Annotated in this window: 33 protein-coding genes; 8 read left to right on the top strand and 25 right to left on the bottom strand. The window is 37.5% G+C overall.

Features of this window, described 5'->3' with window-relative positions; genetic code table 11:
• Positions 1-159 precede the first annotated feature (159 nt).
• The 5 genes from galA to GVN22_RS21930 form a co-directional block, all read right to left on the bottom strand.
• Entirely contained in the window at positions 160-3,570 is a 3,411-nt protein-coding gene (gene galA / locus GVN22_RS21950; RefSeq protein WP_166553154.1) for a beta-galactosidase GalA, read from the bottom strand.
• 92 nt (positions 3,571-3,662) lie between these two features.
• The gene (locus tag GVN22_RS21945; RefSeq protein WP_166553153.1) at positions 3,663-4,706 is read right to left on the bottom strand and encodes a glycosyl hydrolase 53 family protein; all 1,044 of its coding nucleotides are present in this window, start codon (positions 4,704-4,706) and stop codon (positions 3,663-3,665) included.
• A gap of 191 nt (positions 4,707-4,897) precedes the next feature.
• Positions 4,898-5,956, bottom strand: a complete 1,059-nt coding sequence (locus tag GVN22_RS21940) for a SusE domain-containing protein (protein ID WP_166553152.1) — start codon at positions 5,954-5,956, stop codon at positions 4,898-4,900.
• A 251-nt stretch (positions 5,957-6,207) separates the two neighbouring features.
• Positions 6,208-7,815, bottom strand: coding sequence for a RagB/SusD family nutrient uptake outer membrane protein (locus tag GVN22_RS21935; protein ID WP_166553151.1), 1,608 nt, complete (start codon positions 7,813-7,815; stop codon positions 6,208-6,210).
• A 10-nt stretch (positions 7,816-7,825) separates the two neighbouring features.
• Complete coding sequence (locus tag GVN22_RS21930) at positions 7,826-10,813, bottom strand: TonB-dependent receptor (protein WP_166553150.1); 2,988 nt, start codon at positions 10,811-10,813, stop codon at positions 7,826-7,828.
• Positions 10,814-11,015: 202 nt separating this feature from the next.
• On the opposite strand from GVN22_RS21930, the gene GVN22_RS21925 reads away from it, so the two are divergent.
• The 3 genes from GVN22_RS21925 to GVN22_RS21915 all read left to right on the top strand — a co-directional run bounded on the left by GVN22_RS21925 (position 11,016) and on the right by GVN22_RS21915 (position 19,931).
• The gene (locus GVN22_RS21925; RefSeq protein WP_166553149.1) at positions 11,016-15,125 is read left to right on the top strand and encodes a hybrid sensor histidine kinase/response regulator transcription factor; all 4,110 of its coding nucleotides are present in this window, start codon (positions 11,016-11,018) and stop codon (positions 15,123-15,125) included.
• Between the two features lie 410 nt (positions 15,126-15,535).
• Complete coding sequence (locus tag GVN22_RS21920) at positions 15,536-18,484, top strand: pitrilysin family protein (protein ID WP_166553148.1); 2,949 nt, start codon at positions 15,536-15,538, stop codon at positions 18,482-18,484.
• Between the two features lie 319 nt (positions 18,485-18,803).
• Positions 18,804-19,931 (top strand): NAD(P)/FAD-dependent oxidoreductase, encoded by a 1,128-nt coding sequence (locus GVN22_RS21915; RefSeq protein ID WP_205691000.1) that lies wholly within the window; start codon positions 18,804-18,806, stop codon positions 19,929-19,931.
• A gap of 322 nt (positions 19,932-20,253) precedes the next feature.
• On the opposite strand, the gene GVN22_RS21910 is transcribed toward GVN22_RS21915, so the two are convergent.
• Entirely contained in the window at positions 20,254-20,712 is a 459-nt protein-coding gene (locus GVN22_RS21910) for an Lrp/AsnC family transcriptional regulator (protein WP_166553147.1), read from the bottom strand.
• Positions 20,713-21,054: 342 nt separating this feature from the next.
• Between GVN22_RS21910 and ald the strand changes: the two genes are divergently transcribed.
• Positions 21,055-22,170 (top strand): alanine dehydrogenase, encoded by a 1,116-nt coding sequence (gene ald, locus GVN22_RS21905; protein ID WP_166553146.1) that lies wholly within the window; start codon positions 21,055-21,057, stop codon positions 22,168-22,170.
• A gap of 70 nt (positions 22,171-22,240) precedes the next feature.
• Here ald and GVN22_RS21900 read toward each other — a convergent pair whose 3' ends face one another.
• From GVN22_RS21900 to GVN22_RS21875, 6 genes are all read right to left on the bottom strand, one after another.
• The gene (locus GVN22_RS21900) at positions 22,241-24,649 is read right to left on the bottom strand and encodes a glycogen debranching protein (protein ID WP_166553145.1); all 2,409 of its coding nucleotides are present in this window, start codon (positions 24,647-24,649) and stop codon (positions 22,241-22,243) included.
• Positions 24,650-24,826: 177 nt separating this feature from the next.
• Entirely contained in the window at positions 24,827-26,488 is a 1,662-nt protein-coding gene (locus GVN22_RS21895) for a glucoamylase family protein (RefSeq protein WP_166553144.1), read from the bottom strand.
• A gap of 379 nt (positions 26,489-26,867) precedes the next feature.
• On the bottom strand, positions 26,868-27,701 hold the full coding sequence (locus GVN22_RS21890; protein ID WP_166553143.1) for a LamG domain-containing protein: 834 nt from the start codon (positions 27,699-27,701) through the stop codon (positions 26,868-26,870).
• A 39-nt stretch (positions 27,702-27,740) separates the two neighbouring features.
• Positions 27,741-29,228, bottom strand: a complete 1,488-nt coding sequence (locus tag GVN22_RS21885; protein ID WP_166553142.1) for a RagB/SusD family nutrient uptake outer membrane protein — start codon at positions 29,226-29,228, stop codon at positions 27,741-27,743.
• Positions 29,229-29,277: 49 nt separating this feature from the next.
• Positions 29,278-32,415: a TonB-dependent receptor gene (locus GVN22_RS21880; protein ID WP_205690999.1), complete on the bottom strand. Its 3,138-nt coding sequence runs from the start codon at positions 32,413-32,415 to the stop codon at positions 29,278-29,280.
• 258 nt (positions 32,416-32,673) lie between these two features.
• Positions 32,674-34,266 (bottom strand): glucoamylase family protein, encoded by a 1,593-nt coding sequence (locus GVN22_RS21875; protein WP_205690998.1) that lies wholly within the window; start codon positions 34,264-34,266, stop codon positions 32,674-32,676.
• Positions 34,267-34,502: 236 nt separating this feature from the next.
• Between GVN22_RS21875 and GVN22_RS21870 the strand changes: the two genes are divergently transcribed.
• A complete protein-coding gene (locus tag GVN22_RS21870) occupies positions 34,503-37,376 on the top strand; it encodes a two-component regulator propeller domain-containing protein (RefSeq protein ID WP_166553141.1) in 2,874 nt (957 codons plus the stop codon).
• Positions 37,377-37,488: 112 nt separating this feature from the next.
• Here the strand turns inward: GVN22_RS21870 and coaD are convergent, their stop codons facing one another.
• From coaD to GVN22_RS21855, 3 genes are all read right to left on the bottom strand, one after another.
• Positions 37,489-37,944, bottom strand: coding sequence for a pantetheine-phosphate adenylyltransferase (gene coaD, locus GVN22_RS21865; RefSeq protein WP_166553140.1), 456 nt, complete (start codon positions 37,942-37,944; stop codon positions 37,489-37,491).
• A gap of 158 nt (positions 37,945-38,102) precedes the next feature.
• On the bottom strand, positions 38,103-39,011 hold the full coding sequence (locus GVN22_RS21860; RefSeq protein WP_166553139.1) for a DUF3822 family protein: 909 nt from the start codon (positions 39,009-39,011) through the stop codon (positions 38,103-38,105).
• A gap of 221 nt (positions 39,012-39,232) precedes the next feature.
• Positions 39,233-39,733, bottom strand: a complete 501-nt coding sequence (locus tag GVN22_RS21855) for an NUDIX hydrolase (protein ID WP_166553138.1) — start codon at positions 39,731-39,733, stop codon at positions 39,233-39,235.
• A gap of 211 nt (positions 39,734-39,944) precedes the next feature.
• Here GVN22_RS21855 and GVN22_RS21850 point away from each other — a divergent pair, with 211 nt between their 5' ends.
• A complete protein-coding gene (locus GVN22_RS21850; protein ID WP_166553137.1) occupies positions 39,945-41,273 on the top strand; it encodes a hypothetical protein in 1,329 nt (442 codons plus the stop codon).
• Positions 41,274-41,656: 383 nt separating this feature from the next.
• Here the strand turns inward: GVN22_RS21850 and GVN22_RS21845 are convergent, their stop codons facing one another.
• From GVN22_RS21845 to GVN22_RS21800, 10 genes are all read right to left on the bottom strand, one after another.
• Positions 41,657-43,222, bottom strand: coding sequence for a hypothetical protein (locus tag GVN22_RS21845; RefSeq protein ID WP_166553136.1), 1,566 nt, complete (start codon positions 43,220-43,222; stop codon positions 41,657-41,659).
• Between the two features lie 165 nt (positions 43,223-43,387).
• Complete coding sequence (locus tag GVN22_RS21840) at positions 43,388-44,296, bottom strand: AraC family transcriptional regulator (protein WP_166553156.1); 909 nt, start codon at positions 44,294-44,296, stop codon at positions 43,388-43,390.
• A 14-nt stretch (positions 44,297-44,310) separates the two neighbouring features.
• Positions 44,311-44,661, bottom strand: coding sequence for a hypothetical protein (locus GVN22_RS21835; RefSeq protein ID WP_166553135.1), 351 nt, complete (start codon positions 44,659-44,661; stop codon positions 44,311-44,313).
• Positions 44,662-44,695: 34 nt separating this feature from the next.
• Positions 44,696-45,784, bottom strand: a complete 1,089-nt coding sequence (locus GVN22_RS21830) for an MBL fold metallo-hydrolase (RefSeq protein WP_205690997.1) — start codon at positions 45,782-45,784, stop codon at positions 44,696-44,698.
• A gap of 51 nt (positions 45,785-45,835) precedes the next feature.
• Positions 45,836-46,207 carry a hypothetical protein gene (locus tag GVN22_RS21825; protein ID WP_166553134.1) on the bottom strand — a complete coding sequence of 124 codons (372 nt, stop codon included), beginning with the start codon at positions 46,205-46,207 and terminating at the stop codon, positions 45,836-45,838.
• A 65-nt stretch (positions 46,208-46,272) separates the two neighbouring features.
• On the bottom strand, positions 46,273-48,456 hold the full coding sequence (locus GVN22_RS21820; RefSeq protein WP_166553133.1) for a molybdopterin cofactor-binding domain-containing protein: 2,184 nt from the start codon (positions 48,454-48,456) through the stop codon (positions 46,273-46,275).
• 1 nt (position 48,457) lies between these two features.
• Positions 48,458-48,916: a (2Fe-2S)-binding protein gene (locus tag GVN22_RS21815; protein ID WP_166553132.1), complete on the bottom strand. Its 459-nt coding sequence runs from the start codon at positions 48,914-48,916 to the stop codon at positions 48,458-48,460.
• A 190-nt stretch (positions 48,917-49,106) separates the two neighbouring features.
• Positions 49,107-51,509: a TonB-dependent receptor gene (locus GVN22_RS21810; protein WP_166553131.1), complete on the bottom strand. Its 2,403-nt coding sequence runs from the start codon at positions 51,507-51,509 to the stop codon at positions 49,107-49,109.
• Between the two features lie 355 nt (positions 51,510-51,864).
• The gene (locus GVN22_RS21805; RefSeq protein ID WP_166553130.1) at positions 51,865-52,011 is read right to left on the bottom strand and encodes a hypothetical protein; all 147 of its coding nucleotides are present in this window, start codon (positions 52,009-52,011) and stop codon (positions 51,865-51,867) included.
• A gap of 388 nt (positions 52,012-52,399) precedes the next feature.
• Complete coding sequence (locus GVN22_RS21800; RefSeq protein WP_166553129.1) at positions 52,400-52,759, bottom strand: helix-turn-helix domain-containing protein; 360 nt, start codon at positions 52,757-52,759, stop codon at positions 52,400-52,402.
• A gap of 216 nt (positions 52,760-52,975) precedes the next feature.
• Here GVN22_RS21800 and GVN22_RS21795 point away from each other — a divergent pair, with 216 nt between their 5' ends.
• Both GVN22_RS21795 and GVN22_RS21790 read left to right on the top strand, forming a co-directional pair.
• Positions 52,976-53,170, top strand: a complete 195-nt coding sequence (locus tag GVN22_RS21795) for a hypothetical protein (protein ID WP_166553128.1) — start codon at positions 52,976-52,978, stop codon at positions 53,168-53,170.
• A gap of 131 nt (positions 53,171-53,301) precedes the next feature.
• Positions 53,302-53,463, top strand: a complete 162-nt coding sequence (locus GVN22_RS21790; RefSeq protein WP_166553127.1) for a hypothetical protein — start codon at positions 53,302-53,304, stop codon at positions 53,461-53,463.
• The last annotated feature ends 227 nt before the right edge of the window (positions 53,464-53,690 follow it).

The following is a 53,690-nucleotide window of genomic DNA, read 5'->3' as shown; positions in this document are numbered from 1 at the left end:
TTTATAAACTCGCTGCGCTCAAACAGTATAAATTCATTGCTTACGCAAGCAATTTTAAGAAAGTTTAAACAGCTTCATTGAAAAATATGTGCTTATGGCCTAAAGCTTAATGCCTATTGCAGGTAAAATTTATTTTATTTTGCCCACTAACTTCAATCATTACTTCAACAAAAACTGTTTACTTATTTCATCATAGGTTGCCAAATGATGATTGGCTTTTCCGTCTTTTTCAAAGATAGCCTCCCAAGTATTGAGTGGCTCCCAAATACATGTTCCTTTACCTTTTGGTAGATTAAAGGCTACTTGATTGACTTCGTTTTTCATTTGCGAATATTCTACCACAATAACATCTTTGTTGTAGCGCTCAATCAGGTTACTGAGATTGTCTCGCAAATCTTCAATAGTTCCATGCCATTTTGGATAATAAGATTCCCCAATCACATCAAAATGAACACCTCGCGCTAACATATTGTCTATAAACTGAACTGACTCATGATGTTGTCCGCCCAAAGCTACATGCAACATCATAATCGTTTGCGGAGCCACCGCCTTCACTGCTGAAGTGCCTGCGTTGATGAGTTGCGCCAATTGGTCAGTGTTAGCAAAACTACCTTCTGGCCAAACTAGCCCATGATTGATTTCATTGCCTACTTGTACCATATCGGGTAAAGTTCCCTGTGCCTCTAGCGCCTCCATTACTTCGTACGTGTAGTCGTACAATGATTTTTTAAGGTCTGAAAAATTCTTTCCTTCCCAAGCCGAAGGCTTAAATTGTTTGCCAGGGTCAGCCCAATAATCTGAATAATGGAAATCCAATAAGACTTTCATGCCTAGCGCTTTGGCACGTTTTACCATTTCTTTGGTATGTGCCAAATCACAAAATCCTTTTGTCGGAGAATAGCCTTTTGACTGTGCAGGATTATGGAAAATTCTCAAACGGACATAATTAAAACCATGGTCTTTCAAGATTTGGATGGCATCTTTTTCAACACCTTTATCTGAAAACTTGATATTTTTTGCCTCTAATTCTGGTAAAAAAGAAATATCTGCTCCCAGCATTTTATCGATTGGCGCTGACTTTTTGGCTTCTGGCTTAAGTTGGTATATTGGATCGATACTTACTTGGGCTATTTTTTGAGGTGAAACGGTCAAAATATCGGTTCCACCAGAATATAAGCCTGTTGCCGATGCCTCAAACTGAATCATACTTGGATTTTCGCCCATTTGTACAATTACCTGACATTTTCCATTAAACAAATTACGTTGCCACATACCATCGGCACATTGGTCTGGTTCATGGCTACTTGGGTCTCCATTACCAACACCGATGATTTTTGCATCGCCTTTGAGCTTAAACTTTATCAAATTATCAGCGTTAGGCACTTCACGACCTTCTTTGTCTATCACTGAAATATTGATGATACTTACATCTTTTCCATCTGCAATTGCGGTAGTTTTGTATGGCGTCACTACAACTTCGTAAGGTAAACCTGTAGTCTCAACTTTTGCGGTAATTTTTCTACCTTTTTTCCAACCTATGGCTTCCAATTTTCCAGCAGTGTAATTCACAGTCCAATTCAAATGTCCATTTCGTGGCATGGCTTTTTTACCCAAAGATTTTTCATTCAAGAATAGCTCTACCTCATCGGCATTGCTATTGACCCAAACATCGATCGGTTGACCTTCTTTTCCTTGCCAATTCCAATGTGGCGCTATATGCAAAACATCTTTGTCGGTCCACCAACTTTGATAGTAATAATAGATATTCTTGGGAAAGCCACATACATCCATTACCCCAAAATGCGAGCTAATGTTTGGCCAACGATAAGGAGTTGGCTCTCCGCGATAATCAAAACCTGTCCAGATAAAACCACCTAGCCAAAAGTCATTGTTTGCTGCCAACTTCCACCATTCTTCGGCTTTACTTGCCCACCAAGGTGCTGTAATATCTTGGTCGGGTACGTATCCTCTGATGGTATCTTTTTCATAAATACCTCTCGTAGTAACAGTACTGCCCATTTCTGTTCCTAAAATAGGCTGAGTTGGGTGGTCTTTATGATAGTCTTCAACAGCAAACTGACGATAGTTGAAGCCACGCACAGGTATCACTTCGTTTACGCCTGAAAAATGATTTGCCAAGTCGGCTGCATAGGTAGAAGTTCGAGTTGGGTCTAGTTGTTTTTGTTTGGCTAATAAAGTCAAAGCAATTCTTTTCCCAAAGGTATTTTTCTGAATCCATCCCTCCTCGTTGCCTATGCTCCACAAAAATACCGAAGCATGATTTCTGTCTCGCTTTATCAGTCTTTCAAACTGATTCATATATTCTGTACCACTATTCAATAATCGTTGCTCATCCAATAGTAACATTCCTAAACTATCACAAGCCTCAATCAATTCAGGTGTTGGCGCATGGTGACTCGCACGGTAGGCATTAGAACCCATATTTTTCAATAAACTGATACGGTAATATTGCAAATAATCTGGCATAGCACTACCTACTCCTGCATGATCTTGGTGATTATTAGTCCCCAAGATTTTCACGTGCTTTCCATTGACAAATACACCATTGGCCTTTATATCAATGGTACGAATTCCAAATCTAAATTGCTGTTGATCAACAACTTTACCTTGCGACTTCAATTCAACTTTTACCTTGTATAAATATGGGTCTTCTAAGGACCAAAGACGAGGATTAACAATGCTGATGGCTTGGCTTACCATTTTCTCTTCCTGAGCCTTTAAGGTAAAAGCTTGCTCAGAAGATTTGGCAACTACTTTACCGTTTCTATCTAACAAATAACTTGTAATAGTCAGGTTGTCAGACTTATAATCTTCATTTTTGAAAGTCGTTTCTACTTTTACATTGGCTTTATTGCCTGTTATCTCTGAATAAGCAAAAATACCATCTTCCTGAATATGAGCATTTTGATAGCGATTTAGCCATACATGGCGATAAATACCTGCTCCTTCATAAAACCAGCCTTCGTATTGGGATGCGTCTACACGCACTACAACAACATTGTCTTTATGAAAATTCAAAAAATCGGTAATATCATACGAAGCGCCTAAATAACCACTCTTGTTATTTCCTAGATAAAAGCCATTAATCCAAACATTGGCATCACGATAAATACCATCAAATTGAATAGAATAGCGACTTCCCGAATCGGCAGGGGCTAAACTAAAATGTTTACGATACCAGCCGATTGATGTCTCAGGAAATTGTCCTCCTACAGGTTTGAAGCCATGTGATTCAACATGAGTATCCTCGGATTTAACAAAAGGTAATGTCACCACCCAGTCGTGAGGTAAATTGAGTTTTGTCCATGTAGAATCTACAAATTTGGGGTCAATCGCCGTATTGACAGCCGAGCCTGATTTGTAAAAAAGGTTTGTCAGACCATAATTAAAATCCTTTTCAGGATTTGAGAAATGCCCCAAATGAAAACGCCAATCTTTATCAAAATTAGTTTTTGTTCTTGGGTTTTGGGATAAAGTAGGTTTCTGAGTCAAAGCGACAATCACTAAGGCAAAGGTCAGTTTGAATAGATACGTTTTTAGTTTTTGCATAAAATAGTTTTATAAAAAATGAGAAATGCGGATGTCTAATTCATGCGCATTTTCAAATTTCCAAATTTTCAAATCTTCAAATTTGTAACCCCTTAGTCAGCAAACGAATTGAGTGCCACCGTAGGTTTTCCAGAATTATCAAAAGCCCCTAAAGTATATCCTACCCAATTGTTATACGCTTGTGGTTCCCAGTACAAAACACCCAAGCCTTTCGAACCAGATACAGATTTTGTTTTTGTAATAATATCTTTGATAAAAGATTGACACTCGGTAGCCTGATCCCAAGGCATACCAATTTCTACAATCATTACTTCTTTGCCGTAACGTGAAACCATATCATTCATGTTATTCAAACAGTTTTGATTAGCCACTTGCCAAGTCGAATTGGCCCAAGTTGGATACAATGACATACCAATAACATCATATTTCGCACCATTAGACTTTAAGCCATCAAACATCCAACGAAATAGGCTATTATCATAACCATTCGCCAAGTGAACAATTACTTTTGCTTGTGGGAAAACCGCCTTTACAGCATCATATCCAGCATTAATCATTTGCGCAAAACCGCTCATATTTGTTGAGGCACGACCCGTTGGCCATAGCATTCCGTCGTTGGTTTCGTTGCCTACTTGCACCCATTCTGGGGTAACATTATTCTTTTTGAGTTCATTTAGCACATCTGTGGTATGATTGGCAATCGCTGTTTTTAGTCCAGCTAAATCCAAATTTGCCCAAGCGGCAGGTTTTGCTTGCTTGCCTGGGTCAGCCCAGTTATCGCTATAATGAAAATCAATCATAATACGCATTCCCAAATTTTTGGCACGAATCGCCTTTGCCACCACATCAGCCTTATCGTTATAGGCTGGAGATGGATTTACCCAAACTCTCAAACGAATGGTATTCATTCCCAAAGACTTCATCAAAGCCATTCCTTCCATTTGAGTACCTGAAGCGTTGTAGAATTTGATTCCTTTGGCTTCCATTTCTGTAATCCAACTAATATCTGCGCCCTTGGCAAAAGTAGATGTCACTGGCGTAACAGGCGTTGGTTCGACAGGTATTGGTGTATTATTGCTACAAGAAATGAGCAATACCGAAGCCATCAAAAAATGAAAATATCGTTTTAAGTTCATGAGAGGATATTAATTTTTAATTATGTAAAATTCAGGATAGGTAAGTATAAATGCTGAATTGTAAGTGGTGAATTGTGAATGTAATTTTAAGATTATCAGAATTTTACATCCACAGTCCAGCACTTGCAATTAAAACAAAACATTGGTTAAATCAGTAGGTAGAAATCTCAATTTTATGCCTTAACAATTTTCTATTCAATCGTATAAGTATAATTCCCAGCTTTCAAATCAAGGGTAATGGTTCTTGTGCCTGTTAGGTTTGTTGGAATTTTAATATCAGTTCCATCATACTCTAGACTTAGGTCGGCACCAGTATCGCCCAAATTGATGGTCCAACCGCTATTGGCTCTAAATTTCAAACTACCAACATTGAGTTTAGTGGTTGCTTTCCACACATTTTTGGTGGCATCAAACTGCATCGGAATATCGTTTGACCAATTTGAACCCTCGGGCGCGTCTCCAATGATAGACCATGTCGTTTTGGTGGCACTCCATGTATTCGTGTTGGTATTTGCTTTGATTAAAAAATAACCGTCAGTCGGCACAAACAAGTTTCCTCCGCTCGTATTAATCGTACCTGCTACGTCTGTACCAGTGGTCGTACTACTCGCCCAACCGTAGGCAATACCATTCCAATCTGGTTGACTTGTTAGTTTAAATTGGCGAGTACCACCCGATATCCAAACGTAACCTTCATAAATGCCATTCGAATTTCTTGATGAAATTTTTGGCGCAGTCGCTGGATTCCAACCTTGATAATCGCCCGCTACCCAAAGCGATGGGTAATTGATTACGACAATGTATGGCGTAACCGAAACGATTAATGTGTTTGAATACAAATCTGCTACCGATTCAGAAATACTCGATTTTACACGAATTTCCAGTTGTCCCACGGCACTTGGTTTGAGACCTTGTAAGATTGCCAACTGGTTAAAATCTGCCGTAGTGTATTTGAATGAAGTTGCATTTCCCAAACTAATCTCTTTAGGCGCTGCAAAGTTGGTTCCTGCTTTGGCAATTTGCAAGGTATATTTTGAGGCAGCTCTAAAACCATAATCCGAACGAGCCCATGTCAAAGATACAGTACTATCATTAGCTGTATTTGCCGATAATACATAGTTAGTTTGAGTAGAGGTCAGTTTAGGTGCTTGTGTCTGAGCACTCATATAGGTTTTTACTTCGTCGTTTTCGCAAGCCACAAAACTTTGTAAAAACAAGCCCAAAAAGAGATATTGTATGATTTTTTTCATTGAATTTCTATTTAGAAATACCAAAATTGATTTTTTCTGTTCAAATAATTACTAGTTCAAGACTTAGTCTTGGACTTATTTTCTAATTCTGTTTATAAACTGAAGCAAATGCTAGTCCGAGACCAAGTCTCGAACTAGGCAAAAGTCTATTTCGGAAGTGTAACCTACTTTTTAATATATATCTTTTAAATCATAGAAGTATTTTCCAAAACTTCCGAAATCAAAAATCCTAAATCCGCAATAGTTTAATCCTAGTATCCTTTATTCTGAACTAAATTTGGATTTGAAGAAAGGTCATTAGCAGGAATCGGGAAGATATTGTATTTATCCTCCACCGAGCGACCGTTGACAGTACCACCCTTCCAAGCCCAGAGATATGCTCCTGTTGTAAATTTCTTAAATCGAACTAAATCGGTTCTACGATGTGCCTCATAGTATAATTCACGACCTCTTTCGTCCAAAACAAAATCCAACGTCAATTGATTGGATACAATATTGCCCGTTGTTTTGCCATTGTAGGCACGAGTACGTAATTGGTTTATCAACGACAAAGCCGTACTCAAATCGCCACCCGTTCCACCACGTAACACAGCTTCGGCATACGTTAAATAGATTTCTCCCATACGAAAAAGAGGGAAATCGATATCCACAAAGTTTCCAGCTAAGTCTTGATGAGGGGCTTTTGCTCCTGAACGAGTTTTATTTCTGTATTTTGAAGAAGAATAACCGTCTGTTCCTGTGTACAAATCTGTCATGTCTTTGTTTTGACCAGTCGTATAAAACTGAGCACGAACATCCGTACTGCCAGAAGGGTCAACAAATAAGCTCACAAAATTTTGAGAGTGACGCAAGCCTCCCCAGTTACCATTTGTTCCTGACAAATCTCCTGGTAAAGCCGCTTGTCCGTGGGTCAAATAGGTAGTTCCACCCCAGTTTTGGGTATTGGTACCATCGTAAGCAATCATGAAAATATTTTCTTTGGTATTCAAATGATTGTCAGCAATGGTCAATTCACGATAATTGGTGTGTAAACCATAATTCGCATCTCTCAACTTATTACAATAGGTAATGGCGTCAGTGTATTTTGGCGTTCCTGTGTACACTTCTGCATTGAGATACAAGCGAGATAATAATGCCCAAGCAGCAGATTTTTCAGCACGTGGATACTCATTTTGTCCGGGTGCAATCAAATCGTTTTCGATAGCCTTCAACTCAGATTCGATATAGTTGAATAAATCTTTACGCTGAATTTGCTTCGGAATAGTTGTCCCAATCGCATCGTTTTCTGTGGCAAAAGGCGGATTCCCATACATATCCATCAAAACCCAATATTGATAAGCTCTGATAAAACGAGCCTCAGCACGATATTTTCTGATGTTATCGGCATCGGTTCCAGTAATACCTCTTTTGCTCAAATTGGCATCCGACGACTCGCGAATAAAATCGTTACAAAGCGTTATTTGAAAAAACGAGCGATAATACAAACCATTGACAATAGGATTAATTGCCGACCAAGACATTTCTTTTAGCCCTTTTACTCCCGCATCATTTTGCCAAGTCCAAGCAGCTTCATCGGTGGTGATTTCTTGTAAGTTCCAATACAAACGCAAGAAATCGGAGTTCCCTTCATCTGCAATAATTTGAGAAGGAATATCTGGGCTACCCGTCCCACCTGTGTTACCTGTCAGAGCAAAGGCTGCATATACTTTTGCAAGCCCTTGCTTGTATCCTTGAGGTGTTTTGTAAACGGTTTCAGAAGTAATATCATTCGTTGGTAGTAAATCCAAATCGCTTGTGCAGGAAGTACCGATACTTAATAAAAAAGCGGCAAGCGTTATTTTTATATAGGAAATTTTCATGGAATTATCTTTAAAAATCAAAGTTCAAACCTAAAGAGAATGTGCGTGGACGAGGATACAAATTGCTGTCGATACCCGAAGCTACTTCTGGGTCAAGTCCTGTGTATTTGGTAATCACGAATACGTTTTGAACACTGGCATTGAGACGCAAATTGACATTGCTATTTTTCATAATTTTACCCAAATCATAGCTCAAATTCGCATTGTCCATACGTACAAATGAGGCATTTTGGATATAATAATCGCTCAACAATTGTTGGCTATTTCCTTTGAATCCTGTTGTCAAGTAGTTCGTTGAAGCATTGTACAGGACATTATTACCTAAAATTTGGTTTTGTACGCCACTTTGACTGTAGTTGTTATTGTACACATAATTACCCACCGATGAGCGCATCACAACTCCCAAATTCCAACGCTTGTAATTGAGTGAGCTACTCAAGCCAAAGAATACTTTTGGCACGGAGCTTTTTCCTCTATACAAATCATCTTGGTTGATTACACCATCACCATTTTGGTCTACAAATACGCCATCCAATGGCTTTCCATTAGCATCATACACTTGCTTGTACAAATAGAAGGTATTGCGAGAATAACCCACCGAGTTGATGAAAGCAAACTGTCCTCCAATACCGCCTGCAATGCCACCAGAAGGAAAACCAACATAGTTTTGGTCGCCTGGTACTACGGTAAGATTGGTGATTTTGTTTTCGTTGTAAGTCGCATTAAAATCTAAATTCCAAGTCAACTCACGCTTGCGAATAATTTGCGTACTCACACTAAATTCCACCCCTCTATTTTCCATGCTTCCGACATTGGCAACGATATAAGCCGAGAAGTTAGCCCCAGCAGGTTGTGGGATATTGTTCAATAAGTCTTTGGTCTTTTTTACATAAAAATCAACACTACCTTTTACACGTCCATCCCAAAAACCGTAATCGATAGCAAGGTTGGTCGAAGCGGTTTCTTCCCATTTACGATTTGCATAAAATCCTCCTGGTCGGTAACCTTGATAATAACTATTACCAAACTGATAAGCGGCATTTGGCGCACTTAGGGCATAATAAGAATAGTAATCATAGTTTCCGATACCATCCTGCTGACCCGTCACACCATAACTTGCACGAAGTTTTAGGGTAGATAAGGTTTCATTTTTCGCAAAAATTCCTTCTTCTTTCAAATCCCAAGCCAAGGCAATGGATGGGAAAAGACCCCAACGATTCGCTGGTGTAAATCTCGACGAACCATCACGACGAAGCGTAGCTGTCAAGAAATATCGGTTGTTAACCGAATAGTTTGCACGACCAAAAAATGAAATCAAGGTATTTTCTGGTTTGTCAAAAGGAAAAGCAGGGTCTGTATTTGGGTACTTTTCGCCACTAGCGGTGTAGCTAGCGTAATTATAATTGGTGGTTAGGTAATTATTGTAAGAATAACCCGCCATTACATCTACACGACTTTTGAGGAAGCGTAAATCTTTGACATAGTTGAGGTAAAATTCTAATAAGGTATTTTGCTTAGTTTGCTTATAGATATTATTAGTTCCGCCTTTGCCACCTACTACATATCCAATGGCTGAGCTGTCGGATACATACACGGTACCTTCGCCTTTAGACACATCATAGCCCAAGTTGAGGTTAGCTCTTAATTCTGGAAGAAAGTGGAATTTATAATCAAACTGGATATTGCCAATACTACGTTGTGGCGTACCTTCATCATAACGTTGCTCCAGCATACCAAGAGGATTACGTCCTGCTAAATTCATCAAACCTGTTGGTGAGTTACGGTCAAGCCATTCAAAATAGCCACCAAAACGTTGGGGATTTACGGTTGCATAAACAGGTTGTGTTGGGTCAAAACTTACAGCTGCACCAATCGCACCTAAATTTGCAAATCTTGATTTTTGAAGCGATCCTTTCAAACTTAAATCTACCTTTAAATGGTTATTAAAAAAGGTAGGATTTAATGACAATGCAACAGACGTACGTTGTAATTTATCAGTCTTCAATACCCCTGACTGTGTTTGGAATCCTAATGAAATACGATAAGGCAATTTTGCAACTTCACCACCAATGCTCAAATTGTTATCAGTCATGTGGGCTGTCTGATAAATCACATCTTGCCAATTTGTATTAGCTGTACCTAATAGAGCTTTTTGGGCGGCTGTTCCTTTTTCATTAACAATCGTTCTAAACTGATCAGCACTCAAAACACTTACTTGTTTGGCAACGGTAGAAAGGGAGTTTACAGAAGAAAAATTAATGCGTAAAGCTCCGTTTTTACCTTTTTTAGTAGTAATAATGATAACGCCATTTGAAGCACGAGTTCCATAAATGGCTGCCGCTGAGGCATCTTTCAAAACGGTAAAAGTTTCGATGTCGTTGGGATTGATAAAACTCAATGGATTGGATGCACCCGCAATGCCTCCTTCTCCTTCTAAGGGCACACCATCAATCACAATCAAAGGATTATTACTGGCACTCAACGATGACCCTCCACGAATACGAATCGTACTACCTGCACCAGGCTGTCCGCTATTAGAGATAATTGAAACCCCTGGCACTTTACCCGAAATCAACTGCTCTGGGGTAGTAATAGCACCTGTTTGGAAATCTTTTGAAGTAATAGAGGTTACTGAACCTGTCAAATCTTTTTTACGACTTGTCCCATAGCCCACTACAACGACCTCCTCCAAAGAAGTATTATCGGCTACCAAACTTATGTTTAAGGTAGTTACGGCAGAAACCGATTTTTCGACTTTTACATAACCAACCGAACTAAACACTAATATATCTCCTATACTAGCCTTAATTTTGTATTCACCTTTGGCGTCGGAAATGGTAGCAGCCTTTTTATTTTTAACTGAAATACTCACGCCAGGCAACGCTTCCTCGGAAGCATCTGTTACACGACCTGTAATTAATTTGTCTTGCGCATAAGCAAAAATACTGCTAAGCGTACACAGTATTGTCAAGACAGAATACCATAAACTTTTTCTCATTTTTGACTTTATTTATCAATATAGTGCTATAAAATATTTTCAAAGTCAAAATTATAGAGAGCTTTAGGTAATTATTTGTGCTATCGTTCCAAACTTTGATGCTATCGTTCCAAATATGCACTCTGTTAGTCATTCTAGGTAAAAATGCCTTACTTTCGAATATCTATTTTTATTCTTTGGTTCTGAAATCAATCAGTCATATATGTCAAAAAGATTCATTTTATTCATTCTTGGAAATATCCTATTATTCTGTTTGTCCAGTCAAATTATTATAGGGCAAAAATGGGATATGTCCTTCAAGCATATCAATATAGAGCAAGGGCTTTCCAACAGTACCATCGAATGTATTTATCAGGACAAAAGAGGATTTATTTGGATTGGTACCAGAGATGGTCTCAACCGTTATGACGGTAAACATATTGTGGTTTATAAAAATGAATCGAACAATCCATTTAGTTTGAGCGACAATTTTGTCACTGCTATAACGGAGGATTCTCAAGGAAATATTTGGATAGGAACGATTGATGGTTTGAATCGTTTGGATGAAAAGAAAAATACTTTTGAGCGTTTTTTTTACCAAAAAGAAAACCCTAATAGTCTTGGAAACAATACGATTACCTCTCTATTAAAAGACTATAAAGGACAACTTTGGATTGGAACTCAAGGAGGCATTTTGAATCTTTGGAATGGGGAAAACTCGTTTAAAAAGTATTTCTTGAATAAATATACACAAGGGCAAATTGCCATTACAAGTCTCTATCAAGATACTGAAAACAACTACTGGATTGGCACAGACAAAGGACTATATTTTTTTGAGCCTCACAATGGACATTTTCAATATACAGGAACTATTACAGGCTCTCGTCCTACCGTCAATTGTCTCGCACAAGACGCACAAGGAAATCTGTTGATAGGAACAAATGGTCAAGGCTTAATAAGTTTTAATTATCGTTTGGGATTGAAAAAACGTTTTGTACAGCAAGATTTAAACCCGCATTCACTGGCGAATAATTTGGTAAAATCCATCTGGGTCGACCATAAAAAACAAATATGGATAGGTTGTATCAACGGGGGACTCAATCTATTCGAACCACTGACAGGTCATTTTACAAATTATCAGCCTCGTCCCGAAAACCCCAAAAGTTTAAGTCAAAGAACCATCTCAGCCTTGTTTGAAGATAACCAAGGAAATTTATGGATTGGCACCCATAGAGGAGGAATTAATTTGTATATGTCTCAAGTTCAAAAGTTTCAACTATTTCGTCAACAACCTAACGAAAATAGTTTGAGCTATAACGATGTCCGAGCTTTTTGTGAAGACACCTCTGGGGATATCTGGGTTGGGACAGACGGAGGAGGATTGAATCTTTTTCATAAAAACACTCAAACCTTTGAGCATTTCAAGCATAATCCTTTTCAGGCAAATAGTATTAGTTCAAACGAAATTTTAGGCTTAACACAAGACTATCAAAAACGTCTTTGGATTGCGACTTGGGGAGGCGGATTGAGTTTACTAGAAAATGGTTCTCGTAGTTTCAAACGATTTTTACAACAAGAAAATAACCCCAACTCGCTCGGTTCCAATTACGTGCAACAGGTATTCGAAGACCGTCAGCAACGTCTTTGGATTGCTACCTATTATGGCGGTTTGTATCAGTATTTACCCGATGGAAAGTTTGTAAAAATCCTTTATGGGAAAAATCGAAAATCCCAGTTATTGGGCAACAATATTATTTGTTTGAACCAAGACTTACGAGGAAGAATATGGATTGGCACAGATGATGGCGGACTCAATTGTCTTGACCCACAGACAGGCGTTTTTTCGCACTATTTTCATAAAGATTCGAAAAAACCAGACATTCGAATCATTTTTGTAGACCGACAAGGGCGCATTTGGGTGGGACATCGAGGACTTTATTTATGGCATGAGAAAGAGCAACAGTTCAGGCTATTCACGAGCAAAGCCCATTTGTCGGAGGATTTTATCAAAGGAATTGTTCAAGACGACGAGGATAATCTATGGATTTCTAGTTCGAATGGCATTACCAAACTAAACCCACAAAGCCTTCAAATTCAACAATATAACTCTGCCGATGGTCTGCAAGGATTGGAATTTGAACCGAATGCAGCTTTGCGTACTAAGGACGGGCAGATTTATTTTGGCGGTGTAAAAGGCTTCAATGCTTTTTATCCTCACAAAATCTCCAACAATAGCTACATCCCTCCTATTTATTTGACCAGTCTACAAATTTTCAATAAGAAAGTAAGCGTTGGCAAAGATTCGCCTTTGGAAGAGGATATTAGCTATCTCAAAACGCTAAAGCTAAGTCATAAACAGAATACCTTCTCGATTGATTTCGCAGCGCTAAATTTTACAGCTTCAGAAAATAATCAGTATGCCTACAAGCTCGAAGGCTGGGATAAAGATTGGATTATAGCAGGCTCCGAAAATAGAGCTTCCTATACCAATGTAAGTCCTGCGAACTATACTTTCATGGTAAAAGCCTCTAATAATGATGGTGTCTGGAATCCTGAAGTGAGCACGTTAGAAGTCATTGTTCATCCCCCATTTTGGGCAACTTGGTGGTTTAGGGCTATTGCTTTTATTCTTGTACTTACGGGGATACGTACTTTTTATCAGTTTCGTAGACGCATGGCAATTCAGCAATTAAAGGAACAGCAAAAAGAAGAGCTTCATCAGGATCAATTACAGTTTTTCACCAATATATCACACGAATTACGAACCCCACTTTCCTTAATATTGGGGCCACTGGATAAGCTCAAAAAGGATTTTCCTAGTCCTTTAGCTCTTCCTTATTATGATATGATTCAGCGAAATGCCAAGCGATTATTGGCATTGACCAATGAATTAATGGATTTCCGAAAAGTAGAATCTGGCGCTTTGCAATTGCATGTTATGCAGGGGAATATCAATATTTTCCTGACGGAAATAGCGGAAGAGTTTCAAGATTTGGCAACAGAAAAAGGAATCGATTTCAGGATTCTTCCTACGTCTTCTCAACAAACGCAATGGTTTGATAGACAGATTTTGGAAAAAATTGCGATAAATCTCCTTAGCAATGCCTTTAAATATACCTCCAACGGCAAAAAGATTGAAATTCAAATACTGGAAAGCTTAGATAATTTTCAACCTCAATATCAGTCTCAGTTGCGCATTACCAATGGTTTTACCAGTTCTCAAATGCTATATCTCCGTGTGGCAGATCAAGGAATTGGTATTTCTCAGGAATCCATTTCTCAGCTTTTTGAGCGATATTATCGTACCACAGAGTCACATATTGGCTCAGGCATTGGTTTGGCATTTGTCAAAAGTTTGACCCAATTGCACAAAGGTTCTATTTGGGTAAGTAGTGAGCGAGGTGCTGGTACGGAGATGTTGATTGGTATTCCATCGGGGGAAAAAGACTACCTTGAACATGAAAAATGGCTGAGAAATAGAACTCAAATCAGACTAGAAAGTCTTTCTAATTCGCTGGAAAGTCAATTTACTGAGCCTGAAATACCATCAAGTTCGTCATTACCACAAAATTCCACCTCCAAAATCTTAATCGTGGATGATAATGACGAATTGAGAACATTTTTGAAAGATGCACTACAAAACGACTATCAAATTGTAGAGGCTGAAAATGGACAAATTGGATACGAACAAGCCAAACGACACCATCCAGATGTGGTTATCAGCGATGTAATGATGCCTGTTATGAATGGGGTTGAATTTTGTAAAAAGCTCAAAACCGATCCACTTCTCAATCATATTCCATTTCTGATGCTCACTGCCAAATCTGCCTCGGATGCGCAATTAGAAGGGGTTGCTTCCGGGGCAGACTATTATTTTGCCAAACCACTCAGTATCGATATTCTTACCCAAACGCTCAAAAATATTCTCAGTCAACGCCAGAAATTGAAAGAAAAATATGGTTATGCACAGCTTTCAGAAAAAATCCAGCAGATAGATGAAGAGAAAGATCAAGCATTTTTGAATGATTTTCTACTAATTATTCATGAAAACCTTTCTGACCCAGAAATGAATATCGAGTTGATTTGTAATAAAATTGGCATGAGTCGCACCAAACTGTACACAAAAGTAAAAGACTTGACAGGCCAGCCCATTGGCGACTTTATAAGAAGTATTCGTTTGAAAACAGCCCTTCAACTCATGACTGAGCAGCAAATGCCTATTGCCGAAGTCATGTATCGTGTAGGTATTCAAACCCAATCTTATTTTACCAAAGCTTTCAAAAATGAGTTTGGTAAAACCCCCATGCAGTTTTTGAAAGAGTTGAAGGGGTGAGGGGTGAGGGGTTAGGCAAGGAGGGGATAGGGGTTAGTGTTATGGTTGAGGGATCAGGGGACAGGCACAAAGGCACAAAGTGTTTTCACTCCCCTCAAAGTTTTTAGTTGAACTATTTTAAACCCACTTTGTGCCTTTGCCACTAGACGCAAGCATTGCGTCTCTACTGAAAAACACTTTGTACCTTTGCTACTATCTGCCTAACCACTCCGCTCCTTTATATCTAACCCCTCTCCCCTGAACCCTAACCCCTCCCCCCTCATATCAAACTATACAACCACTCAACATATCATTCTTTCCTTTTTCATAGCAAATGCTATCTTGCCAAAATTCTCATTTTGAGTTCGTCTTTATCCTATTAATTTGTTCTTCAAAATGACTAAATCTTATTATAAAACATCTTTAACAGTATGCCATCATTCTTTAAAACACTTCTCGCATCGGCATTGGTAGTATCGAGTCTCGGTTCCATTGCCCAAACTAAATACGAGTGGAAATCGGCAAATACAGCTGGTTACAATTATAAATTTGTAACCAACGACCCGATGAAAGCACGTTTTTATCAACTTAAAAATGGTTTGACGGTCATCCTTAGTGAAAACCACAAAGAACCTCGCATCCAAGCCCTTATTCCAACCCGTGCTGGCTCTAACACCGACCCGAAAGATCACACAGGTTTGGCGCACTATTTGGAACACATGCTTTTTAAAGGAACAGATAAATATGGTTCTTTAGATTGGGCAAAAGAAAAACCTCTGTTAGACAAAATCAATGACCTTTACGAACAGTATAACAAAACCACTGATGCTGCAAAACGTAAAGAAATCTACAAAGAAATCGATAAGACTTCGGGCGAAGCAGCCAAATATGCCATCGCTAACGAGTACGATAAAATGATGGCAGCCATGGGCGGACAAGGTACAAATGCCTTTACCTCTTATGAACAAACGGTTTATACCGAAGATATTCCGACAAATGCTATCGACCGTTTCTTAGCGCTACAAGCAGAACGTTTTAGAAATCCTGTTTTACGCATTTTCCATACTGAACTAGAGGCAGTTTATGAAGAAAAAAACCGTAGCTTGGACAATGACCCTTGGAAAGTAGAAGAGATCAAGTATGCGGCTCTTTTCCCTACCCATAACTACGGTCAGCAAACAACTATTGGTACGATTGAGCACTTGAAAAATCCGTCTTTGATTGAAATCAAAAACTACTTCAACAAGTACTATGTTCCAAACAACATGGCCATTATCATGGTGGGTGATTTTAATTCAGATGAGTTGATTAAGAAAATTGATAAGGCTTTTGCTTATATGCAAACCAAAACTGTTCAAGAATATAAGCCTGCACCAGAATTACCATTGACAGCACCAATCATTAAAGAAGTATTTGGTCCAACTCCAGACAATATCACTATTGCATGGAGATGGCCAGGCGCTGTTAGTCCAAAAGAGCATATCATTGGTACTATCGTTGACGAATTGATGTCTAACTCAAAAGCTGGTTTGATTGATATTAACCTTTCAAAAGCACAAAAAGTATTGCGTGCAAGTTCAAGTCCAGACTGGAATAAGGACTATTCTGTATGGACATTGAGTGGAACGCCAAAGAACGGACAGACTCTAGAAGAAGTACGTGATTTGTTGTTAGGTCAATTGGATTTATTGAAAAAAGGTCAATTCGATGAGTCAATTATCAAAGCTATTGCAGCCAATTACAAATTGAATGCTATCCAAAGTTTGGAAAAAAATGATGCTCGTGCCTACAAACTTTTGAATGATTTTGTGGTATCAAAAGGTATTGATTGGAATGAAACTTCTGCTATGACTGATGCCTTGAGCAAGGTTACGAAGCAACAAGTCATTGATTTTGCGAACAAATACTGCGGAAATGGCTATGTAATCGTGTACAAACGTAAGGGCGAGGACAAAAATATCTCTAAAGTTGACAAACCAGAAATCACGCAAGTTGAAACAAATCGTGAGAAACAATCTGACTTTTTGAAAGCTGTAAACGCGATGCCAATGAAGGATATTCAACCAAAATGGTTGGATTACAACAAAGACCTTCAAAAAGGTAAAGTAGGTCCTGCGGAAGTATTATATGTAAAAAATGCTGACAACGATTTATTCCGTTTGACATACCGTTTTGACATGGGTAGCTGGAATAGCAAAGTATTGCCGATTGCATTGCAATACTTGAATTTCTTAGGCACACCAACAATGTCAGCTGAAGAAATCAGTAAAGAGTATTACAAATTGGCGAGCAATTTTACAGCAAACTTTACCGATCACCATATCAATTTAACAGTATCGGGTTTGAATGAAAATTTTGACCGCACTGTATCTTTATTCGAGCAACTGGTTACGTCTGCGAAGGCCGACCCAGCTACTTTCGAATTATTGAAAGGACGTTTATTAAAACAACGTAATGATGCCAAAGCCAACAAAGGTGCAATCTTACAAGGTTTGGCTCAATACGCACAGTTTGGCGCTAAAAACCCTCGCACAGCACTCAATTTCACTAACGAAGAGTTGAAGGCATTGACGGCAGACGAAGTAGTGAATTTCTTGAAAGATTTATTCAACTTTAAGCATACTGTTGTTTATTATGGTCCAAAATCGTTGGAGCAATTGAGCGCTGACCTTTCAAAAGTTCATAAATTCCCAACACAGTTTAAGGCTGATTTACCATTGGTTGCTAATTTTGATCGTATTACACCTTCAAAAACACAAGTTTTGTTTACAAACTTCGACATGGTTCAAGCCGAAATCGACTGGATTCGCCCAACGGTTAAGTTTGATCCAGCTCAAACTCCAGTAGTGGAATTGTTCAATAATTATTTTGGTGGTGGTATGTCATCTATCGTTTTCCAAACAATTCGTGAATCAAAGGCTTTGGCTTATTCAACGTATGCGTACTATTTTACGCCAAATACTAAAGATGAGAAATACTTTTTAGTTGGATACGTAGGTACACAAGCAGATAAGTTGAACGAAGCTATCCCAAGCATGAACGAGTTGTTTAATGTATTTCCAGCCTCTGAGAAGAACTTGGAAACGGCAAAAGAAAGCATGTTGAAAAATTATCAAACAGAGCGTATTACACAAGATGCTATTGCATTCAACTACTTAGCAGCACAAGAAAAAGGCTTAAATTATGACGAGAGATCTAAAATCTTTGAAGCATTAGGCAAGTTAGGATTGGAAGATTTGAAAAAATTCCAAGAAGCAAACATCGCTAATAAGCCTGTTACATACTGTATTGTAGGTTCAGAAAACAAAATCAAAGTAGATGAATTAAGCAAATATGGTGAAGTGAAAAGATTAACACTTGAAGATGTATTTGGTTATTAATTGTTAGATTAGAGTATAATTAAACTTAGAAGTCGATTAAAATAAGCACATTATATTATTTGTTTATTTTTCGAAATCCTACTGTTTGAGCCGAAGGCGAGTTTAGGATTTCTTGACTTTCTTTTGTTACTTTTCTTGTGTCAAGACAAGAAAAGTAAGGAGCGGCGAATGGAAATTTCGTTTTTCTGACAAATACCCAAAAAAGATTAAATATGCTCTTCACAATAAAAAAACGGCTATGAGTTTCGTAGCCGTTTTTTATTTATAAACTTTCACCATCTTCCAGAAGTTAATCATAAAATACTATCTCAAATATCAGATGGAAACAGACAACACTATGGTATATCCTATCGCAATTGTTGGTGGAGGTTTGGCAGGTTTATGTGCAGCAATACATCTTCAAAAGGCAGGGAAACAAGTAATTTTATTCGAAAAAAAGCATTATCCTTTTCATCGAGTTTGCGGTGAATATATTTCTAATGAAACCAAAAATTACTTAACAAAAATTGGACTTAACCTAGAAAATTTAGATATACAGAAAATTAGCAAGTTTCAATTTACAGCGCCATCAGGTAAAAGTCTTGACTATCCTCTCGACCTTGGTGGCTTTGGATTGAGTCGATATACTTTGGATAATGAACTCTACAAAATAGCGCTAAACTGCGGTGTTCGTTGCAAAACTGGCACAGAAGTAGAAGACATCGTTTATGAAGAAAACCAATTTAAAATTCGACTAAGCCATTCTAATCAAATCATTTATGCGAAATATGTACTAGGTGCTTATGGTAAGCGTGCTAAACTGGATCAGTATTTACAACGCCCTTTTCTTCAAGCTCGAAGCCCCTATGTTGGAGTTAAATATCATATACGACACCAGTATCCAAAAGACCTAATCAGTTTGCACAATTTTGAGAATGGATACTGTGGAATCTCCGCAATTGAAGACGAAAAATTTTGTCTATGTTATTTGACAAGTAGAGAAAATTTAAGAAAATATAAGAATGTATCTGAGATGGAAAGGAATATTCTCTGGAAAAACCCTCATCTCAAGAAAATATTTTTGGAGGCTGAATTCCTTTACGACAAACCAGAAGTAATTAATGAAATTTCATTTTCTCCCAAAAAACAAATCGAAAATCATATCATCATGATTGGAGATACAGCTGGATTAATTACACCTCTTTGCGGAAACGGCATGGCAATGGCTATCCATAGCGCCAAATTAATTTCAGAAATTATACTAGAAAATTTTGATAATCGTGAAGCTGTTGAAGCCCAATATCAAAAAGCGTGGAAAAATTATTTTGGGTTTCGATTATGGGCAGGAAGGCAAATCCAATCATTGTTTGGACATCCTATACTAACTGAATTTGTACGCTATTTTTTTAAAATATGTCGCCCAGCACTAGGTATATTCATACAATCTACGCACGGAAACGAATTTTAATGAAAAAAATTTTATTTGGCAATAAAGACTTTACGCAAAATCAAATTTGTATTTTTTCAATATTACAAAACTTAATTAAGTCATAGAGACTTTCTTCAAATATTTTAATATTAAGCAAAAATACTCATATTTGTTTATATAAAATATCGGTGTTATGTTTGCATACCAAATTACACTTCAACGATAGACCTGTAAGCGTTTTCGAACTACTTACGGGTCATTTTTTTTTATAGCTATTCTCCTCCTTATTATCTAGCATAAAGCTTTTCAATAACGATTACCATCCTCAAATAACCGATATTCTATTAACGAATAACTCCACTTATAAGGGAATAACAGTAGTTGTTTTTACCTCTGACATCACAAAAGAACTACTGATATGAGCCACACTTGCTAGGGCAGAAAGTTTTCTTTGGTAAAAATCATTGTAGGCTTCCATATCTTTGGCAATCACTTTTATCAGATAGTCATAATTACCCGACACAATACAACATTCTATTACTTCAGGATACTGACGAATAGCCTCCTCAAATTCTACAAATTGGTTTTTCTGTTGTTTATCCAAAGTAATACTACAATATACCATCAACGGATTCCTTAACTTCTTTCGATTCAGAATGGTTACGTACTTTTCGATGATTTCTTCCTGCTCCAATCGTTTGATTCGATCGTGGGTAGGTGTCATCGACAGATTGATTTGTCGTGCAATTTCCTTGATAGTCAATTGCGCATTTTCCTGAATTAATTGTAATATTTTTACATCTATAGCGTCTAATTGCATGGTGAAAAAGAAATTTTTATTGGTTAAGATTAGAAAAAAGATTCAAAAACAGGATTTTTTCCTCTATAAAGACAAAAATATTTTAACTATTTCTTATTTTTCTAATAACAGTAAAATATTTTTCTGTTATTACTAATTTTGTCTCACACTTCATCAACACAGATAACAAATACCTAGGAAGTCGGTTGCAAAAATTGTGATTTTATGTGTGGCGAATTGGACTAACGAGATTGAATACAAGGGATAGATAGAAAAAATTTCGAATGAGGGAAGACCAGTGTTGACTGGTACATAACACAATCAGCAACCGACTAACTTAGGCTTAAACCCCAACCAAAACTTATGATCATCGGCGTACCTAAAGAAATCAAAAACAACGAAAACCGTGTAGCACTTACACCTGCTGGTGTTGCTGAATTTAAGAAAAACGGTCACACAGTTTATATCCAAGCAAGCGCTGGTGTAGGAAGTGGATTCACCGATGAAGCTTACGAAAAAGCTGGTGCTACGATTCTTCCAACAATCGAGGCAGTGTATGAAATTGCTGAGATGATTGTGAAAGTAAAAGAGCCAATCGCTTCTGAATACAAATTAATCAAAGAAAACCAATTGTTGTTTACGTATTTCCACTTTGCTTCGTCTGAAGAATTGACACATGCAATGCTTGAGCGTAAAGCAATTTGTTTAGCTTACGAAACCGTAGAGAAAGCAGATAGAAGTTTACCATTATTGGTTCCTATGTCTGAAGTTGCTGGTCGTATGGCGATTCAAGAAGGAGCAAAATACTTAGAGAAACCAATGGGTGGACGTGGTATTTTGTTGGGCGGTGTAGCTGGTGTAAAACCTGCCAACGTATTGGTATTAGGTGGTGGTATCGTGGGTACACAGGCAGCTAAAATGGCGGCAGGCTTAGGCGCAAACGTAACCATTATGGATATTAGTTTGCCAAGATTACGTTATTTGGAAGACGTAATGCCAGCTAACGTTGACACAGTAATGTCAAACGAATATAACGTTCGTGAAGCAATTAAATTGGCTGATTTAATTATTGGTGCGGTTTTAATCCCAGGTGCGAAAGCTCCACATTTGATTACTCGTGACATGTTGAAAGATATGAAACCAGGGACAGTACTAGTTGACGTAGCTGTAGACCAAGGTGGTTGTATCGAAACTTGTACACCAACAACACACGAAAATCCAACGTTTGTCATTGATGAAATCGTACACTACTGCGTTGCTAATATGCCAGGTGCTGTACCATATACATCAACGTTGGCACTTACAAACGCAACTTTACCTTATGCAATTCAGTTGGCAAACAAAGGTTGGGAAAAAGCATGTAAAGAAAACGAAGAATTGAAAAAAGGCTTGAACGTAGTAAATGGCAAGATCGTTTATAAAGGTGTTTCTGAAGCTTGGAAATTGCCTTATTGCCATATTTCAGAAGTTTTGGCTTAATTGATTATATATTAGGTGATTTTTAAAAGGCTATCCGATTGGATAGCCTTTTCTATTTTTTCATAATCATTTAATATACCTCCACAACATTCTTCAACCCACTAATCCAAATAAAATCAAATTCCTCCGACGATTCGGGTTTGATAGTCTTTCCATTTAGTTTCCAAGTAGTAAATTTTCCTTTGGGATATTGGACTTTTATTTTCCAAGAAGATTTCGTTTGATTAAAATCAACCTTCAATACAGAGGATACTTTTTGATAGCTCATACTCAAGCTATTATCTCCTATCTGTACATATTTAATTTTGGCATTGTTCCAAGTACTTGGCATTTGGGGCTGAATAACGATTAATTTTGAACCTGCTTGAGGTTGAACTCCAAAAAACTGCTTGATAATCGGGGTAGCATAGCTATACAAATTCCAAGCTTGACACATCATTCCATAATCTGGAGAAACTTCATAAATCGCTCCTGGCAACACATAGCTAAAGGTTTTAGTCATTTTATTCAAATACCACAAAGCCCCATCAGGGTTACCATAATTATTCTCTCCAATAGCTGCTACTCCCGTTGGCAAAGTCATCACTGCACCCGTGTAAGTAAAAGATTTACGTACAAAAGTGGCTGGAGCTTCCTCCGAATTAGAACTTTCATCTCGGTCAATACCTGTCACAAAAGCACCAAATGGATTGGTGTATTTACGTGCATTTACAAGTGCCAGTTTGGCTTTTTCAGGATCCGCTATACCCATTTCCATAGGCGTATTTACTACCCAATTATGGTGTAACGCAAAGCCTTTTTTTGTACCTACAGGCAAAACCTCTACGTTAGACTTTAATTGTTTTAATTCTGCCACTGCCCAGGGTTTTTGCAGGGTATCAGCTCTTACTATTGCATCGTCTATCAAGTGTAAGGTCTGTTCTCTAGTGCCAATAAAGTCAGCAAAAGATTGACTTTCTGGCACCCAAAAATCAGTATTGATTTGGTGTTTGATTTGATTAGCATTGCGCTCATATTGTAAAGCCTGTTCGCTATCTCCTACGAGTTTTGCTATTTGAGCGGCATCAGCAAAGGCTTTTTGGGTATAAACAGCAACGTCAATCATCTCGCTATTGAGTCCATGGATTTCCATCATACCAAAGCCATCAGGAAGCAAGTTTTTATCCTTATCGTTTTCTTTCAAGAGCCAATCTAACCCTTTTTTAATGGTCGGATAATACTTTTGTAAGAAAGATTTATCGCCTGTCCATTGATAAATCTCCCAAATCATACTGGCAAATTGTGGCGTTTCATTGACATTGCCAGGATTGAAAACAACACCATTTGAAGACACCTCGTGAACAATACGCCCATTGCCATTTTCTTTTTCTGAAAGTTTATTCAAAACTTCAACTGCATCATATACTAAATCCTTTTTTCCTGTTGCCACTAAGCCTTTCAAGGTATATTCGGCGTCTGTTCCAAACCACCAAGGATAATCAGGCATCCCTGCCGACATACCACGCCCAACCGCTGGAACGTCACGTACCAACCAATCTGTATTGTATTTCACCCAACGAAATGCCTGTTCCAATTTTTTGTCAGGAACGGTTAATGCTGATTGCTTTGCAATTGACTCATAGCGTTTGATTTTTTGTTGAAGTAAAACAGAAGCAGTTTTCTGAATATTTCCAAAAGTCTTATTCACAGCCCCTTCCGATTGGTATGATCCTGCAATCACAATTGGCAAAATAAATTTTGATTTAGGAGCAATTACAATATTGTATATCAAACTAGCTTTGGTTCCTAAACCTTGGGATTTAAACTGACAATCTGATGTATTTTGATGATGTGATTTGGCAGAAATACTCGCACCAAACTGCACATACCAAGGATTTTTTTGGTCTTTTACGACCCAAGATTGACTTGCGTTTCGCCAAGTAGCTTTATCCTCCGCATCAATCATATTATTTCGCTCGCCAAGCCAAACTGGTCGTAAATCGCTATGTCCTGTAAATTCAAACTCAAGTGTTTGAGGACTTGTCCCATGATTCTCAAAAGTATATTCCACTACAACTCCTTCTGTTTTATCTGGAACAAACTGAAATCTTTGAATAGAAAGATTGGGCAATATGTCCTGATAAATATGCTTATTGCCATAAGGAAAATTCACAAAAGATGTAGCTTGGTCTAGACAACGAGCCGTACCATTGGCTTGTATTTTGGCAGAAAAACCATCCATCAATTTAATAGGATGATCCCAAATCCCTCCCATTTCGCCAGTGACGTGCCAGCCCAAATCAGGAAATTGCCCATTTTGATGCCCTACCATATAAAGACGGTCGCCTGCGGTCACATAAGGCGTATTCAGATACGATTTTTTCCCAGTAATGCTTTCACTATTTTTGGTCAAATCAAGTAAAGAGGCTTTTTGAGCCTTTGCTTGTATAGAAGCTACAACAAGGCTTCCAAGCATAAGGGTTTTGAGGATTGATTTCATATTTATTTATAAAAATGGATTTATTCTACATCAAATTTAATGATTTCTGGAGATTTTGTTGTTAGGGTTTATTTTTTACAAAAAATCCGTAGTACTCAGTGAATACTACGGATGCAGAATTACGCGGTTTAATAAAATTTTTGAAGAGTTCGGTTTGAAAAACTCGGTTTGAAAAACTCAGTTGGTTAATTCAAGTCTTTTTAGTCCATTTTTCACTTCAGGACAAGACATAAACAAATTCCATAAGAGTCCAGAACGATGGTTTTCTATCATGACAATAATTGGTCCTTGGTCGATTGCCAAAAAGCTATCAGCATACCAGAATTTGTTGAGATTGAAAGCATCTACAAAGCCATATTCTTTCCAGATTTTATCACCTAATTTGTAATAGAAAAACTGTAAAGCTTGCATCGATTCTGTAGGCGTGTAAGGAAAGGAAGCTAGTGCTGCCGTTGGAGAAATCACGCCCAAATCATTGTCAGGTGCGTGAGCGGAATACCCATTTTCGTTGTCGCTGGCAGTAAGCCCCCAACAATTTTCGCCATAGAAAGCATATTGTTTAGGATTCGCTTTGCAATAGAGATAATTGATTTGAGCATGTGCTTTATTTTGGTCGAAATAATTAGTGTATTGGTCGGTCAGTAATTTAGGATTGAGTCCTAAAAATGAATAGTGGGTAAAAAACAAAGGTCCTCCCATATTTCCGCCCAAGGGAAGTTTCACACCAAAGTAACTATTGCCATTTTTGAAAGCACCATTACGAGTCCAGCCGTTTTGATAAACGTCTTTGGAAATCGCATACTTTTCAGACGATGCTGCCAAAACATAAGTAATCAAAGCCTCATTCCAACCTGAGATTTTCATATTCATTGCCCAAGCGTCGGTAGGTGACCAATGCCAATACAAACCATTAGAAGTATTTTGGGTAAACCAACTCCATTCGACTCCATTCCAAAGGGTATTAATTTTTTGACGAAGTGTAATTTCTGCTTGAGTATTTCCATCAAAATATTGTCTTGCTGTGAGCAGGCCTTGCATCAAGAACGAGGTTTCGACTAAATCAGCGCCATTGTCTTTCGCACTAAAAGGAACCGTTTTACCCGTAGCGCCATTGAGCCAATGTGGAAATGCACCATGAAACTTTTCAGCCTGATTCGTCAAAAAATCAACTATTGTGGTGAGTCGTTGAAGCCCTTGTTCACGTGTAATAAACTTGCGTTCAATGCCAACCACCATCGCCATAATGCCAAAGCCCGAACCACCAGAGGTGACTATATCTCCAGAGGTATTACGTTCGCGAGCCAGCCCCGAAACAGGATGTCCAAAATCCCAGAAATAGCGGAAGGTTTGTTGCTGAACCTTAGTCAGCAATTCATCATTGCTAATTCTTGAAAATTTGTCTTTGGCATCAATTTGCGTCGTCAGATTGACAGCAAATTCTGTTCTGAGCGAACCTCCTGCTTTTGACTTTAGGTTGTTGTTTACTGATAAAGTGTATTTGTTGAGGTAATCCAAATCAAGTGCGGGTTTGATTACAATCGCACTGTCATTTTGAGTTAAAGAAGTTTGTACAGCAAAGGAATTGCCAGCAGTATTTTTTAACAAAATCGCTGATGCTAGCGAACTAGCATCTAGCGCTGTATTGAAAGTAAGGATTATTTCAGGTTTTGTCGTAACATCTTTATAATCAAAGCCATTGTAGTCACCATTGACTCTTAAAGTATTAAGACTAAACGAGCTAGGCGTGGGTGTTGGCTTTACATCGTCTGTTGCTTTTTTGGAACAAGCACAAAGAAGAATCAGCAACACACAAACAATTTGATAAGGTAAGACTTTCATAAATTTTGGATGTTATGAAAGGGTGAATAAATTCACCCTCTAAATGGAATCTTGGGTCAAAACTATTCATATTGTAAAACTTCAACCCGAGCATCATTTTTCCTAAAAATAAAATCAACGACCCACCCGAAGATAGGTCGTTTGACACAAAAGGCTTTAGGCAATAAGCTTTATGCCATAGGCAAAAGTCTAAATGAGTTTCTTATAAAAAAAAAATGAAAACATTTTGCCTAATACCTATGGCTTACAGCTTAAACAATCTTATTCTGTAAAATAACTAAATCAATTCGGGATAGATAGATCTAAGTGATAAGCTGAGAATGAAGATTTATAATTAAAAAACTTCGCACTCCAAACTCGCAACTCAGCACTCAAAAGATTATTTCCCTCTACCTTCAAGCTTCACCAAGGCATTTACCTCATTTTCGGCAAGGGCTTTGTTGTAGATACGTACTTCATCTAGTTGACCATTCAAGAAACTAGCCCATGATTGTTTGTCACCACCATTGAGACTAGGACTTGTTTGGAATTGAACCGTACCAAATACCATCTTAGAAGCATTCTGGAATTTGATTCCTCCGTAACCTGCTACCACTTGAGTCGCAATTTTATTACCATTATAATACACCTTAAAAGTCGACGAGGTAGCATCATACGTAACGGCAATGTTTGCCCAAGTATTCCAAAGGTTGTTCAAATCATAGTTACCTAACCACGCATCTTTTCCTGCATTGTTCACGTGTACTTTTAACAAACCTTTCGCATCTGTAGCGCCATTTTCTAAGAAAATCGTAAGATTTCCCCAGAAAGAAGATGAGTTAGCAATATCCACCAAACCAACAATCCCTGCATCATTTTTCTTCATGTTAACCCACGTAGTTACCGTGAAGCTGGAGAGATTTTGGATGGCAGCAGGCACATTGCTTACCACATATTTGTCGATACCACCAACCATTGCTTGTCCCTTCACTCCGCCTGCAAAGCTGGTACCTGTAGCCTCGCCTGCAGTTTTGGATACTGCATCGATATAGCTATTGTCGAACGACCAATAACCGACCAAGTTGCTTGGGGCAATTTCAGAAGTACTTGTATATCCTCCGATAGACACCGCTGGAGCATAAGTAGAAGCATCAAACTTCTCGTAGCAAGAACTCAACAGCATAGATGAGCCAAGCAAACCAGCTAATAATGATTTATTTTTGAAAATATTCATAGTTACGAACTCAAATTAAATGTTAGACATTGGCAACAATTAGTATCCAGGGTTTTGCTTAAGTACGCCAGCGCTTAAGTCAATTTCGTTTTGAGGAATTGGGAAAACCTCATGAACACCTGTTTTGAAGCCTTTTTTACCCAAAACTTCAGCACCTCTACCTTGACGAACCACATCGAAGAAACGGTCAAATTCCATTGCCATTTCTACACGTCTTTCATGGTAAATTGCTTTACGTAATTGCGCTTGGTCGGTGGTGGTTACTTTTGGTAAAATTGCAGCATTACCTTGGCGAGCACGTGCACGAACCATTTCTAATGAGGCTAAAGCATCAGCAGTATTGCCTAATTCCATATTTGCCTCGGCATTCATCAACAAGACTTCTGCATAACGCATCACTCTAACATTTTGCTCTGCACCTTCGTTGTAACCAGATACAAACAACGAGAATGGCACATAAGACTTCTGATTGTACATGGGGTTGTCACCAGTAGCTGGAATTGCATCACCTTGAGGAGTAGTTTCGCCACGGAAAATAATCGTTGCATCCAAACGAGGGTCGCCAGCTTCAAATTCATTCACCAAATCTTGTGTTGGAACATTAAAGCCCCATCCGCCACCTTGTGAACCACGAACCCCTTGTACTTGTGAGTATTGTGAGCTAGATGCAGATGCATTTCCTAAGATTAGTTTACATTGAATCTCAAAAATCGACTCTTTAGAGTTTTCATTCGGAATACGGAATACTGAATCGTAATTTGGAAGTAAGCCATATCCCATACCCATCACTTGTTTGGTAAGACTAACTACATCGCTCCATTTTTTCTGATACAAAGCTACTTTCGCATTCAATCCCAAAGCTGCTCCTTTTGTAGCACGACCGATATCAGCAGCACCATAAGTTTGTGGTAATACAGTAGCTGCATCTTGCAAATCTTTTTCGATAGCTGCCCAAACTTGTGCTTTAGGTGTACGAGCCAAATTATATTGAGAAGCATCAGTTGCCAATGACAAACGCAAAGGCACGTCACCAAAAGCACGCACTAATCTAAAGTAGCAATAAGCACGTACAAATTTTGCTTCAGCGATATAACGAGCCTTTAAGCCTTCGTCCATGCTGATAGCAGGGATATTCGTAATTACTTGATTGGCATAGTTAATAGATTGATATTGACCTGTCCAAAAATCAGCAATTTGTCCCTCCGTAGATGTATGCGTAAACGTATCAAACTTGTTGAAGAAGGTTGCATCACTTGGGCTACTTCCTTTTTCAGCATCATCTGAAGGTACACTTTCGACAGCGATTGGGGCAAAAGCTGTATTGTTCCATGAACGAAGGTTGGCATACATGGCATTTACGGCCTTGGTAGCGTCTGCTTCATTTTTCCAGAATTGTTCAGATGGTTGTTGTCCTTGTGGTGGAACTTCCAAAAAGCTATCACTACAGCTAGATAGAGTCAACACTAAGGCAACTGGTAAATATTTCCCTACTTTAAGGGCTGTTGAAATAATGCTATATTTTTTCATAATTCTTTCTCTTTTCAGTTTCTAAAAATTCTATTATCAATTGGAATGATTAGAAAGTAACATTTAAACCAAAGTTGTAGGTAGCATACATCGGATACACGTTGTTATCAATACCTGCATTGATTGTTGCGCTTGTACCACTTGTAGCTGCACCACTGCTGTTGTAAGCACCTGTAACTTCAGGCGTAAAACCTCTATATTTAAAGAAGTTCAAAGCATTCTGTGCATTGGCAAATACACGCAATTTTTTGATGTGTAATTTGTCTGTAATAGTGCTTGGCAAAGAGTAGCCCAACTGAATGTTACGTACACGGAAGTAAGCACCACTTTCCACGAAGAAAGAGTTTGGACGATAGTTATCACCACCACCGATATTTACTGAAGGATAGGTATTAGAAGTACCTTCACCATGCCAACGGTTGTTGTAGAAATCTTTGGTAAAGTTTTCGTTACCGTAACGCAAGCCAAGGTTGGCATTGTAAATATCTACACCTGCAACGCCTTGGAAATCTAACATTAAGTCAAATTGTTTGTAGTTCCAGTTGGTGTTAATACCATAACTAAATTTAGGGTTTGGATTGCCTAATGGAGCACGGTCTAAGTCTGAGATAACACCGTCAGGCTTTCCATCTGGACCACTGATATCACGGTATTTGAAATCGCCTGGTTTAGCATTTTTCTGAGCAGAAGCAGCTACTTCAGCCGTATTTTGGAAAATACCATCTACGATATAACCAAAGAACTGACCAATAGGCTGTCCTTCGATTGTACGTGTTGCCAAAGCACCACCTGTTGACGCTGCACCACCTGAGTAGATAGGGTTAGCACCTGTTACTACACGCAAAACTTTGTTGTCGTTGATACCAATATTACCGCCAATTGAGAAAGAAAGGTCTTTTGAAATCGTATTTCTGTAGTTCAACACAAACTCGTATCCTCTGTTTTGAATATCAGCTTGGTTACCTGTAATAGTACTAGAACCAGTACCAATAGAAGAAGGAATTGGAATATCAAAAATCGCCATTTCTGTTTTTCTATTGTAATAATCAGCTTCGAAAGTCAATTTGTTTTTCAAGAAAGCCATTTCTACACCAATATCAGTACCTACACTTCTCTCCCAATATGTTGTTGGGGGCACTACCGAGTTAATGCTTGCACCTGTGTAGATTTGGTCACCAAAGATAGCTGTTAAGTTTGCCGCTTGATTTACACGCAATACTGATACGTTGGCAGGAACAGAAGCGTTTCCGACTTTACCCCAGCTTGCTCTGAATTTCAAATTGTCAAAGATTTTTTGGTCTTTCATGAAATCTTCTTCAGAAACTACCCAACCCAAACCTACTGATGGAAAATATCCCCAACGGTTATTACCAGCAAACTTTGAAGAACCATCGGCACGCAATGAAGCGTTCACCATATAACGGTTTTTGAAAGCATAGTTCACACGACCAAAATAGGAAGCAATCGTACTCAAATCACCATAATCACTAATCTGACGACCGTCAACATTTCCTAGCGTTAAATACAAATCACCTTCAGAAGTATTAGGTACATTTTGCGCAGAAGCATTGATACCATAAGAACGGTAGCTTTGTGCCGACTGACCTACCAAAACTCGAACACTATGATCTTTATTGAAAGTATTATCATAACTCAAGGTATTTTCCAAAATCCAGTTACGGTTTTCAGCTCTACCTAAGTTCAAGGTACTTACTGTTGTACGTTGTCTCAAAGTTGCAACAAATACTGGCGTGTAGTTACGAACTTCTGTTTGTCTAAATTCACCCCCAATACTTGTATGGAAAGTAAAGTGTTTAGCAAAATTCAAATCCGCAAACACGTTACCCGTCAAGCGATAGTTCGTAGTTTTTTGGTTATAAAAATCCAAAGTCGCTTGTGGGTTGTAGTTTGCACCATCACCCAAGTTATAATCACTTGGATCGCCATAAGTACCGTCAGCATAATAAACTGGTACTACTGGAGCTGCTGAGTATAATTGTCTGAAGATTGCTGGAGGAGCATCTTTTGAAGTACTTGCTGCACCTGTTACCGAGTAACCAACTTTCAAGTGTTTGAACAATTGATAATCGTTCTGTAAGCGAGCTGTGTAACGGTCAAAGTTATTACCTTCCACCAAACCAGCTTGATTCAAATAACCCAATGAGAAATTATAAGTTGACTTCTCAGAACCACCAGCTAATGAAATTTGGTGATTAGTTACAGGAGCGCTTCTTAAACCAACACGATACCAGTCTGTACCTTTGCTAAATTTAGTTGGGTCAAGCACTTGGCTACCACCATTGATAGTGGACAACTCATTTACCATGGTTGCAAACTCATTGGCATTCGCCATTTCTAATTGGTTGCTCACACGTTGAACACCATAAGAAGCATTATAAGTAATAGTTGTTTGTTCTGCTTTTCCTTTTTTAGTGGTAATCAAAATCACACCATTCGCCGCACGAATACCGTAGATAGATTGCGCGGAGGCATCTTTCAACACGTTCATCGACTCAATATCTGCTGGGTTTAAGAAAGAAATATCATCAAACCAAACACCATCCACAACATACAAAGGGTTAGGGTTACCATAAACCGTACCCAAACCACGAATACGAATTTGTGGAGAAGCACCAGGAGCCCCAGAGTTACTGATTTGTACACCAGCCACTTTACCTTGTAAAGAACTCACTGCATTTACTGAAGCTTGTTTTGAAATCTCTTCACCTTTTACCGAAACTACAGCGCCAGTCACATCCATTTTGCGCTGAGTACCATAACCTACAAATACTACCTCGTCCAACTCTTTTGAAGAATTTTGAAGTGTAATATTGATGCTACTTCTGCCGTTTACTGGCACTTCCTGCGTTTCGTAGCCAACAGATGAAATCACTAATACTGCATTATCAGCTGTAGATAGGGAGAAATTACCATTTACGTCGGTATTTGCTCCTTTGTTGGTTCCTTTTACGCGAACTGCCACTCCAGGAATTGGCTCGCCTTTGGCATCGGTTACTTTACCAGTCACTTTGGTATCTGCCACTGACTGCACATATCTTGGCAACACTTTCGCTTCCGAAAATATTGGCCCTGCGACCATCGTCGCCAAGCAAGCATATCTAAAAATTTGGGTAATTGGTTGTACATACCCCTTTTTAGATAAAAAAGTAAATGGTTTTTGTTTCATACGTTTTGCTAATTAGAAATGTAAGCACTAAGCATTGAGGTAAGGCAACAGGTGATTTAATAATGGTTCTTGATTTTACCCAAACTTACCCTACGCTCGGTTTTATAAATTGCATAGAGGGTCAGAAATGTGTGTCTTTCCCTCCATACGGGAATTAATTATTAATGCTGAATTGTGAGTGACGAATTGTGAATGCAAATTTTTAAATATCGATATTTTATATCCACAACTGATTAAAGGTAACTTCTACACAATTACTTATTTCAAATGGATTTGCACTGAAACTTCATTCTGTCCTTGCAAAATACTTGCTTTGTAAGAGCCATATTTTGCTTTGAAATGTACTTGTTGCATACCTTTCAGCGCCGCTGTAGATGCTACCAAAACTTGTTTATTGCCATTTTTGTCAGTAATAAACACTTCAACAGGTTCTGAACCTTTCACCGCAAAATCCAAAACAAAATCATCAGAATCTGGATGTTTGGTCAGGTTAACATCTTTGGTTTCAGGGTCTGGTTGATACATATAGAAACCAGTCGGGTATTCAGGTTTATTAATGCCCATTTTCTTCAAACCTGTTTGGAGTTCTTTGATATTCTCTCCAAGCTTCCAAAGCAAGCCCGAACGATAGTTTTCAATCATCACCACCATTGGTCCTTGATCAATCGCCAAATACTGGTTAGAATACCAGTTTTTGGTGGCATTGAAGGCATCATAAAACCCATATTTCCCAAAAAGAGTTGCCCCTTTTTTCAAGTACATGTAACGCATAGCTTGATATGACTCGAACGGAGTATATGGAAAAGATGAAATAGCTGCTGTTGGGCTAATTGTCCCGTTATCGTTGGTTGGCGAGTGAGCATCATAAAAATTATAATCATCACTTGCTGTCAAACCCCAGTTGTCTGTCGAATAACCAAACTCTTTGGGTGCTTCTTTCACACAATGCTTGTAATTAATGAGTGTTTGAGCTTGATTATGTTGCCAATAGTTTGTTTTCTCGTCTTGCATCAAACGTGGGTCAAGACTTAGGTATGAATAATGGGCAAAAAATAATGAGCCTCCGTACGGAAAACCAACAGTTAGTTTATATCCTAAATAGTCTTTACCATTTTCATAAAAATCACTTTTCTTCCAAGTGTTTTGATATACCTCTGGTTTGATACTATGTGTTGGAGAGCCCAATGCCAACACGTAAGTAATCAAACACTCATTGTATCCTCTGATTGGCATATTCATGTCCCAGTTATATTGTGGTGACCAGTGCCAATACAAATGCCCGTCGCCTCTTGAAGCGTACCAATCCCATTCTACACTTTCCCATAATTTGGTAATGGTATCTCTTAAGTTTTTCTCAGCTGGTGTTCCTGCGTCAAAGTACTCTCTAGCTACCAAAAGTCCATTGACCAAATAGGCAGTCTCTACCAAATCTCCCCCATTATCTTTTTCACCAAATGGTACCATTTTACCTGTACGACCATCTAACCAGTGCGACCATGCACCATGAAATCTATCTGTTTTACCTAAGAAATTCGTCATCTTTTGAAGATGCTTTACAGCGTCCTCTCTCGAAATCCAACCTCTATGAACAGCTGCCACAATGCTCATAATACCAAAGCCTGTACCACCTGAAGTAACAATATTGGGAGTTGCTGTACGCTCGGGCGCCATACCAGAAATAGGATGTGCAAAATCCCAGAAATATTGAAATGTAGCTTTTTGAACCGTTTCTATATACTCATATTTCTCATTGAGCTTTACCAGTTTAGCAGGTGTTTCAATCTTTTGTTGTGCCCACCCAGACTGCATCATTCCCAGTGCAAGTCCCAAAGCCATAGTCGCTTTCTTCATTTTAATCAGTCGATTTGGGATAGTTTTTTCCAGTAGTTTTATCGTTACTCAAAATCTTTTATGATAATACTATTAGAAAGAATTGTTATTTTTTTTATAAAAACTTTAAATTTGACATGGCAAATGTAGATTTAAAAACAACCTCATTCCTAATTTTGGGGTACATCATTACTACATCAAAACCCTTTTTTTTCACTGTTTAGGCATATTTTAACTACGTCATACACAATTTTAGGATGATTGGAGCGACTTTGGAATTGACAAACTTGTTTTGTAGAAAAACTCTTCTTGCTTTTTTTACTTTTCTTCTGACTGGTAGCACACTTATCTGGAGTCAGACTTTTGTAGGCAATAGTATCAGTAATATTGGTACACCAGAAATTATCAATTTCAATAAACAACAATATGGTGCCCACTACCAAAACTGGGATGCCACCCAAGACCCACTTACGGGCTTTATGTATTTTGCCAATTCTAAAGGTATGTTGGAATATGATGGTAGTAACTGGAAAACATTTGAGCTTCCCCGAAAACAAATTGTAAGGTCTGTTGCTGCGGATGGCTCAGGTAAAATATATACAGGAGGTATGGCAAGTTTTGGTTATTGGGAAGCCAACGAGCATGGCGTTTTAGCCTATCATTCTCTAACACACTTGATACATGACAAGGAATTTTCTCGCGAAGAAATCTGGCACATTATTCCTTATCAAGAAGGGGTGTTATTTCAGTCGTTTGCCTTTTTATATTTCTACAAAAATGGAAAAGTAACAAAGCTTAAAAACCCTGGAACCATCTTATTTGTGCATGAGGTACACCATCGATTATTTGTAGATGTGATCAATAAAGGTTTGTTCGAAATCGTAAACAATCAATTTAAGTTATTACCTGATGGAGAAAAATTAAGTCATGAAGCCATCGATGTGATTTTACCTTTTGAAGGAAATTCTTTGTTGGTCTGTACCAATAATGGTTTGTTTGTACACAATGGCACATCTGTTAAGCCTCTGAATACTCAAACCAATGAGTTTTTTCAACTCTATCGCCTAAACCGTGCTATCAAACTCCATAATGGTCAATACTTATTTGGTACACTTTTGAATGGCATCGTTTTGACTGATGCTAATGGTAAAATTCTCCGCCATATCAACCAACGACAAGGCTTGCAAAATAACACAGTGCTTTCGCTGTATGAAGACAAAGTTCACAATGTCTGGGTTGGACTCGATAAAGGCATCGATTTGCTGATGCTAAGCTCACCATTAAGCTATTTTAGAGATTTGGATGGGTATTTGGGAACCGTTTATGACATTGAATCATTAAATGGTTGGCTTTATGTGGGCACCAACCAAGGAGTATACTGTAAACCAATTAATTCCAGTACACCTTTTAAACTAGTGCCTAAAACTCAAGGACAAGTATGGGATTTGGCGGTGATAGACCAACAGCTTTTTTGTGGGCATAATAATGGAACATTGTTAATTGAAAAAAATCAAGCACGACTCATTTCGGATATTACAGGAGGATGGACCATCAAAAAACTTAAAAGTAACCCCAATTGGTTGGTTCAAGGAACCTATACAAGACTATGTTTTTACAAAAAACAAGCAAATGGTTCTTGGATATTCGACCACACGCTCGAAAATCTTGGAGGGTCATTTACTCAAGTTGAAGAGGATAACAATGGCTACTTGTGGGTGTATCGTCCATCAACAGGCATCAATCGAATTAAACTGGATCCAAGCTTCAAGAAAATTATTTCCAATCAATCTTTCGAAGGAGAAGAGTTTAGAAACAGTACCATTAATCTTCGTTCTTTCCAAAATAAGATACTCATCACTAGTCCCAAAGGGATTAAGTCATATCAGAACGATACCAGACAATTTCAATTGGATGAAGACTTACAAAAGTGGCTTTTTGGAGAAGTTATCCATAAAATTTTTCCCATTTCGGCAAATGAGTTATATGTACTTCGTAAAGATGGTTCGTTGAGCTATGCCAAAGTAGGGCAAAAACCCATCGATGTTCCTATTCCTAATAACCGTTGGGTGGATATATACGAAAATGTAGTAAAAATCAATTCTGGTGAAGTATTAGTTTGCACTGAGGATGGGTTTGTGATATTACCCCCATCGCAAATTCTAGATAAACAAGCTTCTGACAATATCAAACCTTTTATTAGAAGTGTATCGGTAGTAGACGATAGCACGGCATATTTATATAGATTTCCTCCTCAAAATCAAGAAATTACGCTCGATTATAATGAAAACAGTTTAAGTATTATTTTTAGTACAACGAGTATTAGTCCGAAAACAAAATATAGTTATTGGTTGGAAAATGGTATGAAATCATGGTCACCATACCAACTCATATCGATGAAAGAATTTAGTAATCTCCAACCTGGCTCGTACATTTTTCACCTAAAATCGAATCAGAATGCTGAGGAAAACACTATTAGTATTACGATTTTACCCCCATGGTATTGGAATGCTTGGAGTAAAGGCTTGTACACCGCCATTTTTATAGGCATTAATCTTTTATTCTATCGTTATCAGGACCGAAAATTTCGCTTAAAACAACTGAAAGAGCGCCGTAAATTAGAGCGTCGCCTCCGCAGACAGGCAGAATTAAGTGAGCAGGAAATCATTCGTTTGCGAAACGAGCAATTGGAACAAGATGTAATTAGAAAATCTGAAGAACTCGCCAACTCGACGATGACTTTGATTAAGAAAAATGAATTGCTGTTGGAGATAAAACAAGAGGTAGACAACCTCAAGAAAGAATCGGGACGCAATGTTGGCAATCAAGCGTATCGACAGATCATGAATTTGATTGACAGTAATATTTCGTCAGAACAAGATTGGCAAGTGTTTGAATCAAATTTCAATAAAGTACATGAAGAGTTTTTGAAAAAACTAATTGAGCTTTATCCAAATCTCACGCCAAGTGATTTAAAATTAGCGGCCTATTTACGCATGAATCTTTCGAGTAAAGAAATAGCTCAATTGTTTAATATCACCAACCGAAGCGTGGAGCTAAAACGCTATCGTTTGCGTAAAAAAATGGAGTTGGATACCGAAATAAACCTTGGTGAGTTTATGATGAAAATCTAATAGTAAATCTCTAAAAACACGTAGAGCCGTTGCATGCAACGGCTCCAAACAAAATTCTATAAAATCAACGCATTTCGATAGCAAACATTTAGCCATTCGCACTACGAAGGATTTAGTCCAATGTATATGGTAAAAATTCATCCACATTGGTTCCATAACGATGTAAATCACGGATGATAGTCGAACTGATGGGTGCCAGATGTGGAGACGTTATCAAGAATACCGTTTCAAGCCCTTTTACCAGATATCTATTCACTTGCGAAATAGAGTTTTCATATTCAAAATCTGTCGTATTTCTTAATCCTCTAAGCAGAAAGTTAGCATTCATTTCTTGAGCAACTGTGGCCGTCAGGTTATTATAAGCTACAACCTTTACAGGCTTTCCTACGAAAGTTTGCTCAATCCAAACAGTCATTTTTTCGATAGAGAAATAGCGATTTTTATTTGTATTGTGCCCAATACCGATAATTACCTCATCAAAAATCTCCAAAGCTCTTAGCACAATATCTTCATGCCCTTTGGTGAATGGGTCAAATGACCCTGGGAAGAACGCAATTTTTTTATTCACTTTTTCTCAAGTTTTATTCACAGTTAAATGACTTAATTATACCCGCAATAAGCTATAAGCCTTATATAGTAAGCTTAAATTGCTTTTGTAAAAGGATAGATTTTCTCACCTAATTCCTACCAAAGCCATAGCTTCCTAGTTCAAAAATAAATCTCGAACTAGGCAGTAAAACAATCTTTCATTCCAATATAATTTTTGGGAATCTGACCTTCCTCCCATACTCTTACGGTTTGATAATCCCCTAGTTCAACATTGGTGACATATTCAGAAAGAATCGCTAGCAATTGACCATCAGCGCCTAATTCTCCGAATAATTTTACGTAGGCTTTTTCAGGACTCATAGAAAGCTCACTTAGCGTAGCCAAAATATAAAAGAGTACGTCATTGGTCGACCTTGTAGGAAATCTATTACACAACTGCAATTTTCCATTATTGGTCACCACCACATTTATTGCGTCCTCTTTGATATAGACATACATCGCAGGTTGGAGACGAGACTCGGCTTTGGCAACTTCTAATAATATCTGACAAACAGGGATGTATTGAATCTCGACAAGCGGATACGTTTGTGAAAACCAATTTAATAACTCTGTTTCAACACTAAAAACATGCACTAATCCATAGGCTTCATCCATTTGAGATAGAATCTGCTCCGAATTACTAATCAACTGACCTTTAGCTAATTGAAGATATTTTTGCAAAAATTCTTTTCTAAAATACGGCAAAGGAACTTGCACAAACGACTGAGAATCGCACTGAATATGAATTGAATGCCATTTGATAGACTTCAAAAATTCATGCGAAGAATAAATAAAACTAATATTGTCCACCACACTCGAATCGGCATCCAACCACGAAAGGGAATATTCTTCGACCCAAATAATCTGAGTTGTCACTGAATCCTTTACCCAAAAACAGAAACTCTTCGAAGAAATTTCGAAGAATAGCTGATAGGTTGGAATTTTCTCAACATCAAAATTTGGGAGAAAAAATTTTCCTTTAGGTTGAATATTTGAAATAATCGCCTCCAATTGTCGTATGGGGTTGAAGAGGGTAAAATCCATCATAAAGTACTAAATTGTATTTTCACTTCCAGAACCACTATCATTATTTCCTGTTATGACAAAAAAAAATTTACATTAACAGGGATGCAAAAATACAATTCTGCTTCAAAATATGTGAAGAATTCTATGAATTGCAAACGATTATTCGTAATTTTTACTGACAATCAAGCGATTAGACTTTTGGTCAGTTGTAAAAAGATGTTTTGGCTAAATCAAAGCTTTGTTTATGGCTTTTTAGCACAAAACCCTTTGATAGAAAACAATTCATCCAAAGAGTTACAAAGAGAAAAAACTCTATGTGCCTGCGCTGTTGGCAATTGTTTGATTTCGTCAAAACTCATCCATTTAATTTCTTGAATTATTTGGTCTTTCATCTCTGGGTCAAAGCCCTTTTTGGCTTTTCCTTCTGTGATCTCGACCTTGAAAAATAATTCAATGGCATGAAGAGGAGGCTCTAGGAATTCATTTACAAAAAGCATCTCTCCTATCGATATTTCGGTTTGAGTTTCCTCTAAAAATTCTCTTTTCAGAGCTTCATTCACTGATTCGCCGTATTGAAGCCCCCCACCTGGCGGACACCAAAAGTCTGCTCCTTGCACTACACCAGCGTGATTAATCATTAATATTTTTTGGTCTTGGACACAAATTCCACATACTCTCAATCGTAGTTTTTGAGCATATAAATTCAAGACTTGTTCGTGTGCCACATCCGTAATGGTACTCATTATATTAGTTTGTTAATCAAGTGATTAAGTAAATTATTTATATATTGCTATATATCCATTTTAAAAGGCTTTGTTTCTATCAGTAATAATCAAATAGAGGCACATTTGCATCAGATACACCAAATTAATTAGGTAAAAATACAGCAAAAATTACTAGGATTTCACAAAATATCAGAATCATATTTCCGAATTGACAAATTTCTAAATCGTCATGTGTGATACATTCGTAGTGCCTCCCAAGTCAAGTAAAGATCATTGTTGGATTTTTGGAAAAAATTCCGACCGAGAACCTAATGAGGCTCAGTCGGTTGTCGATATACCTGCGCAAGAACATGCTATTGGGAGTATCTTGAATTGTACCTATCGAAGTGTCCCTCAAGCCCGATTTACCAATCGAGTAATTCTCTCAAAACCCTTCTGGATGTGGGGTGCCGAAATGGGCGTCAACGAACAAGGTGTTGCAATTGGCAATGAAGCAGTTTTTACCAAAATTCCGCTCAACAAAGAAAATACAGGACTAACAGGCATGGATATGCTCAGAATTGCCTTAGAGAGGAGTAATTCGGCGGAAAACGCCTTGGATTGTATCTTGGAACATCTCCACAATTTTGGACAAGATGCTTGTGGAGGGTATCAAAATCGGAATTTTTTCTATCATAATTCCTTCTTAATAGCCGATGCAGAAAAAGCTTTTGTTCTAGAAACAGCAGGTAAATTATGGGCTATTGAGTATGTAAAAGGTGCTCGTAGTATTTCTAATGGGCTTTCTATTGGAAACAATTATAATGAATTGGCTCCTGATGCGATAGATTTTGCCAAAAAGAAAAAGTGGATAAAACCACATGAAGAGTTTAATTGGTCAAAAGCCTTTTCTTCCTCTTTCATGAGCTGGGCTAGCAGTTGTAAGGTAAGACAAATACAGAGCACTGCTCAGGCACAACAAGCTCATTTTGATTTGCATCATGGTATCGACCTCTTGAGTTCTCACCATGATGATGAAGATTTTCAGGCGCACAAAGCCACCACCAAAGATATTTGTATGCACGCTACTGGTGTGCTTTGCCCAAACCAAACTGTTGGCTCAATGTTAGCATTTCTAAAACCACGAACCAATAGTTCGGTTTGGGTTACTAATACCTCTAATCCATGTTTGTCAGTTTTTAAGCCTTTATATTTTTACGATAAATCAGAACTACCGCTTCAACCAACGCAATCGGCTGATAATTCGATCTGGTGGCAAGCCGAAAAACTACATAGATTGCTCTTATCTGGCAAAATTGAAGAACCTCATTTTCAACATATTATTCAAGATATTGCTAAAACGAGAGATACTATCCATCATCAAGCTATTGGGCATGATGTGTTAGTAAAACAGGGATTAATGTCGTCTGTTTCAGCCACACGATTTGCCTTTCAATCATATCAAAACCATTTGAAAGACTGGTTACAATGGGCAAATCAGTCTCCACAAAAGCGTTTGGTATATCCTCCTCTTTATAGTTTTTTCTGGAAAAAACAGGGTAAAAGTGTTGGTTTATAAATAATTGCAGGGTTTTGGAAAACGAGTCATCTCCAATTTAGCGAATTGAGATTGAGTGATTATTCTTTAAATCTACGTTTCATCAGTAGAGACGCAATGCTTTGCGTCTAAATATGTCATTTTGGAATATAGTATCAAACATGAGTCATCCCTAATTTTAAGATTGGGATTATCCTCCAAGTTTTCATCAAAAAGCGGTCGGAAAATATTTTCCGACCGCTTTTTGATGCTACTATGCTAGATATGACTTGGCTTAAGACGCAATCATTGCGTCTCTACTGCTAGAAGACAACATTTAACATAATCACTCATTCGTTCAATCACTCAATCACTAAATTCAGGATGATTCAACTCACTATGTGCCTTTGTGCCTATTCCCTTATTTACTCCACTCCATGATATAGGTATATGGCGCCATACGTCCAATTAGGGCCTTCAAGATTTGGATAATTATATCTATCCATCATCAAAGCAACATACTTAAAAGGGTATCCATCTGGTAATTGTACAACGTTTGGCCAAACTCTTGTGCCAGCCTTCTCATCCCAAGGTGGCAAATCCATCTTCAACGTTCCTACACTTTGTAAATATGGATAAGAATAAATAAAGATTTCTCTTTCTTGACTTCCTGAAAAGCAATAGCGCTGGTCACCTATTTTTTGAATAGATGTCCCTGTAGAATTATGACTAACTGGCCCAGCAATTTTCTGATAGTTTTTGTTCCAATCCTTTGACTCAAGCATTACAGCTTTATATCCACCTTGATTTTCACATGTCAAAATTCTCCATTTCTTAGCTTTTGAATCATACAAGATATGTGGATCTTCAATATCACCAACAATCCCAAAAGGTGTTGCCTTCATGATTGAAAAACCAAATCGAGGGTCTTTAGTACCTTCGATTGCGAGCAACTGTTTCTTTTCTTGAGGATTGGCATACGCACTAAACCCAGTTGTCAAGCCACGCCATAATTTTTCTTTTCTATCATAAAAAATATGTGAAGCAATTTCATTGCGGAGTAAACCGTCATTTCTATCAAAGAGTACGATTCCTTCGAGCTTTAGGTCAAACAAACTTGGATTCATACTGAAGACTCCTTGAATATGATGAGGCAATGCCCTACCACGTATCGACATCGTATACCACAGACGTCCTTGATCGAGCATAGGCTCTCCGTCTTCGTAGGTGATGGCACGAATATCGGCAAGTCCCATACCCGCACCCAATACCGAACTTACTTTATTGACCTCTACCCTACCCGATTGCAAAGAGACAAACAAATGACTTTGATAGGTATGGAGACATTCTTTTTTTCGTAAATCCAAATACTGACTAAAATCGGATTGTCCAATCGGTATAATTTGTCCCTCCGACTGTGCAAAAACGGTAAGTCCGCTTCCAAGCATTTGGAGGATAATTTTTTGTGGTATCCCTCCTTTTTTAAAACCTTTATTGGTAATAGCCCCCTCTGACAAAGTTTTGCCTTGGCTAATAATTTTTTGCTGAACCCCTACTATCTGGTTATTGAAGAATTGAACTTTTATCAAAAATTGCGACGTTTTTTCTTGATTAGTAAACTCAAATCCAACGTCTCCATTGCCCTCCAAATGCCCTAACTCAATACTGTAAGTAGCAAAAGGATTAAAACCTCCAAACCAAATAGAAGTTTGACTTTCGTGAGTTGATTGCAAAATTAACTGTTTGTTTTTGAGCAAAATCTCTGCCTGAGTAGACAAATGGTGCTTCACAGGGTACATCGAAGGCATCCCGATTATTTCCTCAGGAATCAATGAGGCTAAGGGGAGCGCCAATTTTTCATCAAAAATAAATCTACGAACACCTTGTCGGACAAATTTGATTTTTTCTGGTGAAGGCGCATTTTGAGCATGAAGATTTACAATAGAAAGCCAGAACAGCGTCCAGATGGGTAATAATTTCGAAATTTTCATAGAATTGGGATAGTCTCAGAAAGGTCGTTAACCTTTCTGAGATTTGACATTTGTACTATACTACCGAAGTTATGGAAGACAAATGAGGTTTGGTAACCTTGTTTACACTGTTCCAATTCAAATGATTACATCATGGTTAGGGTGTATGGTATTTTATAAATGGTGTTAATTAAAACTCGCTCTAAATTCTAATGGGCTAGATGTTGTTTTAGCTTTGAACAACTTACTAAACGATTGTGGATGTTCGAAGCCCAATTCATAAGCAATTTCACTTACTGATAGATTAGTAGTCGATAACTTTTCTTTAGCTTTAGAAATTAATTTTTCATGAATATGTTGCTGAGTACTAAAGCCAGTAAGTGAGGTAAGAAGTCCTCTTAAATAACTTGGTGAAAGATTAAGTTGATCAGAAATGTACTGTACTGTGGGTAATCCTTTTGAAATCAAATCCTCGTCATCAAAATAAAGATTGAGTAGCTGCTCTAACTTTTCCAATACTTGGTGATTTGTTTTTTTGCGAGTAATAAATTGCCTATTGTAAAATCTTTGAGCATAATTGAGGAGTGTTTCAATATGCGATATAATAATCTCTTGGCTAAAATTATCAATGTTGGTATTGTATTCTTGTCTTATATTTTCGACAATATTGTTGATAATTATTTCTTCCTTTTCAGAAAGGAAAAGAGCTTCGTTTGACGCATAATTGAAAAAATCATATTTCTTTATTTTGGATGCCAAAGAGGTATTCCATAAAAAATCTGGGTGAATAAATAACATCCAGCCTGATAGATTGGGTGGAGTACCGCCTGCTTCGCCCCTTAAAATTTGACCAGGAGCCATAAAAGCCATTAATCCTTCGTCAAAATCATATTTTTGTTGACCATAAATTAAATTATCGCAACCTCGTTTTATTGAAATTGCATAAAAATCAAAGACAACTGAACTTACTTCAGCATGACTTTTAAACTGCGTTACATCGACAATACTGATAAGCGGATGATTGGGTTTTTCAAGACCAGCTAGCTTATGGCCATCTGTAATCGTTTTTATTCTAAAAGTATGAGTGTTTTGCATTGCAAGAAGTTTATTTAATTTTTGAATGGATATTTTAGCCAAATCATTAATAATGGCATAATTAAAAAGGGAATTTCTATCATGACCATTTTATAGTTTTCGGCTTTAATTGCAAATGCCATGACTGTAACAATCACAAAAGCATTCAGTAAATTCCCTAAAAAGAAAGTTTTGGGAATCAGTTGAAGTACAGCGATAGTAATTACTACAATACCCATAAATTTCATGCTGGATTCGGTCAGTCCCAACTGAGCAATCATCTTTTGCTGCTCGACGGTGGGTGTCTTGAAAGAATCTAAGCCATGTTTAACATTTAAACCTGCTAAAACCAGTAAAAGCACCAAGGAAATAATGTTCTTTATCATGTTATTATATATCGTTTTAAATAGTTATATTTTTTTAACTCAACAATACAGCTTCGCCAAGTTTTACTATTCTCAATTGCCCATCGGCTCTTTCTACTTTAGCCAAATTCCCTAAAATCTTCTCTGGTTCTGATAAAGGCTCATCAGCCATGTCAAAAGTTCCATAATGAAATGGTATAAACATTTTGGCTTTGGTATCCTTAAATGCCTGAAAGGCATGTTCGGGGTCTTGGTGGTTGGGCGACATAAACCATCTAGGCGAATAAGCACCTGCCCCAATAAGAGCAACATCTAAATTGGGGAACAACTCTCCTACCTCTTTGAAATGACTTCCATAACCAGAATCACCTCCAAAATAGATAGTTGTATCTTTACTTTTTAGTACAAATGCTCCCCATAAACGTTCATTGGCATCGCCCAAAGACCTATTTGACCAATGACGAGACGGCAAATAAAATATTTGAACAGTATCTTCAAGATTATATTGTTGATACCAGCCAGCCTCCTGTATTTCGTTTGGATTAACCCATTTTTGTATTAATGACTCCATTTTTAATCCAGTAAGAAACTTAGCATTAGGGTTTTGTGCTTGCAAAATTTTTAGGCTTTTCTTATCGCAGTGGTCGTAATGAGCATGAGATACAAGTACATAATCGATATTTACCAGCTTATCTGTTGAAATTGGAAATTCGGAAAAACGCTTTGTCATAGGAGGCGAACCAAAAATAGGGTCAATCAATATCTGTTTGCCTGCCAAACGAATAAAAAAAGTAGCATGACCCAAAAATACTATAACATCTTCGGAAGACGTAAGAAAGCTATCATCCTTTATGACGGGCATTTTCCAAGTATCGTTTTGCTTTATTTTTTTCTGTGGATTCTTTTGAACCATCCACTTTAAAGCTTTACTGAATTCATTGGTATTAGGAAATTCATGATTCATAAAACACCCTTTTTCATCCAAGGGAGTACCTTTCCAGTTTGGTAAAATAGTTTTCAAAGCTGGATTATAGGTTCGTGAGGTTACTTGAGGAATTTTTGACAATTCGCCCATTTGATGTTTAGCTACCCAAACGATACCTCCTAAAGTGGCTGATGAAGTTATAAATTTTCTCCTATTCATTAATTTTACTTATCGTTATAATACGTTTTATCTTGATTTTAAATTATTTAACTAATTACTTATGACTACCCAAAGCTCTTCAACGTTTAGGCTTATATGCCTCACTTGAATTTTTGGATAAACTTGCTTTTTACTTTCCTTTTCAATTATTGTTGATTGCTGAAGTAAGTTCTTTAAATCGGATTCATCCAACTTACTCCATTTTCCATTTCCAAAATTGATTACTAATTTTTTGTCGATACTTTTATGATTGATAGAATCTTTAAGAGCAATGTTATTTGCATTATAGTAGCTAAGCAGCTGAATATAAATAGGTTTTCTCAGCTTATTACTAATAAATATGGTTCTGGTTGAGCTACAAGAAAACATGAACCCAGAAAAGACCAACAAAGAAATTTTACATAAGTAATATTTAGAACGCATATTATAACTTTATTTAACTCGTGATATAAACGCCTTTTGATGTAGTCCAAAAAAAGCCATTCATTTTAAGCATCTATTTTATTTTCGGCATTTCCCTTTTCAAAGACCTGTTGCAGAGGTAATGAAAGTAACCGAATATCTGTTAAGTCAAACACCGCATTGGCTATAGCGGGAGCAATAGGTGAAATTGGAGATTCTCCTACTCCATAAGGCTTATCAGTACCCTCGTATATCAGCACTTCTATTTCAGGTGTGTCAGATAACTTGGCGACCTTATATGAATGGAAGTTAGTTTCTACAAATTGACTATCTTCAATGGTACCTTTCTCATATAGCGAAGCAGAAATCGCCATCATAGTAGCACCTTCTACTTGTTGCCTTATACCTTCAGGATTAATTACCTTACCCGGGTCAATGGCTTGTACTACTCTTTTTACTTTTATATAACCTTCTTCTATTTTTACTTCGACCACTGCGGCTGAAATCGTTTTATGATCATCGCAAACGGCTATACCACGACCAATATCTGTTGGTTTGGGGTTAAACCAACCAGATTTTTCAGCAAGGAGTTCAAGAAGCTTTTCCCTTCTTTTTAATTGCGCTGTGTCTCCACAATGGTTTAATCTGAATTTAAGTGGATCTATATTTGCTTTATGTGCCAAAATATCCATAAAGGTTTCTATAGCAAAAGTATTGGCGAACATACCCACACCACGCCACATTGAGGTTTCAAAAGGTAAGCTATTTTGCCAAATGGTTGTATTAATGTTGGGTACATCATAAGTAATCCGAGAGCCATGACCCGCCACTATGAAATCAGCACCTAATAAAGGTTCAGCAGCAGGCATTGCCATAAATGCCATTGGTCCAGTAGCAAGATCATGTTGCATCGACAATATTTGCCCATTTTTTGATAATTTCCCTTTCAATATATGCTGAGTGTTTGGGCGAACATATCCATTTTGAAATTCTTGTTTTCGAGTGTAAAGCAACTGTACTGGTTTACCCACCACCTTTGATAGTTTGGCTGCTTCTACTGCATTATGTTTAAATGCACGCCTACCAAAGCCCCCGCCCAAATAGGTCGGTATTATATCTATTTTATCAGTGTCGATACCTAGTGCCTCTGAAACTGACGACTGCATAAATGTGAGATTTTGTACGGAAGCATAAAGTGTTAATTTATCCTTTTTATAGTCGGCCACAACTATGCTGGGTTCCATACCAGCATGAAAGCCAATCGGAGTCCGAAATTCAGCAACAATTTCTTCTCCAATTATTTTATCAATATCACCCGTTTTTTGGATATTTACTTCTGTCCCATTACCTACACTAATCGCCTTTTCAGTATCATTTGTACTATAGTTTGGTATATAATCCCAAGTGACTTTTACTGATGATAAAGCTGTTTCAGCAGCATATCTTGAATTGGCCACAATTCCTACCCATTCTTTTTCTTCAACTACAGATAGTACTCCAGCACTTTTTTGAGCTTTACTGAAATCAATACTTTTTATTTTTCCATTAAAATATGGACTGTAAAGTACTGCTCCATAAACCATTTCGGGTAAATCAACATCTATCCCATAGATAGGTTTAGCCAAAACCTTATCTAAAAGATCAAATCTTTTTTGTTCTTTCCCTACGTATTTGAAGGCCGATGCGGGACGTAAGGTAGGTAGTTCGGCAGCTATCCACTCAGTAGTTTGCTTGGCTAATTCGGCATAGGTTATACTTTTTGTTCCAGAGGTAATTACTCCGTCTTTAGTGGCAATAGTAGTAATATTTACACCCCAAAGTTTGGAAGCTGCTAACTTCAAGGTTTCTCTGAGTGTAGCGGCTATTTCACGAATAATAACATATAACGAAGATGTACTATTGCTTACACCTGTGTTTGATATAATACCATTTAAAGACGAAGCGTGTACCACTTTAATATTTTCTAAAGTAATATCCAACTCTTCTGCGGCCAGCATAGCAAAGCCTGTAAAGATACCTTGCCCCATTTCTACTTTAGGAGATTTGAGGGTGATAGTATTATCAGCATTGACTTCAAACCACATATTTGTATCAAAATTATCAATATCGGTAGCAAATTCCATTTCAGCTACAAAGCCACTTATTTCTCGTCGGATTAGTGAGCGTCCAAAATATAGCAAAGCTAATGTGCCAACAAGACCAGTACCTGTGCGTGCTAAAAATTTTCTCCTTGAAAAACCTTTTTTTGAATTACTATTTGATTTTCCCATTTTATTTGATTTTTGATGCGTGAATAATGGCCTTAATGATACGTGGATGTGTCCCGCAACGACAAATGTTTGTTATACCATTTTTTATATCTTCAACACTGGGATTTGGGTTTTGCTCTAATAGTTTGGCTGCTGCCATTATAAAACCAGGCTGACAATATCCGCATTGAGGTACTTGAATATCAAGCCAAGCTTGTTGCACAGGATGCAAATGGGATTCGTTTTCAGATAGTCCTTCGATAGTTGTTATTCGCTTACCATCTGCCATCTTGGCTGGGTAAGAACAGGAGCGTACCAGTTCTCCATCCACATAAAGTGAGCATGCACCACATAGAGCCATTCCACATCCAAATTTGGTTCCTTTTAACTTTACCACATCCCTAATAAGCCATAATAAGGGCATGTCTGGGTCAATATCTACTACTTTTTCTTGGTTGTTTATTGTGAGATTTATTTTCATATAATTAATGGTAAAGATTTTATATAAAATTTAAGACAACGATGATGGATAAAAGCTCAATACTTTTTACTATACAAAAGTCATCATCCAAAAACAATAAAGAATAACCAAAACGCCTTTTATTGTAGCCAAAAAACAGTATCTATTTATAAGTAGTATGTTGATATTCTTGAATAAGAATATTCAAAAACTACAATTCAAACCTTACGCCAAAGGTGGGGAATACTCCTAGTCCGATATTAAATACTTTTCCTGTTTGTGGTACAAACAATTTTGTTGCTTCATTAAATCGCCCACTTACATTCCCTAAATCCAAAAAGGCTGAGAAAAGACCTTTTTTCATTTGTTTGTAGTAATCAATCCTAATATCTAGGGCCATGTAGTCAGCTAATCTGTCGCCATTTATAGCTGTAATTTCTTGAGAATATCGCAGCTTGTTAGGATTGTTTAGTACATCTTCGTGAACAATATAGGCATCAGTTGGCCTACCAGTACTGTATCTATACTTACCTGAGAATAACCATTTATTATTTGGTTTGTAACTGATAAGAGCATTTAAAGTATGCGGCACACTAAAAGTATAGTCGTATTCACCTTGTCCATTGTTATCATCTCTTTTACTTTCCATAAACGAATAACCCACTTGTCCATTGATTTTATTCGTAAGTCGCTTCACCAAAGTGATGTCTGCACCAAAAGCATTCCCAGTACCATCATTATTGAATGTTCCCTGAAATCTGTTAGGCTGTACTACCAAAGCATAAAATCTTTTTGTCCAACTTTCTACCACCAATTTCAAATCGGGCGAAAACTGATATTTGTAGCCCAATATTGCTTGAATTGTTTCCTCTGGCTTTAGCTTATTGTTTGGATCTTGGCTGGCAATATCCGAGTAGCCAAGGTCTTGGTAATAAATACCAGCGGCAAAATTTAAACTTTGCTTTTCGTTAAAAGCATAAGAACCGCTTATTCGTGGCGAAATGGTTGAATGCTCGCTAAATCCAAAATAATCATATCTTAAACCAGGGTTTAGCGTGAATTTATCAGAAACATTCCATGATAAACTTGCGTAAGCTGCTCCGTTGATTGCACTATTCTCAAAATTAGCATTAAAGCTATCTGGAGTAATGATTTGGTATCTCTGTGCAGGATTTGGGCGTACATCATTGCTACGATACACAAACATCGTATCGGTATTACTTAATATTCGTCGGTATTCCAAATCTACCAGCATGGCATCTACTCCTACTGTAAAACTTGCTTTTTTGTACTTTTTCGTATAAATGGAACGGTAGCCAATTTCTTGCTGGTTGTTGATAATATTTCTGAGGTTGGATACGTAGTAACCGCTTTTGGGGTCTATAATCATACCTTCGTTATTAAGAGAAGGAGTAAATCGCCCAAATTTATTATCTGTATTAGACGCTCTAAAGTAAAGTACGTTTTTCCAATAACTCGTAGAAGATACCAATGTGCGTAAATTAAGCCCTATCATTGTTTTGCTACCTGTATTATTAAAAAGGTTATTGCCGGGACTATTATCTCCGTTGATATCAGTGTCTGCGTCAACGTCATCAATGGTACGGTATGCCCTTTCAGGGTTATACATGGCGATAAAAGAAAGCTTGTTCTTTGAATTGAGATCTGTGGTAGTTTTTAACAGATAATCACCAAAGTAAACCGCTCCAAAATTACCTGTACCCGTCATATTGACTGTTGGAGCCAGATTTTGGTAGCGTGCTGTTGAAAATAGGCTTGTTTTTTTAGATATAGGGCCATCTGCAACTAAGGTTGCTCCTAACAAATCAAATTGACCAACAAAAGACCAAGTTTCTTTATTTCCTTCTTTTATACCCAAACCAAGATATGATGATGCTTTTCTGCCGTTTGTGACATCAAAGCCCCCGTTTTGAAACTGTACATTGTCTATAATTCTTGGAGCAAATATGCTAAACCTACCGCCATTGGGGTCGTTAAAACCTGAATTGAAGCCTTCAGCTTCAAGATGTGATAAATTGAACATTGGTATGTCGTCCACCATATATACGTTGTCTTGTGTACCTTGTCCACGTGCGGCAATGGCCGAAAACTGTGAGCCACTACTTACAACTCCAGGCAAAATTGACAAGGCCCTCATAATATCCCCTCCAGCACCAGGATTTCTAAAAATCTCTTCTCTGTTTAGTGAAAATGTTGAGACTGGTGTTAATGGATTGACCTCTCCTTTGAAAACCTTCACAACTACCTCTGAAAGGTTAGTTACATCTTCCAGAAGCTCTATTTCTGTGTAATAAGTTTTACTTGAAGTAACATTGATGTCCGTTAGTTCTTTGGTTTGAAAGCCAATAATTGATACAGTAACTAAGTAGCTTCCAGCAGGGATGTTGTTGATGGTAAATACACCATCGGCATCAGTAGATGCTCCTAAGCTAGTGTTATTTATACGAATGTTAGCCCCAATGATAGGCTGTTTTGTTGATTTCTCAATAACTTTTCCTTTGAAACTGCCTGTCTTCTGGGCTTGTGATAAAAAGCCAAAAAGGCTCAGAACCAACGTAAAAATCAATTGTTGGAAACTTCTTTTTGTTTGCATTTTTCTATTATGATAGATTTAAAAAATTTGTTTCAACAAAACTACCATATCACAAACTCCAGTATTTAGCCTAAACGCTGTTTGATGTATCCAAAAAATGGATTCGAAAAAAAGTCTTTTTATTGGGAACCATCATTCTATTTAAAAGATGTTACACTTTTGTGTTATAAATACTTTTGTTAAAGTTTAGGGGAATTATTATTATTTAAAACTCTGTAAAATAGGGGAATGTGGGAGTCTTCCGCACGCCAACGCAAGCAAATGTGTGTCTATCTAGTATTTCGGATAGTCTAAGCGGTTTGTTAGGTTTTTAAAACCGATTTGATTGAAGATTTGGGTAAATCATAATTCATGATTATCCATGAACTTTTGATTGTTTGCGGTTTAATTTGATTTTAGTAGAAATAGGAACGGACTTTTCACCATCAACTTGAATTACGCAGGAGATTGAACCAAAATCTTTGGTTTTACCTTCACGAAACCAGTAATAGAAAGATAACATGTTGATAGGAGTGTAATTTACATTTCTAGGTGGGTAGTTGTTTAATTTTTTGACATTTGGTAAAACTGTGTATTAAATAAGAAATTATAAAAGTTTAAACACAGGTCAAAAAGTATTCCAAAAACCACAAAAATGAAAATGTAAGTAAAAATGTTAGTAAAATTAAAAAAGTGCCTTGGTTGCAAGTAGAGGGGCTTTTTGAGGTATTTCAGACGATTGAAGAAAATCCGTTATAAAACAAAAAAGCGAGCTAAATAGCTCGCTTGCAAGTCCTTAATTATGTAGGTTGTGGTCTCGTAGGGATTCGAACCTTGTTGATTTTCAGGGCATTACAAGTCTAAACTTGCAACTGTTAGTAAAAATGTTAGTAAATGGGGCAAAAAAAAACCTATGCCACACTCGCCAACACGCCTTGTCTTCTACTAACATACTTAAAATTTGGCTGCTTCGATAGCTGTTCCTCTAACTGATATGCTCTTATCTTCCAATTCTGTGCTTCAGTAGTTGCTTCTTCAACAAGCCTCTTCCAGAAACCTACAGGTTCTTCTTTGGTTTCTACATCTAAGAAGTATGTAATTTGAACACCTAGAATTTCACATATTTTTTCTAATGTGTCTACTCTGGTACTCCCTGAATCGATCATCCTCTTAATCCCACCTTGAGACATACCTATTTTTTCACAAAGTTCGACCTGAGTCATTCCTTTTTCTTTGAGAGCTTTTTTTAATTTTTCTGCGAAATTTTTCATAATTGTACCTTTTAGACTGCTTACAGTAAAGCGTGTTGACACAAAAATTGAATATTTTAATAAAAATCACACTTTTGTACGATTAATATTTGGATAATAACATTTTTGTGCGATATTTGTAATCATAAATCGCACAAAAAACGAATTATATACGAATATAAAACGAAAAGTGCGATTTTTAGTTATATAATACATTAAAAAATATACTATATATCTATGATTTCGAAGGATGATATTAAAAACGCCTATCGCTCCTTAACAAGGGTTGACCGAAAACAGATAAAGGATGTTCTATGCGAAAAGTTTGGATATAAGGAAAGAAACTTTCAAGCAAAGATGTCAGGATATTATACTTGGACAAAAGCTGAGATAGGTTTATTAAGGAGTTTACTTGAGCTAGATGGCGCATAACAAAGTTTATTAGGATTCATTAATAAGACACCTTGTACTTTCTCTACCCTCATTAGTTCATTTACAATATTTACACATTTCATTTATTCAGATTAATAGTTCATTACGTTCATTTAACCCTCTATTACACCATGAATATACCTGAATTAGTTCGCTCTTTGTCCGCTGACCCACTTATGCAGTTTATACTTGCAATGTGTATGGGTGCTTTTTCAATCTCGATGTTGGGTGAAGTACTTAATCGTTCTGAGTTTTTGAGGGATTTGCTTTACGGCAAAGACACCGATGAGTAAACAAGTAAACGTCCCAACAAGTTGGTATTCGACTGATGAGTTGATTTTTACTTAATTTTGTCATTTTCAACTCTAATATTAAGCTCATGAATAGCGACTTTCACATTTATGCTGGCTTCGTAATCGGAGGATTACTGATGGCTTGGTACTTTAAGAACAATAGACGACCACCTACTAACTGTTTGTAAAATGTCTGTCTTATTTGATTTAGTTTGTTTGGTTGTATT

This window comes from Cellulophaga sp. BC115SP (genome assembly GCF_009905545.1).
Classification (GTDB): Bacteria; Bacteroidota; Bacteroidia; order Cytophagales; family Spirosomataceae; genus Flectobacillus; species Flectobacillus rivi.
The sequence above is the reverse complement of the archived record's forward strand: the minus strand, read 5'-3'. Positions and strand labels throughout refer to the sequence as shown.

Bases quoted from the DNA above. Each gene is read 5' to 3' on its own strand.
- galA (WP_166553154.1), bottom strand. From the start codon at position 3,570: ATGCAAAAACTAAAAACGTATCTATTCAAACTGACCTTTGCCTTAGTG.
- GVN22_RS21945 (WP_166553153.1), bottom strand. From the start codon at position 4,706: ATGAACTTAAAACGATATTTTCATTTTTTGATGGCTTCGGTATTGCTC.
- GVN22_RS21940 (WP_166553152.1), bottom strand. From the start codon at position 5,956: ATGAAAAAAATCATACAATATCTCTTTTTGGGCTTGTTTTTACAAAGT.
- GVN22_RS21935 (WP_166553151.1), bottom strand. From the start codon at position 7,815: ATGAAAATTTCCTATATAAAAATAACGCTTGCCGCTTTTTTATTAAGT.
- GVN22_RS21930 (WP_166553150.1), bottom strand. From the start codon at position 10,813: ATGAGAAAAAGTTTATGGTATTCTGTCTTGACAATACTGTGTACGCTT.
- GVN22_RS21925 (WP_166553149.1), top strand. From the start codon at position 11,016: ATGTCAAAAAGATTCATTTTATTCATTCTTGGAAATATCCTATTATTC.
- GVN22_RS21920 (WP_166553148.1), top strand. From the start codon at position 15,536: ATGCCATCATTCTTTAAAACACTTCTCGCATCGGCATTGGTAGTATCG.
- GVN22_RS21915 (WP_205691000.1), top strand. From the start codon at position 18,804: ATGGAAACAGACAACACTATGGTATATCCTATCGCAATTGTTGGTGGA.
- GVN22_RS21910 (WP_166553147.1), bottom strand. From the start codon at position 20,712: ATGCAATTAGACGCTATAGATGTAAAAATATTACAATTAATTCAGGAA.
- ald (WP_166553146.1), top strand. From the start codon at position 21,055: ATGATCATCGGCGTACCTAAAGAAATCAAAAACAACGAAAACCGTGTA.
- GVN22_RS21900 (WP_166553145.1), bottom strand. From the start codon at position 24,649: ATGAAATCAATCCTCAAAACCCTTATGCTTGGAAGCCTTGTTGTAGCT.
- GVN22_RS21895 (WP_166553144.1), bottom strand. From the start codon at position 26,488: ATGAAAGTCTTACCTTATCAAATTGTTTGTGTGTTGCTGATTCTTCTT.
- GVN22_RS21890 (WP_166553143.1), bottom strand. From the start codon at position 27,701: ATGAATATTTTCAAAAATAAATCATTATTAGCTGGTTTGCTTGGCTCA.
- GVN22_RS21885 (WP_166553142.1), bottom strand. From the start codon at position 29,228: ATGAAAAAATATAGCATTATTTCAACAGCCCTTAAAGTAGGGAAATAT.
- GVN22_RS21880 (WP_205690999.1), bottom strand. From the start codon at position 32,415: ATGAAACAAAAACCATTTACTTTTTTATCTAAAAAGGGGTATGTACAA.
- GVN22_RS21875 (WP_205690998.1), bottom strand. From the start codon at position 34,266: ATGAAGAAAGCGACTATGGCTTTGGGACTTGCACTGGGAATGATGCAG.
- GVN22_RS21870 (WP_166553141.1), top strand. From the start codon at position 34,503: ATGATTGGAGCGACTTTGGAATTGACAAACTTGTTTTGTAGAAAAACT.
- GVN22_RS21860 (WP_166553139.1), bottom strand. From the start codon at position 39,011: ATGATGGATTTTACCCTCTTCAACCCCATACGACAATTGGAGGCGATT.
- GVN22_RS21855 (WP_166553138.1), bottom strand. From the start codon at position 39,733: ATGAGTACCATTACGGATGTGGCACACGAACAAGTCTTGAATTTATAT.
- GVN22_RS21850 (WP_166553137.1), top strand. From the start codon at position 39,945: ATGTGTGATACATTCGTAGTGCCTCCCAAGTCAAGTAAAGATCATTGT.
- GVN22_RS21845 (WP_166553136.1), bottom strand. From the start codon at position 43,222: ATGAAAATTTCGAAATTATTACCCATCTGGACGCTGTTCTGGCTTTCT.
- GVN22_RS21840 (WP_166553156.1), bottom strand. From the start codon at position 44,296: ATGCAAAACACTCATACTTTTAGAATAAAAACGATTACAGATGGCCAT.
- GVN22_RS21835 (WP_166553135.1), bottom strand. From the start codon at position 44,661: ATGATAAAGAACATTATTTCCTTGGTGCTTTTACTGGTTTTAGCAGGT.
- GVN22_RS21830 (WP_205690997.1), bottom strand. From the start codon at position 45,784: ATGAATAGGAGAAAATTTATAACTTCATCAGCCACTTTAGGAGGTATC.
- GVN22_RS21825 (WP_166553134.1), bottom strand. From the start codon at position 46,207: ATGCGTTCTAAATATTACTTATGTAAAATTTCTTTGTTGGTCTTTTCT.
- GVN22_RS21820 (WP_166553133.1), bottom strand. From the start codon at position 48,456: ATGGGAAAATCAAATAGTAATTCAAAAAAAGGTTTTTCAAGGAGAAAA.
- GVN22_RS21815 (WP_166553132.1), bottom strand. From the start codon at position 48,916: ATGAAAATAAATCTCACAATAAACAACCAAGAAAAAGTAGTAGATATT.
- GVN22_RS21810 (WP_166553131.1), bottom strand. From the start codon at position 51,509: ATGCAAACAAAAAGAAGTTTCCAACAATTGATTTTTACGTTGGTTCTG.
- GVN22_RS21805 (WP_166553130.1), bottom strand. From the start codon at position 52,011: ATGTTATCTTTCTATTACTGGTTTCGTGAAGGTAAAACCAAAGATTTT.
- GVN22_RS21800 (WP_166553129.1), bottom strand. From the start codon at position 52,759: ATGAAAAATTTCGCAGAAAAATTAAAAAAAGCTCTCAAAGAAAAAGGA.
- GVN22_RS21795 (WP_166553128.1), top strand. From the start codon at position 52,976: ATGATTTCGAAGGATGATATTAAAAACGCCTATCGCTCCTTAACAAGG.
- GVN22_RS21790 (WP_166553127.1), top strand. From the start codon at position 53,302: ATGAATATACCTGAATTAGTTCGCTCTTTGTCCGCTGACCCACTTATG.